Raw genomic sequence first — 43593 nt, forward strand, 5'->3', positions numbered from 1 at the left:
CGGCTGTTTCAGGACATCGGGGTGACCAGCTTTCTGCCCCTTCTTGAAACGCTCAGGCAGTGGAAAGACCGGAAGAAGAAAGTGCAGGAACCGCTGTTCAGAGGGTATGTTTTTGTCCGTATCGATATCGGCAGGGAGCATATGAAAGTGCTCGACACCGAGGGTGTGGTGAAATTCGTGGGTATCGGCAGGACCCCGTCTGTTATTCGCCAGAAGGATATCGAGTGGCTCCGGACGTTGGTGAGGGAGCCCGATTACATAAGCGGCAGGGTGGCCTCCATGCCTTCGGGCCGGAAGGTGAGGGTTCTGGCCGGTCCGTTCAGGGACCTCGAGGGCACGGTGGTAAAGCAGGGGAGGGAAGACCGTATGGTAGTGTTTTTCGATTCCATCATGCAGGGGGTAGAAATCAGTATTTTTCCCGAACTGCTTGTGCCTGTTGATTCCTGATTGAAGCGATTATGGATTTTGAATTCCGGATTGGATAGTTTGCCTACTGCCTACTGCCTACTGCCTACTGCCTACTGCCTACTGAATACCGGTTTGCTGGTGGACAATATTTTTGTAACATGATCCTGCCGACAGAGAGAGAGGGGCAGGGGTCCATATCAGCAACGATTCCCGATTCAAATGACAGAGAAAAACAGCGCAGGGCGCGATTCAGATAAGAGGCAGAAATTGAGGAAGATAGGGGTGTTTACCTCCGGAGGCGACGCGCCGGGCATGAATGCCGCAATCAGGGCTGTAACCCGCGCGGCTATTGCAAACAAACTGAAGGTGGTGGGTATCCGCCGCGGCTATCAGGGGATGATAGAGGGTGATTTCGTACCGCTTCGTTCGGCCGATGTGAGCGGCATCATCCAGTTGGGGGGGACGATTCTCAGGACCGCGCGCAGCAATGAGTTCAGAACCGCCGCCGGGCGCGAAAAAGCCTGGCTGCAGCTGCAGAAGGCCGGCATCGACGCCGCGGTGGTGATAGGGGGTGACGGCTCCTTTACCGGCGCGCTGACAATGTCACAGGAGTACAACATTTCTTTCGTGGGCATTCCGGGTACCATCGACAACGATATGTACGGCACGGATTATACCATCGGCTATGAAACGGCCCTGAACTCCGTGGTGTGCGCGGTCGATAAAATCAGGGATACGGCGGTGTCGCACGGCAGGATTTTCATTGTGGAGGTGATGGGCCGCGAAGCGGGTCTGCTTGCCCTGAACGGCGGCCTGGCCTGTGGTGCCGAGGTGATTCTCATTCCCGAATCGAAGGAGCAGCATGAGGAGCTGAAGCGGTTTCTCGACAAGGGGTATAAAGCAAAGGAGCGGAGCGGGATTGTTATGGTTGCCGAGGGTGATGAACCCGGAGGTGCTCTGAAACTCGCCGAAAAGGTTCGCCGGGAGCATCCCGATCTGGATGTGCGCGTTTCGATTCTGGGCCATATCCAGCGCGGGGGGAGCCCGACGGCAAACGACCGGGTGAATGCTACGCGTATGGGTGTTGCGGCTGTCGATGCGCTGCTCGACGACCAGAAAAGCATCATGATCGGGCTCGACAACGGCAAAATCGTACAGGTGCCGTTCAACAAGGCCGTGAAGCTGAACCACAGTATCGACTGCGAGTTGCTCGATATCCAGAAGATGCTCAATATTTAAGGTGCCTCAGGCTCCTCAACCCCGTAACGGATCGTTCATGAGAAAAAAACGTGTCAGGCCCGCCAAGATCGCACCGGCATCCATTCTTGAATCCAGCCTGCTCGACGGGCTGATGGCGTCGTGGAGGGAGGTGCTCGGCGAGGATTACGAGGCTTACCGCAACCACTGTTTCCGGGTGTTCAACTTCTGCTTCGCGCTTGCCGGGAGCAGGCCGGAACTGGAGGAAAAGATTGCCGTCGCCACGGTTTTTCACGATCTCGGCATCTGGGCCGCGCGTACCTTCGATTATCTGGCACCCTCCGAAAAGCTTGCCCTGGATTATCTTGAACGTTTCGGGAAAACGGAGTGGAGGGAGGAGATTGCCGCCATGATCGCCGAACATCACAAGCTCACCCCGCTCAAGTCGAACCAGCAGAACACCTCATGGCTGGCCGAACCGTTCAGGAAAGCTGACTGGATCGATATGTCGGGAGGTCTGCTCAGGTTCCGGCTGTCGGACGATTTCGTGGTGGAGGTTCTTGAAACCTATCCTAATGCCGGATTTCATAAAAAGCTGCTTGCGTTTGCCCTCGATCGTCTGAAGTCGCACCCCTTCAGCCCCCTGCCGATGATGAAACTGTAGCCGGACCTTCCGGCTATTTTCGTTCCCGGATGTCATTGATAAGCTCCATCTGGATCTCCTGGATTTCGACCAGCCGCTCCCACTGACGGGAGAGGAGATGGTCCACTTTCTGGTGGAGCTGGCGGATTTCGAGTTCGGCCTTGAGGTTTACCTGATAGTCGTGGATCGCCCTGGCGCGGTCGCGGGCTTCCTGCCGGTTCTGGCTCATCATGATGAGCGGCGCCTGGATGGCGGCCAGCGATGAGAGCACGAGGTTGAGCAGGATGAAGGGGTAGGGGTCGAACGGCCGCGCGACGAGCAGCCATGAGTTCAGGCCCATCCAGAGGAAGAGGAAGAGTCCGAAGATGATGATGAAGGACCAGCTTCCGCCGAAGGTCGCGATTCTGTCGGCCAGCCGCTGGCCGAAGGTGAGTTCGGCATCGAAATCGATATCGGGATTTTTCGAGAGCACCTCCTGCTCTTGCATCGCCTTGAGCACGTCGTGGTCGAGCTGCGACAGCTCGCCCTTTTCGGCCTCGAGCAGCTTCTGGATGTAGCGGTGCTGGTACATCTGCAGGTCGTCGAGGCATATCCACCCGTTTTCGTCCCACGATCCGGTTTCGTGTCGGATCAGTTCGGAGATTGCCGGTCTTACGGTGAAGGCCCGGCGAAGCTTCGGGTGGTGCATGGTTCCGCAGATCTGGCACGATGCGGGGTGTGTCGGGCGGGCGGGTTCAGTGGCTGCTGTTTTCATGGCTTTCCATCTCGATTTTCAGGAAGCGGCCGGTATGGGAGTGCTCCATTCCGGCGATCTCTGCGGGGGTTCCTTCGGCAACGAGCAGGCCTCCACCGCTGCCGCCTTCGGGGCCGAGGTCGATGACCCAGTCGCTGTTTTTGATGATGTCGAGGTTGTGCTCGATAATGATGACGGTGTTGCCCTTGTCAACCAGTTTGCGCAGTACTTCGAGCAGGTGCTGGATGTCCTGGAAGTGGAGGCCGGTGGTCGGTTCATCGAGAATGTAGAGGGTCCTGCCGGTCTGGATTTTGGCGAGTTCGGCAGACAGCTTGATGCGCTGCGCCTCGCCTCCCGAGAGCAGCGGGGAGGACTGGCCGAGCTTGAGATAGCCGAGCCCGACACTTTCCATGGTGGAGAGGATGCGGCGGATGCGCGGGAAGTCCTCGAAAAATCCGGAGGCTTCCTCGATAGGCATTTCAAGCACGTCGGCTATGGATTTTCCCTTGTATTTCACCTGCAGTGTCTCGCGGTTGTAACGCTGGCCCTTGCAGTTTTCGCACGGCACGTAAACATCAGGCAGGAAATTCATTTCGATTTTCATGGTGCCCGCCCCCTGGCACGCTTCGCAGCGGCCTCCCTTGACGTTGAAGCTGAAGCGCCCCGCCTTGTAGCCTCTGATCTGCGCTTCGGGCAGCCGGGTGAAGAAGTCGCGGATGAAGGTGAATGCTCCGGTGTAGGTTGCGGGGTTGGAGCGCGGTGTGCGGCCGATCGGCGTCTGGTCGACGTTGACCACCTTGTCGATCAGGTCGATGCCTTCCACTCCCGAGCAGGGCTGGCTGATGAGCTTCGAACGGTAGAAGTGCCGGGCAAGCACCGGGTAGAGGGTTTCGTTGACGAGCGTCGATTTACCTGATCCGCTCACGCCGGTAATGCTGATCAGGGAGCCGAGCGGAAAGCGGATGTCAATGTTCCTGAGGTTGTTGCCATGGCAACCCCTGATGGTGAGGTACTGCTGTTCCCCTGTTTTCTCTTTCACTTCCGGTTCGAAGAAGACGGTTTTCCTGCCGGTGAGGTATGCTGCCGTCAGCGAGTCTTCGCCAAGCTGAGAGGCGGTGCCTTTGGCCACGATTTCTCCTCCGTATTCGCCTGCGCCGGGCCCGAGGTCGATGATTTCGTCAGCCATGAGCATGGTGTCCTTGTCGTGCTCGACGACGAGCACGGTGTTGCCGATGTCGCGGAGCTGCTGCAGCGAGGCGATGAGTTTGTGGTTGTCGCGCTGGTGCAGCCCGATGCTCGGCTCGTCGAGCACGTAGAGTACGCCGCTGAGGCGCGAGCCGAGCTGTGAGGCAAGGCGGATGCGCTGTGCTTCGCCGCCCGAGAGCGTGCGTGCGTTGCGGGCGAGTGTCAGATAGCTGAGCCCGACGTCGAGCAGGAATTCGAGCCGCTTGGTGATTTCGTGCAGCACCGGTGTGGCTATGAGCTGTTCGCGGTCCGTGAGTGCTGCCGGAAGGTTCCTGAAAAATTCGAGCGCTTCGGGAAGCGGGAGCAATTCGGCTTCGGCGATGTTGAGGCCGTTGACCTTCACCGCCAGGCTCTCCTGGCGAAGCCGGGCTCCCTTGCAGACCGGGCAGGGCTGGTGCAGCATGAAGCTTTCAGCCCATTCGCGCATTCTCGACGAGCTGCTGTTCTGGCGCAGCTCCTCGACGTAGGGCAGGGCTCCCTGGAAGATCTGGGGGTAGCTGTGCTCTTTTCCTGCATATGCGTAGGTGACATCGAAGGTTCGGCTGCCGGAGCCGAGAAGCAGGGTGTCGATCGCCTCACGGGGGATGTCGCCGACCGGCGTGTCGAGCGTGAAGCCGTACTCCTTTGCGATGGCCTTGATGATCTGCCAGAGGTTGCGCTTGCCTGGTTTTCCGAACGGTTCGATGGCCCCCTGGTTGAGCGAGAGCGAATGGTCGGGAATCATGAGATCGCCGGAGAGCTGCATGAGCTCGCCAAGGCCGTTGCACTCCGGGCAGGCCCCGTAGGGAGAGTTGAAGCTGAACTGGTTCGGGGCGAGGGTATCGAGCGGCACGGATCCGTCGGAGTATGCGTAGTGGGTGCTGAAGAACATCTCCTTCAGGTCGTCGCCCAGTGGCGCGCAGATTACCGAAGAGCGGTGTTCCGACATGCCGATGGCCAGTTCCACGGCCTGTTTCAGCCTGTCGGCGCTTTCGCGGCTGACAGCGAGCCGGTCGACCACCAGTTCGATGTTGTGGTTCCGGTAGCGCTCGATCTGCATGTTTTTTTCCATCTCCTGCTCGCGGCCATCGATTCGTACGCGAAGAAACCCTTTGAGCAGCAGCCGCTCGAAGAGCTCACGGTAGTGCCCCTTGCGTCCGGTGACGAGCGGCGAGAGTATCTGTACTTTTGTGCCTTCGGCAAGTCCCAGAATGGCCTCGACGATGCTTTCGGGCGACTGCTTCTGCAGCATCCGACCCGTTACGGGATCGTAGCGGCGGCCGGCTTTCGCATAGAGCAGGCGGATGAAGTCGTGAATTTCCGTAATGGTGCCCACCGTCGAACGGGGCGAGCGGCTCGTGCTTTTCTGGTCGATGGCAATGACCGGAGAGAGTCCTTCTATGAAATCGACGTCCGGCCGTTCGATGTTGCCGATATACTGTCGTGCATAGGGAGAGAGCGTTTCCATGAATCGCCGCTGGCCTTCAGCAAAAATGGTGTCGAACGCAAGGCTCGATTTTCCCGATCCGGATATGCCGGTAATGACGACAAACCGGTTACGGGGGATGTCGAGTGATATATTTTTCAGGTTGTGGACTCTGGCCCCTCTGATGCGGATATGGCTGAATTGCATGGTGTAAGGCGCTTCTAACGAAAAAAAAATGAGTGTATTGCATTATAGCGATTTGGCGGCTAATTACCTGTTCGGGAAGTCCAGGTTTTGCCGATCGCTGCCTCTAACTGTCGAATGGCGGAGAAGGTTTCTGGATCGATGAGGATTTTGGAAAAACCGGTACGATATCTATATTCCCGGCAGCCGGAGTTAACCGGCGTTAACAATGCAATTTCGATGAATAGATAACCTGAAAACAGGAATAACCATGGACTTCATATATCAGAAACAGGCAGAAAAAGGCAAACAGTGCCAGGAGTGCCAGAGCTTTGTCGTCAAGCCGGAAAATGCTGTCGAAGGGCTTTGCAACGGCAAGGACGTGCTTGCCGAGGGCGGATGCATGTTCTTCAAGAAGAAGGAAGATCAGCAGTAGGGAAACAGGGGAAACCCCGGTTTTCGGATAATAACAGAGAAGGCGGCCCCGATAGGCCGCCTTCTCTGTTTTATGCATACGCAGCATGCGCCCTTACTGCAGGGCGGCTCTTGCCGCAGCCAGTCTTGCGATCGGCACGCGGTAGGGGCTGCAGGAAACGTAGTTCAGGCCGGTCTTGTGGCAGAACTCCACGGTTTCCGGATCGCCTCCGTGTTCGCCGCAGATGCCGAGCTTGAGATCGGGTTTGACCGAGCGTCCTTCCTTAGCCGACAGGCTCATGAGACGTCCGACACCGTCGATGTCGAGGGACTCGAACGGGTTGCGCGGGAAGATATCCTGCTGCTGATAGGCAGGCAGGAACTGGCCGGAGTCGTCGCGGCTCATGCCGAGACCCATCTGGGTAAGGTCATTGGTGCCGTAGCTGAAGAAGTCCGCTGCCGTGGCGATCTCCGCGGAGGTTACCGCAGCGCGGGGCACTTCGATCATGGTGCCGACCAGGTATTTGACGCCGGTTCCCTGTTCGGCGATCACGCTTCTTGCGGTCTTGTGGATGATCTCGGAGGTGATTTCAAGCTCCTTGACCGTCGAGACGAGAGGAACCATGATTTCAGGCACCACTTCGAGACCCTCTTTTTTCAAACGGCATGCTGCTTCGATGATGGCTCTGACCTGCATGATGGTGATTTCCGGGTGGAGGATGCCGAGACGGCAGCCGCGGAGCCCGAGCATTGGATTGAACTCATGCAGATCCGAAATGCGCTCCTTGATGGCTTCGACGCTCTTGCCGATTTTCCCGGCGAGCTCGCCTATTTCAATGTCGGTGTGAGGCAGGAATTCGTGGAGCGGCGGATCGAGGAGCCTGATGGTGACCGGCCGTGAGCCCATGGTCTTGAAAAGGCCATAGAAGTCTTCGCGCTGGTAGGGAAGCAGTTTTTCGAGCGCAATTTTGCGGCCGTCTACGTTGTCGGCCAGAATCATCTCACGCATTGCGTCGATCCGTTCGCCGCCGAAGAACATGTGTTCGGTACGGCAGAGACCGATGCCTTCGGCTCCGAAGGTGATTGCGGTTTCGGCCTGGTCGGGCTGGTCGGCGTTGGTGCGGATGTTGAGCTTGCGGTAACGGTCGGCCCACTCCATGAGCTGGTTGTAGATGGCCCAGGTGGGAGCCTCTTCGGGTTTGAGGGTTTTGTCGATCAGCACCTCGATGATTTCCGAGTTTTTGGTGGAGACCTTTCCGGCAATCACCTCTCCGGTGCTGCCGTCGATGGAGAGATAGTCGCCCTCACGCAGTACGATATCGCTGCCGCTCACGCGCATTTCTCCCTTCTGGTAGTCGATGCAGAGTGCACCGCAGCCGGCTACGCACACTTTACCCATCTGGCGGGCGACCAGTGCTGCATGCGAGGTCATGCCGCCGCGTTCGGTAAGAATACCTTCGGATACCGACATGCCCTTGATGTCTTCCGGCGAGGTTTCGATGCGGACGAGAATGACCTCTTCTCCCTTGTCGAAGGCCTCTTCGGCATCGGCTGCGTTGAAATATATTTTGCCTGTAGCTGCGCCTGGGCCTGCGTTAAGTCCTGTGGCAAGAAGACGTCCCTCTTCGATGGCCCGTTTCTTTTCCTTCAGGTCGAAGACCGGACGGAGAAGCTGGTTGAGCTGTTCGGGCTCGATGCGCAGAATCGCTTCCTTTTCGCTGATAAGACCCTCGTTAAACATATCGACAGCTATCCTGATGGCGGCAATGCCCGTGCGTTTGCCGACCCGGCACTGCAGCATGAAAAGCTTGTTGCTCTCGATGGTGAACTCTATGTCCATCATGTCGCGGTAGTGCTTTTCAAGAATCAGGCGGATTTCGTCGAGCTGATTGTAGATTCCGGGATTTTCTGCCTTGAGCTGTTCGATTTTCAGCGGAGTTCTGGTTCCGGCAACCACATCCTCACCCTGGGCGTTCATGAGGAACTCGCCGTAGAAAAGGTTCTCGCCGGTTGCAGCGTCGCGGGTGAAGGCTACGCCGGTGCCGCAGTCGAGTCCCATGTTGCCGAATACCATCGCCTGCACGTTGCAGGCGGTGCCCCAGTAGCCGGGGATGTGGTTCAGCTTGCGGTAGACGATGGCGCGCTCGTTGTTCCAGCTGTTGAAAACAGCGCCGATGGCGCCCTTGAGCTGTTCGTATGGGTCTTCGGGGAAGGTTTTTCCGGTTTTTTCAAGGATCGCCGCCTTGTATTTCGTGACGATATCTTTCAGGTCGTCAACGGTGAATTCCGTGTCGAGCTGGATGCCGAGCTCATGCTTTTTTGCTTCGAGAATGGCTTCGAACGGGTCGATCTGTTTTTTGTCGGCAGGTTTCAGGTCAAGCACCACGTCGCCGTACATCTGTACGAAGCGGCGGTAGCAGTCCCATGCGAAACGGGGGTTGCCCGATTTGCGGGCCAGACCCTCTACAGTTTTGGAGTTGAGTCCGAGGTTCAGAATGGTGTCCATCATGCCTGGCATCGAGGCTCTGGAACCTGAGCGTACCGAGACGAGCAGCGGGTTTTCCGGATCGCCGAATTTTTTGCCGAGAAACTCTTCGATCTTGTGGAGCGAGGAGGGAATATCCTGTTCGAAAAGATTTGCCGGATAGGTTTTCTGATGATCGTAATACCATGTGCAGACTTCGGTTGAAATGGTGAAGCCGGGAGGAACCGGCAGGCCGATGTTCGCCATTTCAGCCAGGTTGGCACCTTTGCCGCCAAGCAGGTTTTTCATGGATGCGTCACCTTCGGCAGATCCGCCTGCAAAACTGTAGATGTACTGTTTTGCGCTACTTGTTACATTGGTCATCTCTGGTTCATGCATGGATTTCTGGTTGTGAAATTGTTTTATTAAAGAGAAATTAAAATACAATGTATGAGCATATGCAGACGCGACAGGAGCTGTCCGTAAAAAACAATTATGGATTGTCAATATAAAAAAAATGGCATATAAATTTCTCATATGCCGGAAGGTATCCTACAAATGGGTATAGAATTTCTGGTGCTGTTCCAGCAGATCCTGCGCATTGCCGTTCCCTATGTGCTGACTTCTGTTGGAGCGTCGTTTTCGGAACGGGGCGGGGTGGTGAATCTTGCGCTTGAAGGGATGATGCTTGCCGGAGCGTTCGGGGCCGCCATCGGAGAGTACTATACCGGCTCGGCTGCAGCGGGCATCGCTCTTGCACTTGTTTCGGGTCTTTCCGTTGCATTTCTGCATGCGTTCGTGACCGTCAGCATGAAGGCCGACCAGATTGTTTCCGGCATTGCCATCAATATTCTGGTAATGGGCGCGACCCGTTTCGGTCTGAGCGTGTTCTTCGGCAGTGCCATGAATTCGGCGAGAATCAAGGGGATCGAAGTGTCGTCGGTTTTTGTGGACCCGCTCTTTCTGGCGGCGCTTTTTTCCGTCGTCACCGGGCAGTTCCTGCTTTTCAGGACACCATACGGCCTTCGGCTGCGAGCTGCAGGCGAGAGCGCCGAAACCGCCGATTCCGCCGGTATCAGGGTGAGTGCCATGCGCTACAGCGGTGTACTGGTTTCAGGAGCGCTTGCAGCGCTTGCCGGCGCCTTTCTCGTTTTTCAGCAGCACTCCTTTACCGAAGGGATGTCGGCAGGACGGGGCTATATCGCACTGGCCGCCATGATCATCGGCAAATGGAACCCGGCAGGTGCAGCCCTGGCAAGCCTGATGTTCGCTTCCGCAGAAGCTGCCGAGATGTGGCTGCAGAGCGGATTTCTTCCGACGCAGCTGGTGCAGTCGCTGCCCTATGTGATTACGCTTCTTGTGCTTGCCGGTTTTGTCGGCAAGGCTGTCGCTCCTCGTGATCTTGGCGTGCCTTACGACAAGGGGCGTCGCCTATTGAAGTAGCCCGACTATTTCCGCGATCAGCTTGTCGATGCCCCGGGCCACTTCGCCGATCGACGGACCGAGCATCCAGGCCGGAGTGCTGATTACGGCGCCTTCCGAACTGACAACGGTGTTCCATACCGGGCAGTCGATGTGGCGCGCACCCATTGCCTCGAGCGTTCGGGCGGTATCGGGGTCGTTGCCTATGGTGAGCTCGCCAGCTCTGCCACCCAGCACCCTGGCGGCTATGGCAGGCGCGATGCAGATAAAGCCAAGCGGCTTGCCTGCCTCGAAGCAGGTCCGCACGGAGGCCTCGATGTCGGCGTTGACTTCGCAGTCGGCTCCCCTGAATGCAAAGTCGCTGAGGTTCTTTGCTGCCCCGTACCCTCCGGGAAGCACAAGCGCGTCGAGCTCGTCGATGCGCGCCCGCCTGAGGTCGGTAACGGCTCCTCGGGCGATGCGGGCCGACTCGACAAGCACGTTGCGGGTTTCGCCGACCGCGACTTCGCCGGTAAGATGGTTGACTACATGGTGCTGCATGATGTCGGGGGCCAGGCAGATCGCCTCGGCTCCTGCCCGCTCGATGGCCAGCAGGGTCAGCACGGCTTCCTGTATTTCGGCTCCGTCGAGGAAGCCGCAGCCGGAGAGGATGACGCCGATTTTTTTCATGGGATTTGCTATGTTGTTGTGGAGAGGATGCGCATCCTTAAAGGTAAAGTCCGGCGGCAGAAAAACCAATCGGCCTGACGTATGTCGCAAACAGTCGAGTCTCCGTCTGCCAGGTATCAAAAACGGGCAGCTTTCTGGTTGTTCTTTCTTATTGCCATTTTTGCCACCCTGTCGGTCACGGCATGCCGGGCGCATGGGGAGAGCGAAGAGGTGAGGATCGGACGGCAGGTGTGGATGGGGCGGAACCTCGATACAGGCCGCTACCGCAATGGTGATCATGTGCGGCATGCCGTGAGTGATGCGGAGTGGCACGATGCCGCCTCGAAACAGGAGGGGGCCTGGTGCTGGTATGAGGATGACCCGGGCAAAGGCAGGCTCTACAACTGGTATGCACTCGGCGATCCGAGAGGGCTTGCTCCGGAGGGGTGGCATATTCCTTCTGATAGCGAGTGGAACGAACTTGTCGATTTCCTTGGAGGTCAAACTGCCGCGGGCCGCGCATTGAAGAGCACGGTTGGCTGGGGTGCTTCGGCGGGCGCCGTACGCAGCTGCGGATTCAATGCCCAGCCTGCGGGGAGCCGGAACTGCCTGGGGGGATTTTTCTCGCTTGGTCGTGATGCGTTTTTCTGGTCGGCGACCCCTTCCGGCGATTTCGAGGCGTGGAACCGGGAGATCACCAGCCGGAACGGTGTGCAGCGGGTCAGCATCAATAAAAGCCTGGGGTTTTCCGTTCGCTGCCTGAAGGATTGAGCGGGGTACTTCTGTTTATTTGTTCCGAAGTATGATTGCCATGGTGGTTCCGATCAATCGAAATCCTCATCCCGAAAGCTTTCGGGATGCCGGGTTCTGCGCTCCGTGCGTGTTTCGATACTCGCGCTCTTGCAGGGAGCTTGACTCAGGCTTCTTAAAAGACAATGAATAGAGGTGCCCGTAGAGGTTGGTCAGTAGATCCAGGGGATGAACTTTTTCACCTTTCGGGCGTAATCGCGGTATTCCGGGTGTTTTTCGGTAAGCCACCGCTCCTCTTTCGACGCCTTGAAGCTGAAAAACAGGAACCCCAGGGCGAGCAGCAGCAGATGAGAAAGGCTTGTCCTGAAAACAGCCCACCCCAGTGCCGCCAGAAGCTGGCTGCCGTAGAGCGGGTGACGGACCAGAGCGTAAACCCCGGTGGTTACCAGCCGGTTGTGGTCGACCGGGTAGGGGAGCGGGGTAAGGGACTCCCTGATACGGTGCGATCCCAGTCCTCCCATGAGGAGCGCCGCGCTCCAGCAGACGACCAGCACGGCAAGGCGGAGAAGCGGGGCGCCGGTCGGGAAAGCCGCTTCCGCGGGATCAGGCCAGACCGGGGTGGCGATGAATATCGCCATGAGCAGGAACTGCAGTACGACGAGGTACTCGCCGCGTTTTCCGGGAGGCAGTGTGCCCTTTATCGGGTTTTCGGTATTTTTCAAGTGTTTTTGATGTTCTGTCCGGTTTTTATTTCTTTGCCTGATGTTGCTTTCCTCCGGCGTCAATGTATTCCGTCAACGTTATTATCCTGAAATGCACCATGATCGTTCCCAGTGAAACCCTTCTGCTTCTTATCGATATCCAGGGAAAGCTCGCCCAGAGCGTCCATCAGCCTGAACTGGTGGAGAACAATATAAAGAAACTTGTCAGGGCATGTGCTGTTCTCGATGTTCCCGTACTCTACACCGAACAGTACCCCAAAGGGCTCGGCGAAACCGTGGCTCCCGTGAAGGAGCTGCTTGGTGACCTCGAGCCGATCGAGAAGATAACCTTCAGCTGCTGCGCAACCGAGCCCTTCATGAAGCGGCTCCGCCTCTTCAACCGCAACGACATTCTCGTTGCCGGCATGGAGACGCATGTGTGCGTCTACCAGACCTCGGTGGAGCTGATCGAGTTCGGCTACAATGTACATCTGGTTACCGACGCAGTCTCTTCGAGAGCAGAGTCGAACCGCAATATCGGTATCCACTGCATCGAGAAGGCCGGCGGCAGCCTCACCAGTACGGAGATGGCGATTTTCGAACTGCAGCGTGTGGCCTCCGGAGACAGGTTCAGGGAACTGTCGAAGATCATCAAGGAGTAAGGCGCTGCCCTCTCACGGGTGGATAGCGGCTTTAAGCATGGTTTCGAGCGTTTCCTTTCCTTCGATGAACTCTGTCCGGATTTTCAGGTAGTAGCAGGGGCGTACCGAGAGCATCGCCATGATTTCATGTTCACCGAGCAGCCGGTAGTAGTCTTTTTCGGTAGTGACCAGCGAGAGCGAGCGCTGTTCGGCTTCGAGAAGCATCGGGATCAGCTTCTCCTTCGAGTATGGTTCATGGTCCCTGAAAAAGCGGTGGGAGTCGACTTCGATGCCCCTCTCCCGCAGGCTGAGGAGGAATCCTCCGGGAGCGCCTATTCCTGCAAACGCGAGAGCTCGCATGCCGGAGGTGTTTTCCGCAGCTGCGGCAGTGCCGAATGCCACCAGTTCATCTGCGGCGGTTCTCGCCTCCACAACCGGAATGCCGGTTTTTTTCAGGTCGAGGGCTATGGCGTCGGCGGTTTTCCGGTCGTTTATCTTGCTGAGCACCAGGAGTCCGGCTCTCCGGATGTTTGCGAGCGGTTCGCGCAGCCGCCCTTCGGGCAGCATTCGGGCATCGAAATAGGCTTCAGCCGCATTGATGACCACAATGTCGAGATCCCTTGCGATCTGGCGGTGCTGGAAGGCGTCGTCGAGAATGATGACGGAGGGCAGTTGCCCCTTGAACCTCTTCAGGATGAACTCGACACCCTCTTTCCGTTTTTCGGCAACGACGGTTATGGTGCCGGGATTTTTTGCGGCCAGCATCAGGGGTTCGTCGCCGGCCTCAAGGCTTCCACAGAGTATGCGACGCGTGTCGGCGACCAGCAGCACCCCTTTCGAGGAGCGTCCGTATCCTCGGGACAGGAGCGCCGGCGTTTCGCCGATGGAGCGGTAGTAGCCGATGATCCAGTCGGCGAGCGGAGTTTTTCCGGTGCCTCCGGCCGTGATGTTGCCGATGGATACGACCGGCAGCGGGGCATGCCACGTTTTGAGCACTCCTCGCTCGAACGCGCTGTTTCTCAACCCTGTCACCACCCGGTAGAGCAGGGCCGCGGTTTTGTGCAGGAAATTCGGGCCTTCACTCATGGCTGAAGAGGTCGGAGAGTTGTCGGCAATAGCTTCGCAGTTCCTCCTCGCAGGTGAATCGGGGGACCTCGATGTGGTGCAGGGTTACCGTGACCCGGCTGAATGGCCTGGGTATTTCGAAACGGTCCCAGCTTTTCAGCCGCCATGCCGCCTCGTAACGTATGACGGCGAAGATGAGCGGGGAGCTGGTCTCCGAGGCGAGGCGCAGGGAGCCGTATTTGAAGCTGTGGTGCGGTCCTCTCGGTCCGTCGGGGGTCATGGCGACCACACCGCCCCGTTCGAGGGTTCCTGCTATGGCGTCTCGTACCTGTGCGCTCTCTTTCGAACTCGACCCCCTGATGAGAGAAAAGCCGAGGTCGGCAAGTGTGCCGGAGAGCAGGGCGCCGTCTTCGGAGAGGCTCACCACCGCGTTTACGGGGCGGTCTGCGAAGAGTCTCCGGGCGAGCAGCCACCCGGTAATCATCTTGCCGTGCCAGAACATGAAGAGCGCGGCTTCAGAGGGCATGGAGAGCGATTCCGGCCGAGAGGAGATGGTTATTTTCAGACTCCTGAAGAGCAGCGGGAGCAGGAGTGGAAGCAGCCTGCGGTATACGGGGTTTCTGGCGCTCATCGGCGTCGGTCTTCGTATTTTTCTGTTTCGGGCATTCTTCTCTGTTTCCCCAGGGAAAATTATTTAGTTGTTTTTTTTGTACATCCTGTTTTATATACAATCCTTGCCTGCCGGAAAACCGATGGTAATTTAATAATCCGGGATCGATAAACCCTATGGTCACTTCTGGCCACTGCACTTATACTACAACAGCAATGAATGTCCTCATTATCGGAAGCGGAGCACGCGAACACGCCTTTGCCCTGGCAATAGCCGCAAGTGGGCGGGTGGAACGGGTTTTTGTCGCTCCGGGAAACGGAGGCACCGCCCTCATGGGCGGCAAGGTGTGCAATGTGCCGCTGAAGGCCGTGCAGCTCCAGGAACTGCTCGCCTTCGCCCGTGAAAGCGGGATCGGCCTGACGGTGGTCGGCCCTGAACAGCCTCTGGAGCTGGGGCTGGTCGATCTTTTCCGGAAAGCTGACATGAAGGTGGTCGGCCCTGTTCAGGCTGCGGCAAGGCTGGAGTCGAGCAAGGTTTTTTCGAAGGAGTTCATGCACCGGTATGGCATTCCTACAGCCGGATACCGGGTTTTCTGCAGCAAGGAGAGTGCTGAGGCCCATATCGGGTCGCTTGGCGGGGAGCGCTTTCCTCAGGTGATCAAGGCGAGCGGCCTGTGCGCCGGCAAGGGCGTGATAGTGGCTGCCGACCGGAACGAGGCGCTTTTGGCTCTCGGGGAGATTTTCGACGATCGCATTTTTGGCAGTGCGGCGGACGAGGTGGTCATAGAGGAGTTCCTTCGCGGCCAGGAGGCGAGTGTGTTCGCCCTCTGCGACGGGCGCGGTTACCGGCTTTTTCTTTCCGCCCAGGACCACAAGCGGATCGGGGAGGGGGATACCGGCAAGAATACCGGGGGAATGGGCGCCTATGCCCCTGCGCCGGTTGTGACTCCCGAAGTGATGCGCAAGGTCGAGGAGCGCATTATACGCCCGACATTACAGGGAATGGCCGAAGAGGGATATCCCTATACGGGTTTTCTTTACGTAGGTCTCATGATCGACGGCGGCGAACCTTCGGTGGTCGAGTTCAACGCCCGCCTCGGCGACCCTGAAACGCAGGTGGTGCTGCCGCTGCTGAAGAGCGACCTTTTCGACGCCCTTCTGGCGAGCGTCGATGGCGGTCTCGACGCGGTGCCTTTCGAAATGCACCCCGGATCGGCGGCTACGGTGGTTTTGGCTTCGGGCGGGTACCCTGACGCCTTTGAAACCGGCAGGACCATCACCATCGACCCGGCGGAGGAGAGCCCGGACGAGGTGATGATTTTTCACGCGGGCACGGCTCTCCGGGACGGACGCCTGGTGACCTCAGGCGGTAGGGTACTGTCGGTGACTGCGCTCGGCTCCACTCTACAGGAGTGCCTCCAAAAGGCTTACCGGGCAGTTGACCGGATCCATTTCGAGGGTGCATACTGCCGCAGGGATATCGGAGCCAAGGCGCTGTAACTCTTTTATCTTTTCATTCAACCGCTTGCCGTATGAAGCTACCCCGGCGTAAATTCGAGATTATACAGGAACACGGTTTCAGGGAGCAGCCCTACGAGTGCTGCGGTCTGCTCGCAGGAAAAAAATATGTCGATCACCGGGGCAATATCGATAATGTGGTTCATGAAATCGCCCCCTGCCGGAACTGCCTCTATTACGGGCGCGAGCACGGTTTCGAGATTTCATCCACCGAGTATTACGATGTCGAGCGGGAGGCGCGCGCTCTCGGTTACGAGATCGTGGGCTCCTACCACTCGCATATCAACTCTCCGGCGGTGCCCTCGCAGAACGACGTCGATTTCGCCCGGCCCGGCCATACCATGCTGATCATTTCACTTATCAACGGTCTGCCGAAAGAGGTGACGGCATGGCTGAGAAGGGATTCCGGAGGATTTCACCAGGAGCCTATCAGGATTATCGAGTAGCGGTTCGCAGCCCGGTCAAAGTGAACGGAAACTCTCCTGAATATTTTGTACATTACGTTCGAAAAAAGCTTACCAAGTCATAAACCCTGGGAAAACAGTGCCAAAAAGGGAAGATATACAGTCAATTTTAGTGATCGGGGCGGGCCCTATCGTGATTGGTCAGGCCTGCGAATTCGACTATTCGGGAACCCAGGCGTGCCGCGCCCTCAAGGAGGACGGATACCGGGTCATTCTGGTCAACAGCAATCCTGCGACCATCATGACCGATATCGAGATGGCCGACGCGACCTACATCGAGCCGATAACCCCGGATTACGTACGCAAGATAATCGAGAAGGAGAAACCCGACGCGCTTCTGCCCACCATGGGCGGCCAGACGGCTCTCAATACAGCCGTCAGCCTTGCCGAATCGGGCATTCTCGAACGCAACGGCGTTGAATTGATCGGTGCGAAGCTCCGGGCTATCCGGAAGGCCGAGAACCGCGAATTCTTCAGCGATGCGATGAAGAAAATAGGGCTTGAAATGGCCAAGGGATTTTTCGTGCGCAATGAAAAAGAGGCGAAGGAAGCGCTCGAGGAGATCGGTCTGCCGATCGTCATCAGACCTTCGTTCACACTCGGCGGCACCGGTGGCGGTTTTGCCGAAACCAAGTCGGACTACTACGAGGCCGTGCGCAGGGGACTTGCCGAAAGCCCCATCAGCGAGGTGCTTGTCGAAGAGTGCCTGGTGGGATGGAAGGAGTTCGAACTTGAGGTTATCCGCGATCTTGCCGACAACGTGATCATCGTCTGTTCGATCGAGAACGTCGATCCGATGGGCGTGCATACCGGCGACAGCATCACCGTGGCTCCGGCCCAGACGCTGACCGACCGCCAGTATCAGGTGCTTCGGGATGCATCCATCCGCATTATCCGGGAAATCGGCGTGGAGACCGGCGGCAGCAATATCCAGTTTGCCATCAACCCCGAGAACGGCCGCATTGTTGTGATCGAAATGAATCCGCGCGTTTCGCGCAGTTCGGCGCTCGCCTCCAAGGCCACGGGTTTTCCCATCGCCAAGGTCGCCGCGAAGCTTGCGGTGGGTTATACGCTCGACGAAATTCTCAACGATATCACCAAATCGACGCCGGCCAGCTTCGAACCGGTTATCGACTACTGCGTGGTGAAGATTCCCCGCTGGGATTTCGAGAAGTTCAAGAATGTCGATGCGCGTCTTGGCGTGCAGATGAAGTCGGTCGGCGAGGTCATGGCTTTCGGGCGCAACTTCCGCGAGGCTCTGCAGAAGTCGCTGCGCGGTCTTGAAATCGGTCGTGCCGGGCTTGGTTCCGACGGCAAGGATATCATGAACGTGGTCGATATGACCCAGCAGCAGAAGATGTTCGCCAAGGGGGACATTCTCGAGAAGATCAAGGTGCCGAAAGCGGACCGGATGTTCTATCTGCGCTACGCATTCCAGGCGGGAGCGACGGTCGAGGAGGTGCACCAGGCGACAAAAATCGATCCGTGGTTCCTCGATAACATCCGCCAGATCGTGGAACTCGAGACGGAACTCAGGGAGCTTGCCGCAGCGGAGTAGAGCCCCTATGACCTATCTACAGAGGATACTCGACGAAAAACGCGGCGAAGTTGCGGAACTGAAACAACAGAAACCCCTGCAGCGCTACCTGGAGCTGCAGGGTACCCTCCAGCCGTGCCGGGATTTCACGGGCAACCTGAAACGTTCGGACGACGGCATCCGGCTTATCGCCGAAATCAAGAAAGCATCGCCTTCGCGCGGCATTATCGTCCACGATTTCGATCCGGTCGCGATTGCCCGCCGTTATTTCGAACTGGGAGCGTCAGCTTTTTCCGTGCTGACCGACCGGCTCTTTTTTCAGGGATCGAACGACTACCTCCGGGCGGTGAAGAAGGAGTTCTCCCTTCCTGTCCTGCGCAAGGATTTCATTATCGACGAGCATCAGATTTACGAGTCGCGCCTGATCGGCGCCGATGCGATTCTTCTGATCGTGGCCGCGCTCGATGCCCTGCAGCTCACCGACTACCTGCAGCTTGCAGCCGAAACCGGCCTTGCGGCTCTTGTGGAGGTTCACGACCGGAGGGAGCTCGACACGGCTGCGGTTGCCGGAGCCCGCATTATCGGGGTGAACAACCGGAACCTGAAGGATTTCAGCGTCAGCCTCGATACGTCGGTCGAACTCCGGCGGCACTTCCCCGAAGGGGTGACGGCCGTAGCGGAAAGCGGCCTGAAGAGCGCCGCCGACATAGCCCTCATCCGCGAGGCGTCATTCGATGCCGTGCTGATAGGAGAAGGGCTGCATGTGAGCACCGAGCTGCACTCGGTTGCCTGGAAGAAGCCCTGAAAAACGCCGCTGAAAACTTACAGCACCCTTAGCGGTGCAGCCCCCTGAGCTTCGAGGCCGTCGCCTCCGGATTCTCCGCCCTGAAGAAGGCCGTTCCGGCAATCAGCGCGTCGGCGCCGGCTTCCACCACCTCTCCCGCATTTTCTTCTGTTATGCCTCCGTCCACGGCGATAACCATGTCCGGGTTCATCTCGTTGCGCATGCCGTGCAGCTTCGCGATTTTTTCAACCGACGAAGGGATGAACTTCTGGCCGCCGAAGCCGGGGTTGACCGACATCAGAAGGACCAGGTCGAGATCGGGGAGAATGGATTCCAGGGTTGAAAGCGGTGTTGCCGGGTTGATGGAAACGCCGGCTTTTGCACCGAGGCTCCTGATGTACTGCACGGTTCGGTGCAGGTGCGGACAGGCCTCCTGATGAACGGTGATCTGGTGCGATCCGGCCTTGATGAAGTCCGCGATGAAGCGGTCTGGGTCGGTGATCATCAGATGGGTGTCGATGATCGTCGGGGTGCAGGCTGCCACGGCCTGGATGATGAATGGCCCGAAGGTGATGTTCGGCACGAAAACCCCATCCATGACGTCGCAGTGCATCCAGTCGGCACCGGCTTTTTCGGCAAGGGCGATCGAGGAGCGAAGATCGGTGAAATCCGCGGACAGGATGGATGGGGCAAGAAGGGTGGATGTTCCGGACATGGCGGTTTGGTACTTAAGTGAGTAAGTGAATGAATTAAAATGCTTCTCCGATGCCGAAGTTGAAGGTATAGTCGAGAGGGCTCCAGTCGAGAATCTGCCAGGCTTTCTGTTCGGCAGGATCATGGATTTTCCACGCGAAATCGAAGCGGAACGGTCCGATGGGCGAGCCCACCCTCAGCCCCACTCCGAAATCCCAGGCGAAATCCTTCATGAGGGAGTTCAGGCTGAAGCCGTAGGGGCCGCTGCTGTCCCAGATATTGCCGATATCGGTAAAGAAGGTTATACCCGATGGCTGACCGAACAGCTTGAAGAACTTCCAGCGGTATTCCAGGCCAAGTTCCATCTTGATGTCGGCGCCGAAATTCGCTGCGGCTTCACTTGTGCTGCTGCCTGGTCCGAGCGTGTTGAAGAGCCAGCCGCGCATGCTGTTGGCGCCTCCGGCGTAGAACCGCCGTTCTTCGGGAGTGGCGTCGGCTTTCCCGTACGGCATCATCCAGCCGAGATGCAGCCTCCCGGCAAACTGCCGCCCCGGCGAGAGGTTCCGGGTGAAGCCGAGTTTCGTTTCGGCCTTGACGTACTGGGAATAGGCGGTTCCGAAAATCTGCGGTTCACTGTCGGTGAACCCCGAATAGGTTCCGGTATCGACGAACTCATCGATGAGCCATGCCAGACTTCCCGATTCTTCGAGGAGGAGGTCGAGGTTCCAGATGTTTTTTCCCGGCTGCACGGTACTCTGGTTCGTGTAGTTGTAGCGGAGCCTGAAGGTCTGGTAGACCCTGGTTTCCAGGAGGCTGTCGATGCCGGCGTCGACGGCCGCGTCGTCGTCCGGATCGATGTCGATATTTTCGGCCAGATCGGTTTTGAAGAGTTTTCTGAACCCCCTCAGCGAGTCTTTCTGCACCCATTCGAACTCGAAGAAGTCGAAGCTGAGCCGCGAGGAGGGGCTGAGTTTCGAGCTGTAGGAACCCCGCACCAGGCCGTTCCGGCTGGAGATCAGAATGGGCAGGGTGGACTGGGAATATTCGAGGTACGCCGAAAAAACGTTGTCGGGTTTTTTCAGCATCGGCATGACAAGGCTGCTTTTCAGGCTCAGCTCGTAAGGGATGAACTTGTCGTAGTCCTCTTTCTGGAGATTGCCGAGCAGGTTGTTGCTGTAGCTGGTCTGGGTGCCGAATTCGGCCGCGGTTTTGAACTGTTCGGCTCCGCCCAGAAGATTCCTGTTTTCGTAGGCGAGCGAGGCTCCGAAAAAGAGCGAACCGTAGCGGTTGTCGATCAGCAGTTTTGGTTCGAACTGGTGTTTGGGCGCGGGCTCCAGGTGCACCGTGGTGTAGAGGCGCCCGTCACGGACCGAATCGGGCCGGACGATAATGGATGAAAAAAGATTGGTTTTGCCGAAGTTCTGCAGGGTCTCCTGCTCGAGGCTCTCCCTGGTGGTCTGGCCTTCACGGAACGCCACGGAGTTGGCGATGAGCGCCGGACGTATGTTCTGGTTACCGAAAATGACGCCCGGTATGCCGTCTTCAAGGAACCGGGTTTCGCGGCTGCCGGGGTCTTTTCGTATCGGGTTGTGCACGACGGCGTTCACCGGCCCGTACACCAGTTTTTCCGGCAGCCTGATTTTGTAGAGAATTCCCGCGTTGGCTCCCACGGTGTCGACTTTTATGCGGATGCTGTCTTCGTGAAAGAAGGTGTATCCCTCTTCACGGAAAAAGGTCATGGTACGGTCCCGTTCGGAGATCAGCTTCTCAACGGAGAAGTTTTCTCCGGTTTTCAGGATGCTGGAGGCGAGGTAGCGTCCTTTGAGCTTTTCGTCTATGGATTCGAGCCCGCTCCATGCCAGCGAATCGATTCTGGCCGGTTCGTTTTCGGTTATCGATATGAGGATATCGGCTTTGCGCCCGTTGTCGCGGTAGTTCATCGACGAACGGACATCGGCAAAGAAATAACCCTTGTAGGTGTAGAGCTTCTTGATGATGTCCAGATCCCTCTGGAATTCGTCGGGGTTGAAGGGCTTTTTGGTCTTTCCGAAGAGGCCGAGTCCGAGAAACGATGAGGGCTCTGCGGTGACGATGATCTGACGGAGCTCTTCGTGAGGCACCGCGCTGTTGCCGGTGAAGCGGATTGAGTTGACGTAGGGAACCACAGAGCCGGGGGTTTCCGGCTCATTTTCAGGGATTTCCTGGGCACATGACGGCGTTGCTCCTGCAAAAAAAAGGGCAACGACCAGAGTACCGGCGATTGCCCTGAGGAGCGTTTTTATTGAAAACACACGGGAGGGTATTTGCTTCAGTTTAACAGCTCTTCGTCACCATAACAGAAATCTTCGTCGGTAGGATAGTCGGGCCATACCTCGTCAATGCTTTCGTAAATTTCATCACATTCGGGCAGGTCGTGCAGGTTTTCGATAACCTGCTGGGGCGCACCCGTTCTGTTTGCGTAATCGAGAAGTTCATCTTTTGTAACCGGCCACGGGGCATCTGCTATATATCGTGCGAGATCCAGATTCCAGTACATAGTAAAGCGCTTGGATTAATCGGTTTAAGAGTTGCTGCCATCAGCATTTTCGGGTGTATGCTGACGGGTTATGAACTTGTCGGGGTTGCTGTCGTCGAAGAAGTACGCCGAAGGGTTCACCTTGACGTTGTTTTTGAGGATTTCGTAATGGAGGTGCGGGCCGGTGGAAACGCCGGTATTGCCCGAGAGGGCGATGATGTCGCCTCTGGAAACCCGCTGTCCCTGACGGACAAGCGCTCGGGAGAGATGAGCGTAGACGGTCTTGAACCCGTACCCGTGGCTCACGGTGACCTTCTGGCCGTACCCTCCGTCGTAACCTGAAAAGATGACGATACCGTCGCCTGTCACATGGACCTTCGAGCCTTCAGCAGCCGAGAAATCCGTTCCCGAGTGAAACAGCACCCTGCCGTAAACCGGGTGCAGGCGCATGCCGAATCCGCTGGTGACGCGGCCGTTGACCGGCTTGATGTTGGGTATGGATGAAAAGTAGGGGCGGTTGTTCTTCTCTTCGGGTTCGGCTATCTCCTCTTCGGAACCTTTCTGGCGGTCGATCTGCAGAATGAGGTGTTCGATCATCTCTTCGGTGGAGGCCAGAAGGCCTTCCGCCGTTTTATCGGCAGCGGGAGCTTTCTCTTCGGCCCGCAGGACGCTGGAGAGCGGAACGGCCAGAAGGGTGATAAAAACCAGTACGGTTCTCACAAGGCGACTGCTGGCCGGAACGGTCGTTCCCCGTGCAGTCTGCTTTTTGCCGCCGCGTCCGGCCTGGCTGAAAAACAGTTTCGCTGAAAACATGCAGTGCTGGATTGATTGTCTGTCCGGTCAGGCAAGCCTTTTTTGATTGAATAATATATAAAAACTTTTTTTTATAAATCAACGCCCTAATGAGCCTCCAGCCAGTTTTTTCCCGTGCCGGTATCGACTTCTACCGGAACCGTGACGATACCGCAGAATTCTGCCGCTTCGGTCATGGCGGTTTCCACCAGAGTCTGCAGGCGGTCTGTTTCGGAGGGTGTGGTTTCAAAAAGCAGTTCATCGTGGACCTGCAGCAGCATGACCGACTCCATGCCGTTTTCCCTGATCCGGCGACTGCAGAGGTTCATGGCGCATTTGATGATGTCGGCGGCCGTTCCCTGGATAGGCGTGTTCATGGCAGCCCGTTCGGCGGCTTTCTGGCGGATGGAGTTGCGGCTGTTGAGGTCGGGGATGTAACGGCGTCTTCCGAGCAGGGTCGAGACATAGCCGTTCCGTTTTCCTTCCGCGATGATCTCCTGCAGCGCAATGAAGAGCCCTGGATATTTCGAGGTGTAGACCTCGATAATGGCTTTGGCCTCTTTCTGCGTTATGTTCAGGCGCCTGGAGAGGCCGAACGGCTGGATGCCGTAGAGCACGCCGAAGTTCACCTCTTTTGCCTTGCGGCGCATGTCGGGCGTGATTTCCCCGGTGTTGAAGATGACCCTTGCGGTAGCGCTGTGGATATCCTCCTTCTGGCGGAAAGCCTCGATGAGTTTTTCGTCGCCCGATATTTCAGCCGCGATGCGAAGCTCGATCTGCGAGTAGTCGGCCGAGAGAATAAGGTTGTCGGGGTTCGAGGGAATGAACGCGCGGCGGATCTCCCTGCCTGCGGGGGTGCGTACCGGAATGTTCTGCAGGTTCGGGTTTGACGAGGAAAGCCTTCCCGTGGCGGTGATGTGCTGGTTGAACGAGGTGTGCAGCCGGCCCGTTTTCGGGTTTATCATTTTCGGCAGTGCGTCGATGTAGGTGGTCTTGAGTTTCTGCAGACTCCGGTATTCGAGCAGGTCCCCGGCCACAGGGTGGAGAGGGGCAAGCTCCTCGAGCACTTCGACGTTGGTTGAAAATCCGGTTTTGGTGGTTTTTTTCGTCGGCAGCTCAAGTACCGTAAAGAGGATGTGCGAGAGCTGCTTGGGAGAGTCGAGGTTGAAGACCGAGCCGGTTTTTTCGTAGATGCTCTCCCTGAGTCCGGCGATCTGGGCGTTGACCAGTTCGGCGCAGACTGCCAGATGTGTCGTGTCGATGGAGATGCCCTGGTATTCCATGCCGGCAAGCACTTCCACGAGCGGGAACTCGATGGTGCGGCAGAGGCTGAGCAGCTTTTCGTCTTCCCGCAGTTTTTCGTCGAAGACCTCCTCGAGGCGGAGCGCGATGTCGGCGTCCTGACAGGCGTAGTCGGAAAGCTGCCGGGGCGGAACCTCGTGGATGGGCACTCTTTTTTTCCCCTCGCCGGTCAGTTCATCGAAGGTGGTCGTCCGGATCGAGAGGTGGCGCGCCGCCATGTCGTCGAGGTTGTGCGTGCTTTCGGGATCGAGCACATAGCTTGCCAGCATGGTGTCGAAAGCCACCGGCGAGAGCGATACGGCATAGTTCTTCAGGACCAGCAGGTCATACTTGAGGTTCTGGCCCGTTTTGCCGATGGAGGGATTCTCCAGCGCCGGTTTCAGGATGTCGAGCGTCGAGGGGATGTCGAGACCTCCCTTGCCGAAATAGACGAAAAAGGCCTCTTTAGGTCTGAGGGAGAACGAGATGCCGGCCAGCTCGGCCTGAAAGGTATCGAGACTCGTGGTTTCGGTATCGACGGCAAATGTTTCGGCCTGTTCGAGTTTCAGGGCAAGCGCCCTGACCTCGTCAGCCGTTTCGATCAGGCGGTAGTCCGCCCCTTCGAGAGGGGAGAGGAGCGGTGGTTCCGCGTTGGTCTCCGGAGCCCCTTCGGTTGACGGCGCGCCTTCCGGGATGGCAGCGATGCCCGGAAAGATCGCCGGCAGCCGCGCGGCTACGGACTTGAGCTCGTACCGGTTGAGCATCGGTATGAGGCGCCCCTGCACCGGTGTTTTACAGGCAAGGCTCTCGATATCGAGCCCGATGTCGATCCCGGTGTCGATGGTGACCAGACGCCGGATGAGTTCGAGCTGGGGTTTGAAGGCTTCGAGGCTCGTCCTCGTTTTCGGGGGGAGTTCTCCTATATGCGCATAGATGTTGTCCAGCGTACCGTATTTGAGCAGCAGGGCTGCTGCGGTTTTCGGCCCGATTCCCCTTGCTCCCGGAATATTGTCGGAGGTGTCGCCGGTAAGGGTGAGCAGGTCTATGAACCGTTCGGGTTCGACGCCGAACTGCTCCCTGATTTCGTTTCTGCCGAAGGGTTCGAGCTCGTTCTGCTTTTTCGAGGGCTTGAGCATGGTTACGCCGTCGTGAACCAGCTGGGCGAGATCCTTGTCGGGCGTGACGATATAGACGCGGCAATGCGGAGCGAACTTTCTTGCGGCCGATCCGATCAGATCGTCGGCTTCATATCCTGCGATCTTGATGAGCGGTATTTCGAAAGCATCGATGAGCTCGATGATCGCCTGGATCTGCACGAGCAGATCTTCGGGCGGAGATGGACGGTTGGCCTTGTAGGGCTCATAGAGATCGTGACGGAAGGTTTTCTCCCGGCTGTCGAACGCTACGGCAAGGTGGTCGGGGCGCCATGTTTCATAAATTTTCAGCAGGGCCGATGCGAAGCCGTGTATGGCTCCTGTCGGGATGCCGTCGCGGGTTTTCATGCCGGCCTGCTGCAGGGCGAAGTATGCCCGGTAGACCAGAGCCATGCCGTCGAGCAGGAAGAGATTCGGTTTTCCTGCAGGAGCCTGCCAGAGGGCTGCCTCCGGTACGTCCGGTTCCGGTGAGGGTTTTTCGGAGGTGAAGAAATCGAATTGCCGTCGGCCTGTCATGCGATGACTCCGTAGCTGCCGAGCACCTTCACCATGGTGGCGAACTCCCGGAGGTGGCGGAGGGCGTTTTCGACGTTCACCGCCTGGCTGTCTCCCATGAAGTCGATGTAGAAGAGGTATTCGAATGCTTTCTTGCGGAACGGTCTCGATTCGATTTTGCTCAGATCGATGTCGCGGAGCGCCAGGGTGGCCAGAGCCTTGAAGAGCGAGCCCTGCTCGTTGGGGAGGGTGAAAACGATCGAGGTTTTCTGCTGGGCGGTATCGGGCATCTTTTTCATGCGCGGACAGATCGCATTGTCTGCGTGGGCGATGCAGAAGAACCGGGTGATGTTCCACTCTTCGTCAGCGAGGTTTTCCTGAAGAATTTCAAGGCCGTAGAGCTCGCCGGCGCGTTTCGAGGCGATGGCGAGTTTTGAAGGGTCGCTTCCGGCGGCGATGATTTTGGCGCTCCCGGCGGTGTCGTAGGCTACCTCCGCCCTGAGGTTTTTATGGGCGCTGAAGAAGTTTCTGCACTGGGCGAGAGCCTGCGGGTGCGAAAGCACCTTTTCTGCCGTTTCGGCCGATGATCCGTGAAGTCCCAGAAGGCAGTGTTCCACCTTGACGAACGTTTCGGCGACGATGACGACCGGGTGCTGGAGCAGAAGGTCGTAGTTGTGGTGGATGCTTCCCCCGAGAGAGTTTTCGATGGGTATGACCGCATAATCGGCCTCGCGGTTCTCGACAGCGGCAAAAACCTCGTCGAAGGTTTCGCAGGGTTTCGGTTCGCCGAGCCTGAGTGCGGCTATCTCGCTGTATGCTCCGGGTTCACCCTGGTAGGCGATCATCCAGTTTGTCATTCTTTGTTCTTGTAGTTAACTTGGGGCAAAAGCCGTTGGATTTGTCTTTTCTGAAAGAATATAAGGCTATTATCGAAAACGGGTGTATTCCCCGGAATTTTAAATCAGTGATTTTTCATCATGTCAGGACACAGTAAATGGGCGACCATCAAAAGGAAAAAAGCCGCCACCGATCAGAAAAGAGGGAACCTGTTCACCAAGCTGGTAAAAGAGATCACGATTTCGGCAAGAATGGGCGGCGGCGATCCTTCCGGAAATCCCCGCCTTCGGCTTGCCATCGATACGGCCCGGATGAACTCCATGCCGATGGACAATATTCAGCGTGCGATCAAGAAGGGTACGGGTGAACTCGAAGGGGCAAGTTACGACGAGATCACCTACGAGGGGTACGGCCCGGCCGGTATCGCACTGATCATCGAGACCGCGACCGACAACCGCAACCGTACCGTGGCGGAAATCCGCCACATCATGAGCCGCAACAACGGGTCGCTCGGCGAGAGTGGCAGCGTCGGCTGGATGTTCCATCGCAAGGGCTCGATAGAGGTGCCGAAAACCGCGGCGGGAGAGGATCAGCTGATGGAGCTGCTGCTCGATGCGGGTCTGGAGGATCTCGACGGCGATGACGAGGCCTACTGCACGGTGCTCTGCGATGTGCGGGACATCGAGGCCGTGAAAAAAGCGCTTGAAGACGCAGGTATCGCTTATGAAAACGCCAAGATCGATCTTGTACCCGAAAACTATATCGAACTCGAGGCCGAAGACGCCGGCAAGGTGATCCGTCTGATCGACGCACTCGAGGGCAACGACGACGTCCAGGCCGTCTACAGCAATATGGAGATCAGCGAAAAGGCCATGAACACCTTAAACGGTTAGCCCCGGATGGTCGTGATCGGGGTTGATCCCGGCAGCCTCCTTACCGGGTACGGAGTGATCCGGCAGGAGGGTGCGGATTTTCAGGTGCTTGCCTGCGGCGTGATCCGGCTGAATCCCCGCAGGACGCACCCCGAAAGAATCGGAGAGATATACCGGGAGCTCGATGCGGTAATCGGCGAGCACACCCCTTCGCGGGCGGCGATCGAAACCGTGTTCGTCAGCAGAAATGTCCAGTCGGCGCTGAAGCTCGGTCAGGTGAGGGGGTCGGTTATCGCTCTGGCGGTGAACCGGAAACTCGAACTGGCGGAGTACGCTCCCCGTGAAGTGAAGGCTGCGGTTACGGGAAGGGGGTCGGCCAGCAAGCAGCAGGTCGCCTTCATGGTCCGGCGGATGCTGCAGATCCGGGAAACTCCTTCGACCTACGACGTAACCGACGCCCTCGGCATTGCGCTGTGCGACCTCCTGAAAACCGGAAACGGCTCCACCGGAGCGGCACATGCGCCCCCTGATCCCGGCGCCGGAAGCCGTAAGAAGAACTGGACCGATTTCGTTGCGTCGCGGCCTGATATGATCGTGCGTTGAAAAACAGCTGCCGTTCAGAACGGCGGGCCTTTTCGGTGAATATGTGAATAAAACTTATACAGCTCGTGGAAGGTCATATCGTCAATCTGCCGAATTTTCTCAGCATCCTGAGGATTTTCCTGATACCGTGGTTTCTCTACTACTATCATGTCGGAAATCTGACAGTCGCCATGATCCTCATGGTTGTCGCAGTGCTGAGCGACTGGTTCGACGGGCGCGCGGCGCGCTGGACCAACGAGGTTTCCGAGATGGGGAAGATTCTCGATCCGCTTGCAGACAAGCTCTGTCTTGCAAGCGCGGCTCTTTATTTTCTCTGGATCGGCAAGCTTCCGCTCTGGTTCGTTCTTTTCGCCATTCTTCGCGACGTGCTTATCTTTTCCGGAGCGGCCTATATCCGCTACCGGCACAGCGTGCTGACCACATCGCTCTGGCCGGGCAAGTGGGCGGTGGGATTTGTGTCGATGATGTTCATAAGCATGGTCTGGCCCCACCCCATTTTCCAGCGTTATCCCGTTCAGGAGTTTTTCATGTACCTTTCCGTGCTGATGCTCTCGTACTCTTTTGCAGAGTACTGCGTGCGGTTCTACCGGATACAGAAGGGGGATGCGACCAGGTGAGCCTCTGAAGGCAGCGCATCATGCCGCCGATATTTTATCCTGCGGATTAACGGGTACCCCCATGAAAGCTTACACGATCTTGCTTCTGCTGTTTCTGTTTTCGCTGCCGGTTTTTCCGGGCAACAAGGCTGAAGCCGTCACCACCGATCCGATGGTCGGAGCGTGGATGAAATACCGCAAAGGCGATTTTGCCGGCGCTGCCGAAGAGTACAGCAGAATTCTGAAAAAAAAACCGGGGCTTGTCGAGGCGCTTAACAACCGGGGCCTTTGCCGCGCCGCTTCGGGAAATTACCGGGGAGCCGTCGCCGATTACAACCGGGTGCTTGAAATCGATCCCGGCATGGCGTCGGCGTACAACAACCGGGGGCTTGCAAGAGCGAAAGCCGGCAGGTTCCGCGAAGCCATGATCGATTACTCTGCGGCGCTGCGGATCGATCCGCTCATGCCGGAACTCTACAACAATCTCGGGATGGCCAAAAAGGCGCTCGGCGATTTCCATGGTGCGCTCGATGATTTCAACAGCGCGATAGCCATCAGGCCGCTTTATCCCGAAGCGCTTTTCAATCGGGGGCTGCTGCGGCAGCAGCTTTCCGATCACAAGGCAGCGGCAAAAGATTTTCAGCGGGTTATCGAATACATGCCGGGATATGCCGAACCCTACTACCAGCGGGGAATTTCACGGGCCATGACCGGCGACAACAGGGGCGCGCTTTCGGATTTCTCGCGGGCATTGTCGATCAACCCGAAGTATATCGAAGCGCTTTCTGCAAGAGGTCTGGCCAGAATCAGGAACCGCAATTACAGCGAAGCCATTGAAGATCTGAACACGGTGATCGGGATGCAGCCGGGTAACGCCGAGCTCTATTACCGGCGTGCACTGGCCAGAACCAGGATGAACGATTATGCCGGAGCCGAAGAGGACTGTTCGCAGGCGTTGAAGAGGAAGAAAGGGTACAGCGAGGTTTATTTTCTCAGGGGCATCGTGAGGGGAGAGCTCGGCAACCGTGAAGGAATGCTTGCCGACCTGAAACTCGCTGCGGCTTCGGGTTACGAACCGGCCCGCAAACTTCTGAAAAAAGAGCGGGGCAGGTAGCGGGGCATGCCTGCGCATCACGACAAACGGAAAAAGCCGGAAAAACATGACGTTTTTCCGGCTTTTTCCGTTTGTCTTTTCCGCTTCCGTTCAGAGCGCCTTGTGGCAGAACCACCAGTCGTAGCATTCGAACTGGGATGGGCGCTTTTTTGCATCCTCGATATTGTTTGCGGGAGGGATGATCACCCGGTCCTTGAGCAGGGTGTTCGACGGCCAGTTTGCCGGTATGGCGACCTTGTTGGCGTCTGAAACCTGCAGGGCCCGGACGGCCCTGACAATTTCGTCGATGTTCCGGCCGATCTCCTGCGGGTAGTAGAGCATGAGGCGCACCTTTCCCTGCGGATCGCCAACAAAGACAGCACGAACGGTGTTCGATCCCTTTCCCGGATGGAGCATGCCGAGCTGCATGGCTATACGGTCGTTGGCCGCAACGATCGGAAAGGTGATTTCGGTATCGAGGTTTTCCTTTATCCACTCCACCCACTTGATGTGGGAAAAGACCTGGTCGACCGACATGCCGATGAGCTTGCAGCCGATCCTGTCGAAATCGGCAATGCGTTCCTGGAAAGCGTGGAACTCGGTTGTGCAGACCGGGGTGAAGTCGGCCGGGTGGCTGAAAAGCACGAACCAGGAGCCTTTGAGATCTCCGGGGATGTTCATGGGGCCGTGAGTGGTCTGCACCTTCATTTCCGGGAAATCGTCGCCGAGAAGAGGCATGCCCGTTTCACTGTAGTAGTACTGGTCTTCGAAATGTTCTGACATGAGTGATGATGTTTTGTTGCTGTTTTGCCTGTTTTTTGTTGCCGGAAATAATGTAGATTTATTCCTAAATAAGATCAAATCTTTTTTAGCTTTTTTAAAGATTTGCAGGCAGCTGGTGTTTGAATCTCTCCGGAGAGTGATATATTATTAACATGATAAAAAAAGTCCTGTTTCTGTTGAAGCAGGCTCCTTTCATCCGGATCGGATGGAGAGGAATCACGGGAACTACCTGAATCTGTTATGCCCAGCATGAATGCCGCTCCCGGTGAAGCCGGACGCTTTTTTGAGCTGTGCCGTGCACACAGCCTGAAAATCACGCCGCAGAGAACGGCGATCTACAGCCTGCTCGGCAACTGCCGCGACCATCCCTCGGCGGATCAGGTCTACCGGCTGATAAAAAGGGAGTTTCCCAACATCTCTTTCGAAACGGTCAACCGGACGCTGCTGACCTTCGCTTCGATCGGGCTGATTTCGATCGTGGAGTCGACATCCGGAGTCAGGCGGTTCGATCCGGATATGAAGAGTCATCACCATATGCACTGCATCCGCTGTGGCAGAATATTCGATTTTCAGCACGAGGGTTATGACGCCCTCGAGGTTCCCGGCCAGCTCAACGAAGAGTTTTCAGTGCTTTCCAAAAGGGTCGTGCTCCATGTGATCTGCCCGTTCTGCCTTCAGCCTGGTGCGGCCGTTACGACTGAAGGCGTTGTCGCATAAATTCCTGTTCTGCCGAAAGGCGCCGGGGGTGTGTCAGTTTCTGACACAGCGAACCGACATGCCGAGGGTTTTCGTGCTGCTGACGCGGTAGACGGCCGAATAACTGTTGTAGATCTGCCGGTACCAGGCCGAGTATCCGTTGTTCTCCGTCGATGTCCAGAAACTCGCGTTGGAGCCCAGAAGCGCGAAGCTTCCGTTTCCGCTCCGGTATCCGGCCGGTAGTGCCGTGAATCCCGTGCTGTTGTCGGCAGCGACGAGAGGTTCCTTCCACAGCACTGTCGCCTTGAGTTTTGTGCCCGAAGCCTTCTCTCCTCCGGTCGCGTCGACGAGCTGCCGCCATTCGGCGTCGGAAGCGACATGCCACCCTTCGGGGGCCAGCCCCCTGGGATCGTTGACTGCATACCAGTTGTAGAGCTTTCCGTAAGTAACACCCTTGTCGCTGTTGTTTTCATAGTAACACCAGGCTCCGGTCGTCAGGCGGTTCCATGCGGCTGGATCCTCCACCCTGGGAATTTCATCGCCGTTGCGGTAGCGGGTTACGTCGAGGTTTTCTCTCATCCACACCGATGATCCGATCGATACGGTCCGGGAGTCGGCTACTGGGTTTTTTTTGGCGGCAGAGGCCTGCAAATACGGCAGGAGTGTGGCAAGAACAAGGAAAAGCCCTGCCCTGACGGTATATTTGTGGGTTCTTTTCATTATGTTAAAGTGTTTTAATTGATGTAATGAAGCCGGTTTCGCGGTGCCATCCGGAAAAAGAACTGCGGCGGCTCCCTCTGCGGGCCTTACGAATGGATAACGCGGATGGTTTTTTTTTGGTTTCTCTCCGGCCGGGAGCGGCATGAACGACAGAACGTTTTAATATAAAAGTATCCAATAGTGGCAAGACAGCGTCATAACCGTAAACCCGGAGCACCCGGCAGCAAGAGAACCCGGCCGGCCCCCCTTCAGACCGGCGACAGGGTCAGACCCAACGACCATATTCTGATCAACGAATTTCTTTTCAAGAGGGGTGAAAGTTCACTCGCGGCTGAAATTGTGAGTTTTCTGGCGGATCACGACGGTGAACGGTTCAGATCCGTCGATCTTGCCCGCCAGATGGGGTATACGGAATCCCGTCAACTCCCCGGTTTCTGGTATGTGCTGCACAAGCTGCAGGAGGATGGTACCCTCGACAAGGACTCGAACCGCTGTTACGGCATGCAGTGCATGGAGCCTGCGACTTATGAGGACGTACTGGAGCACGCCAGGCAGTTTCCCGTTCCGGGCAAGGAGCAGTTCAGGGTCGATCAGACCTATGCCGGACGCATTTCGACCCATCCAAACGGTTACGGATTCATCGACGTCGATGGTTTCGACGATGATATCTTCGTAAAGGCAGCGGACATGAATTCTGCGATCCACGGTGATGAGGTAGAGGTGGTTGTAACAAAGGTTCCCGAGACCTACTCTTCGAAATCCACACCCCACCAGCGGTGCGAGGGCATCGTAGTGAACGTCCTGAGCCGGAGAGTCACCTCCATTGTCGGCACCCTCACCCGTGCGAACCGCAAGTTCACCCTCAAACCGGATGAGCGCAAGCTGCTTCCGGAAATCATCGTTCCGATCAAGCAGGCTGCAGGCGCAGTGGACGGTCAGAAGGTGCTGGTCGGCGATCTGGATTTCCGCAAGCCGGGCATCATTCAGGCGCGCGTGATCGAAATTCTGGGCTCCGCCGGCGAGTCGAGGGTTGAGGTGAGTGCGATTGCCCGCAACCACGGCATCGACGAAACCTTCGATCCGGAGCTGGTCAGCCAGGCCGAAACGATCAAAGAGGGCATTACAGACGCTGATCTGGCAGAACGGCTCGATATGCGCGACAAGACCGTCTTTACCATCGATCCCATCGATGCGAAGGATTTCGATGACGCCCTTTCCGTCGAGACGCTCGAGGAGAACCTGTATCGCATCGGGGTGCACATAGCCGACGTTTCCCATTATGTGCCGGAGAACTCTCCGCTCGATCGTGAGGCCATGAAGCGCGCCACATCGGTCTATCTTGTCGACCGGGTCATTCCCATGCTCCCTTCGCGGCTTTCCGAGGAGGTGTGCAGTCTCAACCCCGGCGTGGACAGGATGGCTTTCAGCGTGTTTTTCACCATGACCGACACTGGAGAGGTCAAGAGCCACGAATTTCATAAAACGGTCATTCATTCGAAACGGCGCTTCACCTATGAGGACGTTCAGGATATTCTGCTCAGCGGCAAGGGCGATTACGCATCGGAACTGCAGCTGCTCGAGAAGATCAGCGTCGAGCTTCGGGAGGAGCGCTTCCGCCACGGCGGCCTCGATTTTGAAACCGAGGAGGTTCGCTTCAGGCTCGGCAGCAAGGGCGAGCCTGTCGAGATCATCAAGAAGGAACGGCTTTCAAGCCATCGGCTTATCGAGGAGTTCATGCTGCTTGCAAACCGCAAGGTTGCCGAGTATCTCACGAAAACGTTCCGCGATCGCAAGAAGAACTCTCAGCCGGTGATCTACCGGGTTCATGATTCGCCTCAGCAGGAGCGGGTGCTCGTGCTGGCGAATTTCGTGCGGAAGATCGGCTATTCACTGAAGCTCAACAGGGAGAAAAGCGGTCCTGTGGTGACGGCGAAAGCCCTTCGCCAGCTCCTGCAGCAGGTGCATGGCTCGAATGTGGAGTTTCTTGTGAACGAGCTGGTGCTCCGCTGCATGTCGAAGGCGATCTATACCGACGAGAATACCGGTCATTTCGGACTTGGATTCGAGCACTATACCCATTTCACCTCGCCGATCAGGCGCTATCCCGATCTGGTTGTGCACCGGCTGCTTTTCGAGTATGAGTATCTTCGCAGGAAGAAGAGGAAAATGACCGAAAAACGTCTTGGCGAGCTGCAGGAGAAGATCCGGCAGACCAGCCGCATTTCGAACGAAAGGGAGAAAGGCGCCGTGGAGGCCGAGAGGGAATCGATCAAGCTCAAGCAGGTCGAGTACATGGCCGGCCATATCGGAAAGGTTTATGCGGGAGTCATTTCAGGTGCTACCGAATACGGCATTTATGTGCGTATGGTGGATTTCGCCATCGAGGGCCTCGTGCACATGCGCAATATGACCGACGACTACTACGAGTACGACGAAACAACCTACTCGCTTGTCGGCAAGCGCCGCAAGAAAAGACTGCAGATCGGTCAGCGGGTAAAGGTTAAGGTGCATACGGTAGATATGCAGCGAAGGACCATCGATCTTGTCATAGAGTAGCCGGTTTTCCCGGAACGGGCTATGCTTGTTCCGGGAAAACCGGTTTGCCTTCAGAGCATTCCGGCAATGCGGAGGAAGTTGCGCATCAGCAGCAGCCCGGTCGCCGTGTACTCCTCGCTCACCGCACGGAACTGTCCGGCAAGCTCCGTGGCGTCCATCATCACCAGATCGTGGTCAAGCCGGCACCACTCCGCAAGCATGGCGGGAGTGAGTTCGAAATGGCACTGCAGGCCGTACGCGTTGTTGCCGATCCGTACAGCCTGGTTCGTGCAGTGTTTTCCCTCGGCCAGAAGCCGCATGCCGTCGGTCAGCTTCACGGTTTCGCCGTGAAGCTGAAAAACCCGGAATGTCCGGCTCATCTCCGCGAACAGCGGGTCTCTCTGGCCTTCGCCGGTAAGTTCCACATGGTAAGGCTGACCTTCGTGATCGAAAAAACCGGTTTCCCTGACAGGGCTATCAACAACGCTTCCTCCTCCGGCTTTTACAAGCACCTGCAGTCCGAGGCAGATGCCCAGAACGGGCAGCTCCGCCCGGAGAGCCCTGTCAGCCTGCTCTATTTCCTGCAGCATCCGCTCCGAGGTATCGTTGGCGCTCTGTGGCCCTCCGAGTATGACAAGGGCGTCGTGGACGAGCGGGTCGGGAAAGCGGCATCCTGTGGAGAGATCGACGGTTTCCACGGCAATGGCGCGGCGTTCCAGTTCCGCTGCAAGGAGGCCTGCTCCTTCGTGAGCAATGTTTTTGACGATCAGGAGGCTTTTGCCCATGCTGTTCCGGTTTACGTGTGTGCGATGATAAGAGGTGCCCGGATCGTTTACCGTTTCAGGTTTTTCAGGATGCCCTCCATCGCTTCGATGGTTCTGCTGAATGTGCTGTTAAGGACCGGAGCCCACTCTGCAGTATCGGGCCACTCTCCCCTGTGGGAGAAATCGTTGAGATAGCGCGAAAGTACGAAAAGACGGTTGGCGCCGATGCTTCCCGAAGAGCCTTTGAGGGAGTGCATCAGTTGGTCGAATTGCCTGAGGTTGCCAGTTGCGGCGGCCTGATCGATCTCTTCGATGATTTTTTTCGAGTCGCTTTTGTAAACCTCGAAAAGCGAGATGATCAGTTCGTCGCCGCCGATCTCCTTGAGGCTGTAGATGATCGAGTGGTCGAGAACTTTTTCCCTTTCGACAGCTTCCCGGAAGTTTTCCTCTATGGCCGGCACGCTCTCGGCCGGGAGGTCGGTTTCTTTCGTGCGGGCGATGTTCCTGATCCACATGGAGATCGTCGCGACGAGCTCATCCCTGAAAACCGGTTTGCCGAGAAGCTGGTTCATGCCGGCTTTTTTTACCTGTTCGATGCTTTCCTTGTCGGTATTTCCCGTCAGGGCTATGATGGGGATGGTGCGGAAGTTTCTGAACCGCCTGAAGCAGTCGCCCTTCCTGATGGCCACAGCGGTTTCCAGTCCGTTCATAACCGGCATTTCCATATCCATCAGAATGAGGTCGTAGTCCTGCTTTTCAAGGTGTTTGAGAGCGATCTGCCCGTTTTCGGCCTGGTCGGTCATGCAGCCGTAATGCTGCATGACCATGCTCATGAATTTCCGGCTGGTGGCATTGTCGTCGACAAGCAGTATCCGGCAGCCTTTAAGGATGGTATCCTGGTCTACGCTTATGGATGAGGTTTCCGAGAAGAAGTGCCGTTCGAAAAGCCTCTTGATATCCTGTTTCTTGATGGGTTTGGATATCACCTCGTTCATCCCGCATCTGGTAGCCCGGGGAAGCGCTTCGCTGGGCGGAAGCGCCGTTATGCCGATAACCGGAACCTGCATATAGTGTGGGGCCAGCGATGGCTCGATGTTCTGCGAGGAGCGAAGTCTGGCCACGGTATGGTCTCCGTCGAGTGCGGGCATCTCGAAGTCCATGAAAATAAGATCGTAACGGGTTTTCGAGAGCATTTCGAGTGCCTGTGTTCCGTTTTCGGCCTGGTCGGAAGGACAGTTCCACTCGGAGGCGTATTTGGCAAGCAGCAGCCTGTTGCTGATCTGGTCATCGACAATGAGGATTTTTTTCTGTTGCAGGATCTCTTTTTTCAGATCTTTTGCGGGCTTGGATGCATACGCAGGCAGACTGATAACGAATTCGGTCCAATGGCCTTCTTCGGAGTTACAGATGATCGATCCTCCGAACGATTCGACGACCCGTCTGCAGAAGGAGAGCCCGAGTCCGTTGCCTCCGCTTTTCCCGTAGGTATAGAACCGGTCGAAAATGACGTCCCTTTTTCCCGGTGGAATGCCGGGGCCGTTGTCGCGGACCCTGATGCAGTTGTTTGGCGAGTCCCTTTTTGTGGTGATCTCGATCCTGAAGTCCGGCTTGTTTTTATAATGGAGCGCATTCTTGATGAGGTTGAAAAGCACATAGATGAAGAGGTCCTTGTCGCCGAGGAAGTCGAATGTTTCCGAACTGTTTTCGATGACGAGTTTCCGGTCGTTGATGTCGCTGTAGCCATATGTGGAGATGGCTGTCTGGATGGTGTTTCTCGCGGAGAGCTTTTTGAAATTGTTGATATCCATGATGCCGTCCTGAAGCGTCGCCAGGAGGGAGTCGATGATCTTGTTGCCCCGTTTTATCGTCGAGAGGCTCTCGTCGATAACCTCGTGGATGTTGATCAGTCCCGAATAGCTCAGATCGAATTTTCCTTTTTCCTCGCCGCTGCCGGGTTTGCCGGGAATGATGGCCTGCACCGTGCTCATGGCGTTGGTTATTGCGCTGAGCGGGTTGCGCATCTCATGCGCGATGCTGCCGCTCAGGCTTCGCATCAGGGATATTCTCGACTGATGGGCAAGCTGCCGCTTGTGGTTGGCAATAATGCCGCCGGATATCGAAAACAGGAAGATCGGGATGTATTCGGGCACGAAGTAGGCGAACGATACCCTGCCGTCGAGAAAAAAGACCGTCGCATAGGCGGCCATGAATCCCGTGCCGGTCATGGTGAGGATGATTACCCAGTCGAATATGATGAGTGTCAGGAGGAAGGTGCCCGCCATGAACGACATCGCCCACACCAGCGACCATTCGTTTTTCAGCATCATGAAGCTGAAAAAATAGGGCATGACGATAAAGAGCGACAGAAAAAAATAGATCGGAAAAAGCTCTTTCAGCCGTTTCGGCAATTCCCTGTAGACCAGCCACGGAATACTGAGGAACGCGCAGAAAATTCTGAACCCAAGGCTTTCATAGGGCTGAGGGTAGAGGTAGGTCCAGATGAGATAGTAAACCGGATATCCGAGAACGCCGAACAGTCCGATAAGACTCAGGTTCGGCTCGGCATGCTCGATGATTTCGGTGGCTTTCAGCTTCAGTTTCTGCATTGGAAACAAACTTTTTCCGGACGCCTCGACCGGTTTTTTATTGAGGCACAGGGACGTTGATGTGTTATTCCTTCCGGTCCTCCGGGAAAGTCCTGGATAACGTAAATCCTTTATAAATATAAGAATAGGGCTTCTTTTCAGCAGCGGACAGGGTTCCCGGCGATGTGCCGTTTGCGGTATTCATGCACGGCTTCACTGTTCGAAAAAAGTCGCCAATCCCACAGGTTCGCATCCATTTCCTGTTCCGGAAGCGTTATTTTCGTTTCATTCCTTCATGAATACGCCTTTAATACGTCATACGCATTGTAAAGGCAATAAAATCCTTTTGCCGATGTCTGAAGAAAACATGGCTTTTCTGTAAATTTCAAATGAAGGTAAGCGATCAATTTAATGATATTTGGATATTTACCTCCGGGGATGTGCGCGAACGGTGTTTTTTTTATCAGGTTGATACTGTTAATGCTGATTACAATAATAACAACAAGATCGGATTTGATCAAACAAAAGGAGTTCTTTGATGTACAGAAAAGATGAAGAGACGGGGTTATCATGCAGTAACGAGTGCAATGATCGTTTTGTCCTGACTGTTCCTGATTTTCTTGAACAGCGGATGTCGGATTTTGAAGAGGTGTCCATTAAAACCCGTCTCAACGGAAAGCCTCTCGTTCTGGGAAAAAAACCGGATCAGCATTCCATCATTCTTCAGAGTAACGATTATCTGAATATCTCGATGCATCCCGACATTTCACGGGCCCAGATAGAGAAGCTCGAAAAAGCCGGGCAGGAACTGGTGATGTCGGCGGTGTTTATGCATGACGGCAGCGACAAGGCTCTGTTCGAATCTTCCATGGCGGAGTTCGCCGGTTTTGAAAGTGCCATTCTGTGCCAGTCGGGCTGGGCAGCCAATGTCGGGCTCATGCAGGTCATAGCCGACAGCACGACGCCGGTCTACATCGATTTTTTAACGCACATGTCCCTGTGGGAGGGTATAAAATCAGCAGGAGCGATCCCCCATATGTTCATGCACAACGATACAGGACATCTCGAAAAACTTGTGCAGCAGCATGGCAAGGGAATCATTCTCGTGGATTCCCTCTACAGCACCACCGGAGACATCGCCCCTCTCCGCGATATCATCGATATCGCCAACCGCTATGATTGCGTTTCCGTTGTCGATGAGTCGCACTCTCTGGGCACGCACGGCCCGCAGGGGAGAGGTCTGGTGGCTTCGCTCGGTCTGACCGACCGGGTGCACTTCATTACCGGAAGTCTGGCGAAGGCTTTTGCGGGAAGGGCTGGCATCATCCTCTGTTCGAATCGCTTTGCCCGCTGCTATCCCTATATGGCGCATCCTGCCATTTTCAGTTCGGCAATACTTCCCCACGAAATCGCGGGACTCGCTACCACCCTCGGTATCATTGCCGCTGGCGACGAGCGGCGCGTGAAGCTTTATGAGAATGCCGAATTTCTTCGTGATGGACTCAGGGACCTCGGGTACGCCATCGTCAGCCAGTCGCAGATCATTTCGCTCGAACCCGGTACGGAGCCCGAAACGGAGGCGCTGCGGGATGCCCTGGAGGACCGGAACGTATTCGGATCGGTGTTCTGTGCCCCGGCTACACCAAAAAACCGCGCGCTCATGCGCTTTTCGGTGCATTGCGGTTTTGAAAGGGATAAGTTGCAGTACGTGCTTGATGTGTGTGATGCCATCCGAGACGAAGTGGGCATGAGGAACTGGAAATCGACGAAGCGAAATAAGGGCGGAGCGAAGTAACCTCACTGTTTTTTATCCCCTGTAATAATCGTATGTTTCTGATCCCCTGAAACCCCGTGCCGGGGAGTTGTGGTGCTTTTCCCTGAGGGTCTGAAAAGGAGAGACGCCGGTTCCTGGAACGGATTTTACTGTGTCGTTCATAAATCTTGAACAGAAGTTATGCAGGTAATGACCACAGCCTCACGCATCCTCTGCAGCTCCCTGCAGGACAGGATCATGTCCGCGGAACAGGCCGCGGCCCTCGTGCCATCCGGAGTAAACGTCGGCATGAGCGGATTTACCGGTTCCGGGTATCCAAAGGCGGTTCCCGCCGCGCTCGCCGGGCTCATCGCCGAAGCCCACCAGGAAGGCCGGAAATTCAGAATAGGCGTCTGGACCGGCGCCTCCACCGCGCCGGAACTCGACGGAGCCCTTGCCAAGGCAGAAGGCGTGGAGATGCGCCTTCCCTACCAGTCCGATCCGGTTTGCCGACAGCGCATCAACGCCGGAGAGATGGAGTACCTCGACATCCACCTCTCCCATGTAGCCCAGTTCGTCTGGTTCGGCTTTCTTGGCAAGCTCGACATCGCCCTGGTCGAGGTAGCGGGCATTCTCGAGGACGGGCGTCTGATTCCCGCCTCTTCGGTCGGCAACAACAAGACCTGGCTCGAACAGGCGGACAAGGTCATCCTCGAGGTGAACTCCTGGCACAACCCCGCCCTCGAAGGCATGCACGACATCTACTACGGCACCAGCCTGCCGCCGCACCGCAAGCCGATTCCGCTGGTCAGGCCGCAGGATCGTATCGGCGAACCCTATCTGCGCTGCGATCCCTCGAAGGTCATTGCCGTGGTGGAAACCCACAGCCCCGACCGGAACTCGCCGTTTTCGCCACCCGACGAGAATTCGCGCCGGATTGCCGACAACATTCTCGACTTCCTCCAGCACGAGGTGAAGAAGGGACGGCTTCCGAAGGAACTTCTGCCGCTGCAGTCGGGCGTGGGCAATATCGCCAACGCCGTCATGGCCGGCCTGAACGACGGGCCGTTCGAGAACCTCGAGGCCTATACCGAAGTGCTGCAGGACGGCATGCTCGACATGATCCGTTCAGGCAAGCTCTCTTTCGCCTCGGCCACGGCCTTTTCGCTGAGCGATGCCGGCCTCCGGGAGTTCAACAGCAACATCGATCTCTACCGCGACAAGATCCTCCTGCGTCCGCAGGAGATCAGCAACCATCCGGAAGTCATCCGCCGTCTCGGGGTGATCGCCATGAACGGCATGATCGAGGCCGACATCTACGGCAACGTGAACTCCACGCATGTGATGGGTACGTCGATCATGAACGGCATCGGCGGTTCCGGCGATTTCGCGCGCAATGCCTATCTCTCCATTTTCATGACCCCGTCGCAGGCCAAGAACGGAAAGATATCGTGCATCGTGCCGATGGCCTCGCATATCGACCACACCGAACACGACGTCCAGATTCTGGTTACCGAGCAGGGGCTTGCCGACCTGCGGGGCCTTTCGCCGAACCAGCGTGCGAAGGTGATCATCGAAAACTGCGCCCATCCGGATTTCAGGCCGGCGCTGATGGATTACCACAAACGGTCGTTCGACAGCTCCTTCGGGCGGCACACGCCGCACATGCTCGGCGAAGCCCTGTCGTGGCACCAGCACTACCTTGCCGGCGGCAGCATGCACTTCTGAGGATCAGAGGAGCCTCCGGAAAAAGCAAAAGCCCGCATCGCGCGGGCTTTGCTGCTTGCAGCCGTGGCTGCACGCTCTGTCGGGAGCCGGCTTTCGCTTCAGTCGCGCTTGCGGAACTGCTGCAGCAGCAGCGAGAACAGGCTCTTTTTCCGGCCTCTTTTTACCGGAAGCCCCTCCTTTTCCCAGCCGATAATGCCGCGCTCCATGTTGACCACCTTATGGTATCCGCGACTCAGAAAAAGGCGGCTCGCCGTTACGCTGCGATTTCCGCTGTTGCAGGCGATCACGAGATTGCTGTTGGCAGGTACATCCTGAAGCCGCTGTGCAAGTTTGCCAAGCGGAATCACCATGATATGGGGGACATCGAAAGCTTTTCCTGCAATTTCCCATGGTTCGCGCACATCGACAAGCAGCGCGCCTTTTTTCGTCATCGCAAAAGCTGCCGAAGGGGTGACGTTTTTGACCTTGATCATCGTCGGAATTGGTGAATTGTTCGGTTCTCGAAGCTTTGGCCGCAGGTGTTCCCCTCTCGGCGGCAGTGCGGGATCGAAGGTTTCCCGGTCCGGCAGAACCCGAAATCGAAAACCCCCGCTTGCAGCGAGGGCTTTCGATTTTCAGCGGAGAGGGTGGGATTCGAACCCACGGTACACTTGCGCGCACAGCGGTTTTCGAGACCGCCCGATTCAACCACTCTCGCACCTCTCCGTGTTGTATTATAATAACTTACAGACTTGCATCCTGCTTAACCTGTGAATGTCATTAGGAACACAATGAGTAATCGAACTCATAAGGAACTGAAGATAATAAAACGAAAAGAATTCCGCTAATGGTTGATCTGAAATTGATGGGAAAACATTCCCTGATACACAAGCAGTGATTGAAGGGTATCTCATGAGTATAGAATCACTTGGAGGGGTTCCTTTTATGGCGCTCTTATTGATGTACCTGTTCGCCGTAAGCACCGGCATGCGTGAAACAGGCATCCGTCCTGATATTGTTGAACGGATCATCGGCCATCATGTCGAAAGCGGAATCGCTGGAGGCTACAGCAGCTACACAACCGGCATTCAGAGATGAAGGATGCTCTCATACGGTGGCAGGAGTGGCTTCTGGAGGGATGATGATGTCACTTATTTTAATTCTTATTAATAAAGATGTTATACAATTAAAAAATAGTGACAGGGTACAGCAAGGGCCTGTTTATGACCAGACGCCAAAACCATATTTTGTCCTCCAGACGGTTGCTTGCATAACTCTGATTATGTAAACCTTTAGGTCCGAAGGCGTAGTACATAATTAAAGTTATGCAACTAACACGTTTACACGCTATATTGCCTGATAGGGCATGACAGTAAAATCACCCAGTGAAGCATGAAGGCGCAGATTTTGAACAAAATGGAGCCGAAGGCGGAATGCCAGGTGTGACTGAATGCATGAACAGGGTGGTATGAAAGTCTATATAATAGATCTATTATTTATATTTATTTTTAGATTTATTGGGCACAAAATATTTAATGATTTTAAAGACCTTACTTATTTACCGATTTTACATAAATAATATTATTATGGAGTAAATGATGTTAGAAGCCCTTCAAGCAGATAGGATACTTGAGCATAACGCTATAAATAAGTTTATACTTAAAATAGACGTTATAAAGCAAGATGGCTATACTGGAAGTGAGACTGCTAATTATATGATTAATTTTTTCGACAGACTAGAGAAAAGAGAGGTGTTAAATATAAGTGTTAATCTTAAGCAGGATGCAAGCGCTCATGAGATAAGTGATCATAAAACATATGAATATGTTTTAATAAGCGAAGACTCTGGCACAGTAATGACATTCTCAGATACACATAATATCATTTGGATTGAATGTACAAAATATAAAGATAACTCTGCTTATAAAGATATTATCAGAAACTTAACATATGTTTTGAGGAAAAATAATATTAATATTAAATCAAAAAGAATTGGATTAAGGTATATTAATAAGTTTGATTGTGAAAATTATAAAAAAATCAGCTCCATCTATGGGAGTAGACTGAGTCGCATTTTGAAACTCATGCTTTGTGGTGAAAATCAGTCCAGAATAATTGGTGTTGAGGATTATAACTATGATGACTATAAGATTCGGCTTCAGTATGGTATTTATAATAAATTTTATCCTGCAAAAATAGCAACATATGACTTATTGCTGGATATTGACTGCTATATTGAAAATACCTCCGATATTGATGATTGGGAAAGCTCAATATCAATATTGAAT

Annotated in this window: 39 protein-coding genes and 1 tRNA gene; 21 read left to right on the plus strand and 19 right to left on the minus strand. The window is 56.0% G+C overall.

Annotated features, from left to right (window positions below; translation table 11 throughout):
• The 3 genes from WBP50_RS09015 to WBP50_RS09025 all read left to right on the plus strand — a co-directional run.
• The coding region (locus WBP50_RS09015; RefSeq protein WP_423933629.1) for a UpxY family transcription antiterminator at positions 1–447 on the plus strand (447 nt) is incomplete at its 5' end.
• A 180-nt stretch (positions 448–627) separates the two neighbouring features.
• Positions 628–1647 (plus strand): 6-phosphofructokinase, encoded by a 1020-nt coding sequence (gene pfkA / locus WBP50_RS09020; protein ID WP_423933631.1) that lies wholly within the window; start codon positions 628–630, stop codon positions 1645–1647.
• A 37-nt stretch (positions 1648–1684) separates the two neighbouring features.
• Positions 1685–2269 carry an HD domain-containing protein gene (locus WBP50_RS09025; protein WP_423933634.1) on the plus strand — a complete coding sequence of 195 codons (585 nt, stop codon included), beginning with the start codon at positions 1685–1687 and terminating at the stop codon, positions 2267–2269.
• Between the two features lie 13 nt (positions 2270–2282).
• Here the strand turns inward: WBP50_RS09025 and WBP50_RS09030 are convergent, their stop codons facing one another.
• Together WBP50_RS09030 and uvrA are read right to left on the minus strand one after the other, a co-directional pair.
• Positions 2283–3002: a DUF1003 domain-containing protein gene (locus WBP50_RS09030; protein WP_423933636.1), complete on the minus strand. Its 720-nt coding sequence runs from the start codon at positions 3000–3002 to the stop codon at positions 2283–2285.
• Complete coding sequence (uvrA, locus tag WBP50_RS09035) at positions 2983–5838, minus strand: excinuclease ABC subunit UvrA (protein WP_423933638.1); 2856 nt, start codon at positions 5836–5838, stop codon at positions 2983–2985. The genes WBP50_RS09030 and uvrA overlap by 20 nt, the downstream gene beginning before the upstream one ends.
• A 247-nt stretch (positions 5839–6085) precedes the next feature.
• On the opposite strand from uvrA, the gene WBP50_RS09040 reads away from it, so the two are divergent.
• Entirely contained in the window at positions 6086–6250 is a 165-nt protein-coding gene (locus tag WBP50_RS09040) for a hypothetical protein (RefSeq protein WP_423933641.1), read from the plus strand.
• 93 nt (positions 6251–6343) lie between these two features.
• Here the strand turns inward: WBP50_RS09040 and ppdK are convergent, their stop codons facing one another.
• On the minus strand, positions 6344–9091 hold the full coding sequence (gene ppdK / locus WBP50_RS09045) for a pyruvate, phosphate dikinase (protein WP_423933642.1): 2748 nt from the start codon (positions 9089–9091) through the stop codon (positions 6344–6346).
• 159 nt (positions 9092–9250) lie between these two features.
• Here ppdK and WBP50_RS09050 point away from each other — a divergent pair, with 159 nt between their 5' ends.
• On the plus strand, positions 9251–10135 hold the full coding sequence (locus WBP50_RS09050) for an ABC transporter permease (RefSeq protein ID WP_423933643.1): 885 nt from the start codon (positions 9251–9253) through the stop codon (positions 10133–10135).
• On the opposite strand, the gene elbB is transcribed toward WBP50_RS09050, so the two are convergent.
• Positions 10124–10783 (minus strand): isoprenoid biosynthesis glyoxalase ElbB, encoded by a 660-nt coding sequence (gene elbB, locus WBP50_RS09055; RefSeq protein WP_423933645.1) that lies wholly within the window; start codon positions 10781–10783, stop codon positions 10124–10126. The genes WBP50_RS09050 and elbB overlap by 12 nt on opposite strands.
• Positions 10784–10864: 81 nt before the next feature.
• On the opposite strand from elbB, the gene WBP50_RS09060 reads away from it, so the two are divergent.
• Positions 10865–11533, plus strand: a complete 669-nt coding sequence (locus WBP50_RS09060; RefSeq protein ID WP_423933647.1) for a fibrobacter succinogenes major paralogous domain-containing protein — start codon at positions 10865–10867, stop codon at positions 11531–11533.
• A gap of 191 nt (positions 11534–11724) precedes the next feature.
• On the opposite strand, the gene WBP50_RS09065 is transcribed toward WBP50_RS09060, so the two are convergent.
• Positions 11725–12234 (minus strand): methyltransferase family protein, encoded by a 510-nt coding sequence (locus WBP50_RS09065; protein WP_423933649.1) that lies wholly within the window; start codon positions 12232–12234, stop codon positions 11725–11727.
• 98 nt (positions 12235–12332) lie between these two features.
• Between WBP50_RS09065 and WBP50_RS09070 the strand changes: the two genes are divergently transcribed.
• Positions 12333–12875: a hydrolase gene (locus WBP50_RS09070; protein ID WP_423933652.1), complete on the plus strand. Its 543-nt coding sequence runs from the start codon at positions 12333–12335 to the stop codon at positions 12873–12875.
• Between the two features lie 12 nt (positions 12876–12887).
• Here the strand turns inward: WBP50_RS09070 and lpxK are convergent, their stop codons facing one another.
• Together lpxK and WBP50_RS09080 are read right to left on the minus strand one after the other, a co-directional pair.
• Positions 12888–13940, minus strand: coding sequence for a tetraacyldisaccharide 4'-kinase (lpxK, locus tag WBP50_RS09075; protein WP_423933655.1), 1053 nt, complete (start codon positions 13938–13940; stop codon positions 12888–12890).
• Positions 13933–14550, minus strand: coding sequence for a DUF374 domain-containing protein (locus WBP50_RS09080; protein WP_423933657.1), 618 nt, complete (start codon positions 14548–14550; stop codon positions 13933–13935). The genes lpxK and WBP50_RS09080 overlap by 8 nt, the downstream gene beginning before the upstream one ends.
• Before the next feature lie 194 nt (positions 14551–14744).
• Between WBP50_RS09080 and purD the strand changes: the two genes are divergently transcribed.
• The 4 genes from purD to trpC all read left to right on the plus strand — a co-directional run bounded on the left by purD (position 14745) and on the right by trpC (position 18852).
• Positions 14745–16028: a phosphoribosylamine--glycine ligase gene (gene purD, locus WBP50_RS09085; RefSeq protein WP_423933659.1), complete on the plus strand. Its 1284-nt coding sequence runs from the start codon at positions 14745–14747 to the stop codon at positions 16026–16028.
• 32 nt (positions 16029–16060) lie between these two features.
• Positions 16061–16492, plus strand: a complete 432-nt coding sequence (locus WBP50_RS09090; RefSeq protein ID WP_423933660.1) for a Mov34/MPN/PAD-1 family protein — start codon at positions 16061–16063, stop codon at positions 16490–16492.
• A gap of 97 nt (positions 16493–16589) precedes the next feature.
• Complete coding sequence (carB, locus tag WBP50_RS09095) at positions 16590–18068, plus strand: carbamoyl-phosphate synthase large subunit (protein WP_423933662.1); 1479 nt, start codon at positions 16590–16592, stop codon at positions 18066–18068.
• Positions 18069–18075: 7 nt separating this feature from the next.
• Positions 18076–18852: an indole-3-glycerol phosphate synthase TrpC gene (gene trpC, locus WBP50_RS09100; protein ID WP_423933665.1), complete on the plus strand. Its 777-nt coding sequence runs from the start codon at positions 18076–18078 to the stop codon at positions 18850–18852.
• A 28-nt stretch (positions 18853–18880) separates the two neighbouring features.
• Here the strand turns inward: trpC and rpe are convergent, their stop codons facing one another.
• From rpe to pheA, 6 genes are all read right to left on the minus strand, one after another.
• The gene (gene rpe / locus WBP50_RS09105) at positions 18881–19546 is read right to left on the minus strand and encodes a ribulose-phosphate 3-epimerase (RefSeq protein WP_423933667.1); all 666 of its coding nucleotides are present in this window, start codon (positions 19544–19546) and stop codon (positions 18881–18883) included.
• A 34-nt stretch (positions 19547–19580) separates the two neighbouring features.
• The gene (locus tag WBP50_RS09110; RefSeq protein WP_423933670.1) at positions 19581–21815 is read right to left on the minus strand and encodes a BamA/TamA family outer membrane protein; all 2235 of its coding nucleotides are present in this window, start codon (positions 21813–21815) and stop codon (positions 19581–19583) included.
• A gap of 17 nt (positions 21816–21832) precedes the next feature.
• Positions 21833–22060 (minus strand): DUF2795 domain-containing protein, encoded by a 228-nt coding sequence (locus WBP50_RS09115; RefSeq protein WP_292004879.1) that lies wholly within the window; start codon positions 22058–22060, stop codon positions 21833–21835.
• Positions 22061–22084: 24 nt separating this feature from the next.
• Positions 22085–22852, minus strand: coding sequence for a M23 family metallopeptidase (locus WBP50_RS09120; protein ID WP_423933673.1), 768 nt, complete (start codon positions 22850–22852; stop codon positions 22085–22087).
• An 86-nt stretch (positions 22853–22938) separates the two neighbouring features.
• Positions 22939–25782 carry a DNA polymerase I gene (gene polA / locus WBP50_RS09125; protein ID WP_423933676.1) on the minus strand — a complete coding sequence of 948 codons (2844 nt, stop codon included), beginning with the start codon at positions 25780–25782 and terminating at the stop codon, positions 22939–22941.
• Positions 25779–26618 (minus strand): prephenate dehydratase, encoded by an 840-nt coding sequence (pheA, locus tag WBP50_RS09130; protein ID WP_423933677.1) that lies wholly within the window; start codon positions 26616–26618, stop codon positions 25779–25781. Before pheA ends, polA begins: the two co-directional genes overlap by 4 nt.
• A 120-nt stretch (positions 26619–26738) precedes the next feature.
• Here pheA and WBP50_RS09135 point away from each other — a divergent pair, with 120 nt between their 5' ends.
• The 4 genes from WBP50_RS09135 to WBP50_RS09150 all read left to right on the plus strand — a co-directional run bounded on the left by WBP50_RS09135 (position 26739) and on the right by WBP50_RS09150 (position 29783).
• Positions 26739–27491 (plus strand): YebC/PmpR family DNA-binding transcriptional regulator, encoded by a 753-nt coding sequence (locus WBP50_RS09135; protein ID WP_423933679.1) that lies wholly within the window; start codon positions 26739–26741, stop codon positions 27489–27491.
• A 6-nt stretch (positions 27492–27497) separates the two neighbouring features.
• Entirely contained in the window at positions 27498–28073 is a 576-nt protein-coding gene (gene ruvC / locus WBP50_RS09140; RefSeq protein WP_423933681.1) for a crossover junction endodeoxyribonuclease RuvC, read from the plus strand.
• Between the two features lie 65 nt (positions 28074–28138).
• The gene (locus tag WBP50_RS09145) at positions 28139–28690 is read left to right on the plus strand and encodes a CDP-alcohol phosphatidyltransferase family protein (protein ID WP_423933682.1); all 552 of its coding nucleotides are present in this window, start codon (positions 28139–28141) and stop codon (positions 28688–28690) included.
• Positions 28691–28751: 61 nt separating this feature from the next.
• Complete coding sequence (locus WBP50_RS09150) at positions 28752–29783, plus strand: tetratricopeptide repeat protein (RefSeq protein WP_423933685.1); 1032 nt, start codon at positions 28752–28754, stop codon at positions 29781–29783.
• Positions 29784–29873: 90 nt separating this feature from the next.
• On the opposite strand, the gene WBP50_RS09155 is transcribed toward WBP50_RS09150, so the two are convergent.
• Entirely contained in the window at positions 29874–30545 is a 672-nt protein-coding gene (locus tag WBP50_RS09155; RefSeq protein ID WP_423933688.1) for a peroxiredoxin, read from the minus strand.
• A 240-nt stretch (positions 30546–30785) separates the two neighbouring features.
• Between WBP50_RS09155 and WBP50_RS09160 the strand changes: the two genes are divergently transcribed.
• Positions 30786–31262 (plus strand): Fur family transcriptional regulator, encoded by a 477-nt coding sequence (locus WBP50_RS09160; RefSeq protein ID WP_423933691.1) that lies wholly within the window; start codon positions 30786–30788, stop codon positions 31260–31262.
• A gap of 33 nt (positions 31263–31295) precedes the next feature.
• On the opposite strand, the gene WBP50_RS09165 is transcribed toward WBP50_RS09160, so the two are convergent.
• The gene (locus tag WBP50_RS09165; RefSeq protein ID WP_423933694.1) at positions 31296–31961 is read right to left on the minus strand and encodes a fibrobacter succinogenes major paralogous domain-containing protein; all 666 of its coding nucleotides are present in this window, start codon (positions 31959–31961) and stop codon (positions 31296–31298) included.
• A 180-nt stretch (positions 31962–32141) separates the two neighbouring features.
• On the opposite strand from WBP50_RS09165, the gene rnr reads away from it, so the two are divergent.
• A complete protein-coding gene (gene rnr, locus WBP50_RS09170) occupies positions 32142–34517 on the plus strand; it encodes a ribonuclease R (RefSeq protein WP_423933697.1) in 2376 nt (791 codons plus the stop codon).
• 50 nt (positions 34518–34567) lie between these two features.
• Here rnr and WBP50_RS09175 read toward each other — a convergent pair whose 3' ends face one another.
• Positions 34568–35281 (minus strand): type 1 glutamine amidotransferase, encoded by a 714-nt coding sequence (locus WBP50_RS09175; RefSeq protein ID WP_423933699.1) that lies wholly within the window; start codon positions 35279–35281, stop codon positions 34568–34570.
• A 47-nt stretch (positions 35282–35328) separates the two neighbouring features.
• Entirely contained in the window at positions 35329–37866 is a 2538-nt protein-coding gene (locus WBP50_RS09180; RefSeq protein WP_423933701.1) for a response regulator, read from the minus strand.
• A gap of 517 nt (positions 37867–38383) precedes the next feature.
• Here WBP50_RS09180 and cqsA point away from each other — a divergent pair.
• Positions 38384–39640: an alpha-hydroxyketone-type quorum-sensing autoinducer synthase gene (gene cqsA / locus WBP50_RS09185; RefSeq protein ID WP_423933703.1), complete on the plus strand. Its 1257-nt coding sequence runs from the start codon at positions 38384–38386 to the stop codon at positions 39638–39640.
• Between the two features lie 168 nt (positions 39641–39808).
• Positions 39809–41326 carry an acetyl-CoA hydrolase/transferase family protein gene (locus tag WBP50_RS09190; protein ID WP_423933705.1) on the plus strand — a complete coding sequence of 506 codons (1518 nt, stop codon included), beginning with the start codon at positions 39809–39811 and terminating at the stop codon, positions 41324–41326.
• Between the two features lie 98 nt (positions 41327–41424).
• Here the strand turns inward: WBP50_RS09190 and WBP50_RS09195 are convergent, their stop codons facing one another.
• Both WBP50_RS09195 and WBP50_RS09200 read right to left on the minus strand, forming a co-directional pair.
• Positions 41425–41799 (minus strand): rhodanese-like domain-containing protein, encoded by a 375-nt coding sequence (locus WBP50_RS09195; protein ID WP_423933708.1) that lies wholly within the window; start codon positions 41797–41799, stop codon positions 41425–41427.
• Between the two features lie 145 nt (positions 41800–41944).
• Positions 41945–42031 (minus strand) — tRNA-Ser (locus WBP50_RS09200).
• Between the two features lie 186 nt (positions 42032–42217).
• On the opposite strand from WBP50_RS09200, the gene WBP50_RS09205 reads away from it, so the two are divergent.
• Both WBP50_RS09205 and WBP50_RS09210 read left to right on the plus strand, forming a co-directional pair.
• Positions 42218–42403 carry a hypothetical protein gene (locus WBP50_RS09205; RefSeq protein WP_423933711.1) on the plus strand — a complete coding sequence of 62 codons (186 nt, stop codon included), beginning with the start codon at positions 42218–42220 and terminating at the stop codon, positions 42401–42403.
• A 497-nt stretch (positions 42404–42900) separates the two neighbouring features.
• The coding region (locus WBP50_RS09210) for a TIGR04255 family protein (RefSeq protein ID WP_423933713.1) at positions 42901–43593 on the plus strand (693 nt) is incomplete at its 3' end.

This window comes from Chlorobium sp., assembly GCF_049593655.1.
In the GTDB taxonomy this organism is placed as follows: domain Bacteria; phylum Bacteroidota; class Chlorobiia; order Chlorobiales; family Chlorobiaceae; genus Chlorobium.

Bases quoted from the DNA above. Each gene is read 5' to 3' on its own strand.
- uvrA (WP_423933638.1), bottom strand. From the start codon at position 5,838: ATGCAATTCAGCCATATCCGCATCAGAGGGGCCAGAGTCCACAACCTG.
- ruvC (WP_423933681.1), top strand. From the start codon at position 27,498: ATGGTCGTGATCGGGGTTGATCCCGGCAGCCTCCTTACCGGGTACGGA.
- elbB (WP_423933645.1), bottom strand. From the start codon at position 10,783: ATGAAAAAAATCGGCGTCATCCTCTCCGGCTGCGGCTTCCTCGACGGA.
- WBP50_RS09050 (WP_423933643.1), top strand. From the start codon at position 9,251: ATGGGTATAGAATTTCTGGTGCTGTTCCAGCAGATCCTGCGCATTGCC.
- trpC (WP_423933665.1), top strand. From the start codon at position 18,076: ATGACCTATCTACAGAGGATACTCGACGAAAAACGCGGCGAAGTTGCG.
- WBP50_RS09195 (WP_423933708.1), bottom strand. From the start codon at position 41,799: ATGATCAAGGTCAAAAACGTCACCCCTTCGGCAGCTTTTGCGATGACG.
- pheA (WP_423933677.1), bottom strand. From the start codon at position 26,618: ATGACAAACTGGATGATCGCCTACCAGGGTGAACCCGGAGCATACAGC.
- WBP50_RS09025 (WP_423933634.1), top strand. From the start codon at position 1,685: ATGAGAAAAAAACGTGTCAGGCCCGCCAAGATCGCACCGGCATCCATT.
- WBP50_RS09150 (WP_423933685.1), top strand. From the start codon at position 28,752: ATGAAAGCTTACACGATCTTGCTTCTGCTGTTTCTGTTTTCGCTGCCG.
- rpe (WP_423933667.1), bottom strand. From the start codon at position 19,546: ATGTCCGGAACATCCACCCTTCTTGCCCCATCCATCCTGTCCGCGGAT.
- WBP50_RS09165 (WP_423933694.1), bottom strand. From the start codon at position 31,961: ATGAAAAGAACCCACAAATATACCGTCAGGGCAGGGCTTTTCCTTGTT.
- ppdK (WP_423933642.1), bottom strand. From the start codon at position 9,091: ATGCATGAACCAGAGATGACCAATGTAACAAGTAGCGCAAAACAGTAC.
- WBP50_RS09070 (WP_423933652.1), top strand. From the start codon at position 12,333: ATGATCGTTCCCAGTGAAACCCTTCTGCTTCTTATCGATATCCAGGGA.
- WBP50_RS09175 (WP_423933699.1), bottom strand. From the start codon at position 35,281: ATGGGCAAAAGCCTCCTGATCGTCAAAAACATTGCTCACGAAGGAGCA.
- pfkA (WP_423933631.1), top strand. From the start codon at position 628: ATGACAGAGAAAAACAGCGCAGGGCGCGATTCAGATAAGAGGCAGAAA.
- WBP50_RS09120 (WP_423933673.1), bottom strand. From the start codon at position 22,852: ATGTTTTCAGCGAAACTGTTTTTCAGCCAGGCCGGACGCGGCGGCAAA.
- WBP50_RS09190 (WP_423933705.1), top strand. From the start codon at position 39,809: ATGACCACAGCCTCACGCATCCTCTGCAGCTCCCTGCAGGACAGGATC.
- WBP50_RS09155 (WP_423933688.1), bottom strand. From the start codon at position 30,545: ATGTCAGAACATTTCGAAGACCAGTACTACTACAGTGAAACGGGCATG.
- WBP50_RS09160 (WP_423933691.1), top strand. From the start codon at position 30,786: ATGCCCAGCATGAATGCCGCTCCCGGTGAAGCCGGACGCTTTTTTGAG.
- WBP50_RS09115 (WP_292004879.1), bottom strand. From the start codon at position 22,060: ATGTACTGGAATCTGGATCTCGCACGATATATAGCAGATGCCCCGTGG.
- purD (WP_423933659.1), top strand. From the start codon at position 14,745: ATGAATGTCCTCATTATCGGAAGCGGAGCACGCGAACACGCCTTTGCC.
- cqsA (WP_423933703.1), top strand. From the start codon at position 38,384: ATGTACAGAAAAGATGAAGAGACGGGGTTATCATGCAGTAACGAGTGC.
- WBP50_RS09180 (WP_423933701.1), bottom strand. From the start codon at position 37,866: ATGCAGAAACTGAAGCTGAAAGCCACCGAAATCATCGAGCATGCCGAG.
- WBP50_RS09205 (WP_423933711.1), top strand. From the start codon at position 42,218: ATGAGTATAGAATCACTTGGAGGGGTTCCTTTTATGGCGCTCTTATTG.
- WBP50_RS09030 (WP_423933636.1), bottom strand. From the start codon at position 3,002: ATGAAAACAGCAGCCACTGAACCCGCCCGCCCGACACACCCCGCATCG.
- WBP50_RS09135 (WP_423933679.1), top strand. From the start codon at position 26,739: ATGTCAGGACACAGTAAATGGGCGACCATCAAAAGGAAAAAAGCCGCC.
- WBP50_RS09060 (WP_423933647.1), top strand. From the start codon at position 10,865: ATGTCGCAAACAGTCGAGTCTCCGTCTGCCAGGTATCAAAAACGGGCA.
- WBP50_RS09080 (WP_423933657.1), bottom strand. From the start codon at position 14,550: ATGAGCGCCAGAAACCCCGTATACCGCAGGCTGCTTCCACTCCTGCTC.
- lpxK (WP_423933655.1), bottom strand. From the start codon at position 13,940: ATGAGTGAAGGCCCGAATTTCCTGCACAAAACCGCGGCCCTGCTCTAC.
- WBP50_RS09090 (WP_423933660.1), top strand. From the start codon at position 16,061: ATGAAGCTACCCCGGCGTAAATTCGAGATTATACAGGAACACGGTTTC.
- WBP50_RS09040 (WP_423933641.1), top strand. From the start codon at position 6,086: ATGGACTTCATATATCAGAAACAGGCAGAAAAAGGCAAACAGTGCCAG.
- polA (WP_423933676.1), bottom strand. From the start codon at position 25,782: ATGACAGGCCGACGGCAATTCGATTTCTTCACCTCCGAAAAACCCTCA.